Annotated in this window: 47 protein-coding genes and 2 tRNA genes (1 of these 49 running past the window's edge); 19 read left to right on the forward strand and 30 right to left on the reverse strand. The window is 36.4% G+C overall.

Going from position 1 to position 57,671, the window contains the following annotated elements:
- From QM524_RS07170 to QM524_RS07205, 8 genes are all read right to left on the reverse strand, one after another.
- The coding region (locus tag QM524_RS07170) for a hypothetical protein (RefSeq protein ID WP_283344054.1) at window positions 1-896 on the reverse strand (896 nt) is incomplete at its 3' end.
- Window positions 897-976: 80 nt separating this feature from the next.
- Window positions 977-1,852, reverse strand: a complete 876-nt coding sequence (locus tag QM524_RS07175; RefSeq protein WP_283344055.1) for a hypothetical protein — start codon at window positions 1,850-1,852, stop codon at window positions 977-979.
- A 50-nt stretch (window positions 1,853-1,902) separates the two neighbouring features.
- Window positions 1,903-3,150 carry a hypothetical protein gene (locus QM524_RS07180; RefSeq protein WP_283344056.1) on the reverse strand — a complete coding sequence of 416 codons (1,248 nt, stop codon included), beginning with the start codon at window positions 3,148-3,150 and terminating at the stop codon, window positions 1,903-1,905.
- Between the two features lie 88 nt (window positions 3,151-3,238).
- Window positions 3,239-4,648: a hypothetical protein gene (locus QM524_RS07185; RefSeq protein ID WP_283344057.1), complete on the reverse strand. Its 1,410-nt coding sequence runs from the start codon at window positions 4,646-4,648 to the stop codon at window positions 3,239-3,241.
- A gap of 147 nt (window positions 4,649-4,795) precedes the next feature.
- The gene (locus QM524_RS07190) at window positions 4,796-5,500 is read right to left on the reverse strand and encodes a hypothetical protein (RefSeq protein WP_283344058.1); all 705 of its coding nucleotides are present in this window, start codon (window positions 5,498-5,500) and stop codon (window positions 4,796-4,798) included.
- 368 nt (window positions 5,501-5,868) lie between these two features.
- The gene (locus QM524_RS07195) at window positions 5,869-6,657 is read right to left on the reverse strand and encodes a hypothetical protein (protein ID WP_283344059.1); all 789 of its coding nucleotides are present in this window, start codon (window positions 6,655-6,657) and stop codon (window positions 5,869-5,871) included.
- Window positions 6,658-6,965: 308 nt separating this feature from the next.
- Window positions 6,966-7,673 (reverse strand): hypothetical protein, encoded by a 708-nt coding sequence (locus tag QM524_RS07200; RefSeq protein ID WP_283344060.1) that lies wholly within the window; start codon window positions 7,671-7,673, stop codon window positions 6,966-6,968.
- A 409-nt stretch (window positions 7,674-8,082) separates the two neighbouring features.
- Window positions 8,083-8,805 carry a LytR/AlgR family response regulator transcription factor gene (locus tag QM524_RS07205; protein WP_283344061.1) on the reverse strand — a complete coding sequence of 241 codons (723 nt, stop codon included), beginning with the start codon at window positions 8,803-8,805 and terminating at the stop codon, window positions 8,083-8,085.
- 1,357 nt (window positions 8,806-10,162) lie between these two features.
- Between QM524_RS07205 and QM524_RS07210 the strand changes: the two genes are divergently transcribed.
- Both QM524_RS07210 and QM524_RS07215 read left to right on the forward strand, forming a co-directional pair.
- Window positions 10,163-10,867, forward strand: a complete 705-nt coding sequence (locus QM524_RS07210) for a LytR/AlgR family response regulator transcription factor (protein WP_283344062.1) — start codon at window positions 10,163-10,165, stop codon at window positions 10,865-10,867.
- Window positions 10,867-12,786: a sensor histidine kinase gene (locus QM524_RS07215; RefSeq protein ID WP_283344063.1), complete on the forward strand. Its 1,920-nt coding sequence runs from the start codon at window positions 10,867-10,869 to the stop codon at window positions 12,784-12,786. Before QM524_RS07210 ends, QM524_RS07215 begins: the two co-directional genes overlap by 1 nt.
- Before the next feature lie 355 nt (window positions 12,787-13,141).
- Here QM524_RS07215 and QM524_RS07220 read toward each other — a convergent pair whose 3' ends face one another.
- The 6 genes from QM524_RS07220 to QM524_RS07245 all read right to left on the reverse strand — a co-directional run bounded on the left by QM524_RS07220 (window position 13,142) and on the right by QM524_RS07245 (window position 17,198).
- Window positions 13,142-14,398, reverse strand: a complete 1,257-nt coding sequence (locus QM524_RS07220) for a Y-family DNA polymerase (protein ID WP_283344064.1) — start codon at window positions 14,396-14,398, stop codon at window positions 13,142-13,144.
- Window positions 14,398-14,853: a LexA family protein gene (locus QM524_RS07225; RefSeq protein ID WP_283344065.1), complete on the reverse strand. Its 456-nt coding sequence runs from the start codon at window positions 14,851-14,853 to the stop codon at window positions 14,398-14,400. The genes QM524_RS07220 and QM524_RS07225 overlap by 1 nt, the downstream gene beginning before the upstream one ends.
- A gap of 108 nt (window positions 14,854-14,961) precedes the next feature.
- On the reverse strand, window positions 14,962-15,405 hold the full coding sequence (locus QM524_RS07230) for a hypothetical protein (protein WP_283344066.1): 444 nt from the start codon (window positions 15,403-15,405) through the stop codon (window positions 14,962-14,964).
- Window positions 15,406-15,462: 57 nt separating this feature from the next.
- Window positions 15,463-16,683, reverse strand: coding sequence for a phage integrase SAM-like domain-containing protein (locus QM524_RS07235; RefSeq protein WP_283344067.1), 1,221 nt, complete (start codon window positions 16,681-16,683; stop codon window positions 15,463-15,465).
- Window positions 16,684-16,991: 308 nt separating this feature from the next.
- A tRNA-Glu gene (locus tag QM524_RS07240) sits at window positions 16,992-17,063 on the reverse strand.
- 63 nt (window positions 17,064-17,126) lie between these two features.
- Window positions 17,127-17,198 (reverse strand) — tRNA-Glu (locus QM524_RS07245).
- 396 nt (window positions 17,199-17,594) lie between these two features.
- Between QM524_RS07245 and QM524_RS07250 the strand changes: the two genes are divergently transcribed.
- Window positions 17,595-19,178: a putative maltokinase gene (locus QM524_RS07250; protein WP_283344068.1), complete on the forward strand. Its 1,584-nt coding sequence runs from the start codon at window positions 17,595-17,597 to the stop codon at window positions 19,176-19,178.
- 186 nt (window positions 19,179-19,364) lie between these two features.
- Here the strand turns inward: QM524_RS07250 and kbl are convergent, their stop codons facing one another.
- Window positions 19,365-20,558, reverse strand: coding sequence for a glycine C-acetyltransferase (kbl, locus tag QM524_RS07255; protein ID WP_283344069.1), 1,194 nt, complete (start codon window positions 20,556-20,558; stop codon window positions 19,365-19,367).
- A gap of 16 nt (window positions 20,559-20,574) precedes the next feature.
- On the reverse strand, window positions 20,575-21,540 hold the full coding sequence (locus QM524_RS07260; protein WP_095160425.1) for an NAD-dependent epimerase/dehydratase family protein: 966 nt from the start codon (window positions 21,538-21,540) through the stop codon (window positions 20,575-20,577).
- A gap of 203 nt (window positions 21,541-21,743) precedes the next feature.
- On the opposite strand from QM524_RS07260, the gene QM524_RS07265 reads away from it, so the two are divergent.
- The 3 genes from QM524_RS07265 to glgB all read left to right on the forward strand — a co-directional run bounded on the left by QM524_RS07265 (window position 21,744) and on the right by glgB (window position 25,382).
- A complete protein-coding gene (locus QM524_RS07265; protein WP_095160424.1) occupies window positions 21,744-22,205 on the forward strand; it encodes an Lrp/AsnC family transcriptional regulator in 462 nt (153 codons plus the stop codon).
- Window positions 22,206-22,394: 189 nt separating this feature from the next.
- Window positions 22,395-23,012 carry a trimeric intracellular cation channel family protein gene (locus tag QM524_RS07270; protein WP_283344070.1) on the forward strand — a complete coding sequence of 206 codons (618 nt, stop codon included), beginning with the start codon at window positions 22,395-22,397 and terminating at the stop codon, window positions 23,010-23,012.
- A 309-nt stretch (window positions 23,013-23,321) separates the two neighbouring features.
- Complete coding sequence (gene glgB, locus QM524_RS07275; protein WP_283344071.1) at window positions 23,322-25,382, forward strand: 1,4-alpha-glucan branching protein GlgB; 2,061 nt, start codon at window positions 23,322-23,324, stop codon at window positions 25,380-25,382.
- 550 nt (window positions 25,383-25,932) lie between these two features.
- Here glgB and QM524_RS07280 read toward each other — a convergent pair.
- Window positions 25,933-27,543, reverse strand: a complete 1,611-nt coding sequence (locus QM524_RS07280; RefSeq protein ID WP_283344072.1) for an amidohydrolase — start codon at window positions 27,541-27,543, stop codon at window positions 25,933-25,935.
- Window positions 27,544-28,562: 1,019 nt separating this feature from the next.
- Here QM524_RS07280 and QM524_RS07285 point away from each other — a divergent pair.
- Both QM524_RS07285 and QM524_RS07290 read left to right on the forward strand, forming a co-directional pair.
- Window positions 28,563-28,781, forward strand: coding sequence for a hypothetical protein (locus QM524_RS07285; protein ID WP_095160420.1), 219 nt, complete (start codon window positions 28,563-28,565; stop codon window positions 28,779-28,781).
- Between the two features lie 15 nt (window positions 28,782-28,796).
- Window positions 28,797-29,024, forward strand: coding sequence for a hypothetical protein (locus tag QM524_RS07290; protein WP_095160419.1), 228 nt, complete (start codon window positions 28,797-28,799; stop codon window positions 29,022-29,024).
- 381 nt (window positions 29,025-29,405) lie between these two features.
- On the opposite strand, the gene QM524_RS07295 is transcribed toward QM524_RS07290, so the two are convergent.
- The 3 genes from QM524_RS07295 to QM524_RS07305 all read right to left on the reverse strand — a co-directional run bounded on the left by QM524_RS07295 (window position 29,406) and on the right by QM524_RS07305 (window position 32,466).
- Window positions 29,406-30,038 carry a DUF1275 family protein gene (locus tag QM524_RS07295; protein WP_283344073.1) on the reverse strand — a complete coding sequence of 211 codons (633 nt, stop codon included), beginning with the start codon at window positions 30,036-30,038 and terminating at the stop codon, window positions 29,406-29,408.
- Window positions 30,039-30,291: 253 nt separating this feature from the next.
- Window positions 30,292-31,122 carry an orotidine-5'-phosphate decarboxylase gene (gene pyrF, locus QM524_RS07300; RefSeq protein ID WP_166580031.1) on the reverse strand — a complete coding sequence of 277 codons (831 nt, stop codon included), beginning with the start codon at window positions 31,120-31,122 and terminating at the stop codon, window positions 30,292-30,294.
- Window positions 31,123-31,230: 108 nt separating this feature from the next.
- Window positions 31,231-32,466, reverse strand: coding sequence for a M16 family metallopeptidase (locus QM524_RS07305; protein WP_095160417.1), 1,236 nt, complete (start codon window positions 32,464-32,466; stop codon window positions 31,231-31,233).
- A 240-nt stretch (window positions 32,467-32,706) separates the two neighbouring features.
- Between QM524_RS07305 and QM524_RS07310 the strand changes: the two genes are divergently transcribed.
- A complete protein-coding gene (locus QM524_RS07310) occupies window positions 32,707-33,807 on the forward strand; it encodes a glycosyltransferase family 4 protein (RefSeq protein ID WP_283344074.1) in 1,101 nt (366 codons plus the stop codon).
- 335 nt (window positions 33,808-34,142) lie between these two features.
- Window positions 34,143-35,183 carry a glucosaminidase domain-containing protein gene (locus QM524_RS07315; RefSeq protein ID WP_283344075.1) on the forward strand — a complete coding sequence of 347 codons (1,041 nt, stop codon included), beginning with the start codon at window positions 34,143-34,145 and terminating at the stop codon, window positions 35,181-35,183.
- A 362-nt stretch (window positions 35,184-35,545) separates the two neighbouring features.
- Here QM524_RS07315 and QM524_RS07320 read toward each other — a convergent pair whose 3' ends face one another.
- Window positions 35,546-36,469: an aspartate carbamoyltransferase catalytic subunit gene (locus tag QM524_RS07320; RefSeq protein ID WP_095160614.1), complete on the reverse strand. Its 924-nt coding sequence runs from the start codon at window positions 36,467-36,469 to the stop codon at window positions 35,546-35,548.
- Window positions 36,470-36,549: 80 nt separating this feature from the next.
- A complete protein-coding gene (gene pyrR / locus QM524_RS07325; RefSeq protein ID WP_095160414.1) occupies window positions 36,550-37,086 on the reverse strand; it encodes a bifunctional pyr operon transcriptional regulator/uracil phosphoribosyltransferase PyrR in 537 nt (178 codons plus the stop codon).
- 300 nt (window positions 37,087-37,386) lie between these two features.
- Here pyrR and QM524_RS07330 point away from each other — a divergent pair, with 300 nt between their 5' ends.
- Together QM524_RS07330 and QM524_RS07335 are read left to right on the forward strand one after the other, a co-directional pair.
- The gene (locus QM524_RS07330) at window positions 37,387-38,256 is read left to right on the forward strand and encodes a sugar phosphate isomerase/epimerase family protein (protein ID WP_283344076.1); all 870 of its coding nucleotides are present in this window, start codon (window positions 37,387-37,389) and stop codon (window positions 38,254-38,256) included.
- Between the two features lie 397 nt (window positions 38,257-38,653).
- Window positions 38,654-40,861 (forward strand): carbohydrate binding family 9 domain-containing protein, encoded by a 2,208-nt coding sequence (locus QM524_RS07335; protein ID WP_283344077.1) that lies wholly within the window; start codon window positions 38,654-38,656, stop codon window positions 40,859-40,861.
- 332 nt (window positions 40,862-41,193) lie between these two features.
- Here QM524_RS07335 and rfbC read toward each other — a convergent pair whose 3' ends face one another.
- A complete protein-coding gene (gene rfbC, locus QM524_RS07340; RefSeq protein ID WP_095160411.1) occupies window positions 41,194-41,724 on the reverse strand; it encodes a dTDP-4-dehydrorhamnose 3,5-epimerase in 531 nt (176 codons plus the stop codon).
- Between the two features lie 236 nt (window positions 41,725-41,960).
- Between rfbC and hemW the strand changes: the two genes are divergently transcribed.
- From hemW to QM524_RS07355, 3 genes are all read left to right on the forward strand, one after another.
- Entirely contained in the window at window positions 41,961-43,088 is a 1,128-nt protein-coding gene (gene hemW, locus QM524_RS07345; RefSeq protein ID WP_283344078.1) for a radical SAM family heme chaperone HemW, read from the forward strand.
- A gap of 455 nt (window positions 43,089-43,543) precedes the next feature.
- Window positions 43,544-44,341, forward strand: coding sequence for a monofunctional biosynthetic peptidoglycan transglycosylase (gene mtgA, locus QM524_RS07350; protein ID WP_229242160.1), 798 nt, complete (start codon window positions 43,544-43,546; stop codon window positions 44,339-44,341).
- Window positions 44,342-44,858: 517 nt separating this feature from the next.
- Entirely contained in the window at window positions 44,859-45,449 is a 591-nt protein-coding gene (locus QM524_RS07355) for a hypothetical protein (protein WP_141234668.1), read from the forward strand.
- A 51-nt stretch (window positions 45,450-45,500) separates the two neighbouring features.
- Here the strand turns inward: QM524_RS07355 and QM524_RS07360 are convergent, their stop codons facing one another.
- Both QM524_RS07360 and QM524_RS07365 read right to left on the reverse strand, forming a co-directional pair.
- Complete coding sequence (locus QM524_RS07360) at window positions 45,501-45,833, reverse strand: MGMT family protein (protein WP_283344079.1); 333 nt, start codon at window positions 45,831-45,833, stop codon at window positions 45,501-45,503.
- Window positions 45,833-46,405, reverse strand: a complete 573-nt coding sequence (locus QM524_RS07365; protein WP_095160406.1) for a DUF3109 family protein — start codon at window positions 46,403-46,405, stop codon at window positions 45,833-45,835. The genes QM524_RS07360 and QM524_RS07365 overlap by 1 nt, the downstream gene beginning before the upstream one ends.
- 473 nt (window positions 46,406-46,878) lie before the next feature.
- Here QM524_RS07365 and QM524_RS07370 point away from each other — a divergent pair, with 473 nt between their 5' ends.
- The gene (locus tag QM524_RS07370; RefSeq protein WP_283344080.1) at window positions 46,879-49,245 is read left to right on the forward strand and encodes a LysM peptidoglycan-binding domain-containing protein; all 2,367 of its coding nucleotides are present in this window, start codon (window positions 46,879-46,881) and stop codon (window positions 49,243-49,245) included.
- Between the two features lie 278 nt (window positions 49,246-49,523).
- Here QM524_RS07370 and QM524_RS07375 read toward each other — a convergent pair whose 3' ends face one another.
- On the reverse strand, window positions 49,524-50,171 hold the full coding sequence (locus QM524_RS07375; RefSeq protein WP_283344081.1) for an O-methyltransferase: 648 nt from the start codon (window positions 50,169-50,171) through the stop codon (window positions 49,524-49,526).
- 349 nt (window positions 50,172-50,520) lie between these two features.
- The gene (locus QM524_RS07380; protein WP_283344082.1) at window positions 50,521-51,291 is read right to left on the reverse strand and encodes a class I SAM-dependent methyltransferase; all 771 of its coding nucleotides are present in this window, start codon (window positions 51,289-51,291) and stop codon (window positions 50,521-50,523) included.
- 291 nt (window positions 51,292-51,582) lie between these two features.
- On the opposite strand from QM524_RS07380, the gene QM524_RS07385 reads away from it, so the two are divergent.
- The 3 genes from QM524_RS07385 to rlmB all read left to right on the forward strand — a co-directional run bounded on the left by QM524_RS07385 (window position 51,583) and on the right by rlmB (window position 54,957).
- A complete protein-coding gene (locus QM524_RS07385; protein ID WP_283344083.1) occupies window positions 51,583-52,833 on the forward strand; it encodes a GWxTD domain-containing protein in 1,251 nt (416 codons plus the stop codon).
- A 209-nt stretch (window positions 52,834-53,042) separates the two neighbouring features.
- Window positions 53,043-53,951, forward strand: coding sequence for a hypothetical protein (locus QM524_RS07390; protein ID WP_283344084.1), 909 nt, complete (start codon window positions 53,043-53,045; stop codon window positions 53,949-53,951).
- Window positions 53,952-54,159: 208 nt separating this feature from the next.
- Window positions 54,160-54,957, forward strand: a complete 798-nt coding sequence (gene rlmB / locus QM524_RS07395) for a 23S rRNA (guanosine(2251)-2'-O)-methyltransferase RlmB (protein WP_166579231.1) — start codon at window positions 54,160-54,162, stop codon at window positions 54,955-54,957.
- Between the two features lie 483 nt (window positions 54,958-55,440).
- Here the strand turns inward: rlmB and QM524_RS07400 are convergent, their stop codons facing one another.
- The 3 genes from QM524_RS07400 to QM524_RS07410 all read right to left on the reverse strand — a co-directional run.
- Window positions 55,441-56,193: an SDR family NAD(P)-dependent oxidoreductase gene (locus tag QM524_RS07400; protein WP_095160399.1), complete on the reverse strand. Its 753-nt coding sequence runs from the start codon at window positions 56,191-56,193 to the stop codon at window positions 55,441-55,443.
- 183 nt (window positions 56,194-56,376) lie between these two features.
- Window positions 56,377-57,132 carry an NIPSNAP family protein gene (locus tag QM524_RS07405; protein WP_283344085.1) on the reverse strand — a complete coding sequence of 252 codons (756 nt, stop codon included), beginning with the start codon at window positions 57,130-57,132 and terminating at the stop codon, window positions 56,377-56,379.
- Window positions 57,133-57,273: 141 nt separating this feature from the next.
- Window positions 57,274-57,671, reverse strand: partial view of an OmpA family protein gene (locus tag QM524_RS07410; protein ID WP_283344086.1) — the end only. 3,832 nt of this gene lie beyond the right edge of the window; 398 of the gene's 4,230 nt are visible here — the last part of the coding sequence; its start codon lies off the right edge, out of view — the gene reads right to left on this strand; it ends in the stop codon at window positions 57,274-57,276.

The following is a 57,671-nucleotide window of genomic DNA, read 5'->3' on the forward strand; positions in this document are numbered from 1 at the left end:
GAACTTGCTGTTACTACACCACTTGCACTCGTACACTGGGCAGCATCTTCTAATGTATCCAAGATACCATCGTTGTCATCATCCAAGTCACTAGCATCGGCTATACCATCGCCGTCTGTGTCCACAGCAACTTGAAAACATTTAGGTGCTGAAACAGCGAAGCAAGCACCACTTACCTCTGTCAAAATATTTTTCCCAACCAAAAGATTATTTATCGTTCCACTATAATTGACAGCATAAATACGATAGCTCCCCAAAGAGGTTGGAGTAAAACTTGCCGTATTAGATGGCCCATTAAGAATAATATCATTCCCATCAGTCAAAACATACTGTGTAGTATAACCTATACCTGTATTATTCCCTGAAATAGTAGCGGTTAATACACTGCCAAGTGATACAGTATTTACCGAAGTACACGAGGAAGGACTTACTTCAAAACATTTTGGGAGTGAAGTTGCCACACAACTACCGCCAATACTATTAATCTGAATACCTGATGATAAATTAGGTAGACTTGTAGCGTTGGGGTCATAGTTAACTGCATAAATTTGATATGTTGTCAAACTAATTACTGAAGGGGCTGTGAAACTTCCTGTTCCATTCGTGGTGAGAATATTCCCGAGTGCATCAGTCAAAACATATACTGTAGTATACGACAAATTATTTCCAGTAACAGTAGCAGAAATAATACTACCTGAGATTGCTGGGGTACAAACCATCAAAGGTATACCTTTTAGTATAGGCTTGTAAATAGTGGGTAATGCTATTTTGCTGAATCGTTTCCCATTAAAAGATTCACCTGTTTCTGAATAAGAAAAGGAGATATTAACAGATAAACTTATGATTGACAAAACACACAAAACTACCCGAGTAAAAATTATATTTGCTCTTCTCATTATTAGTCTTGTTAAGAGTTCCTACTTAGAACTAAACACGGTACTTAACGGATTGATAAGTACTCTTGTCTTTCATAAGTTTAGTTTAAACTACCAGCATTTGCAGCACAAGTAACTGTTAATGTATAGGTTGCGATTTTACAGTTTGTACCTGTGTTGTCACAAACCTGAATACAATAAAAGTAAGTACCAGCAGTATTAGGAGCGGTAAAAGTATATGCTCCAGTACTAGAATTTACATTAAGGTTACTTGATGCAGGCAGTGGTTGTGCACTAGGGCTACTGCTTGGAGCTGAACAACCCGTTGAAGGAATGCTATAGCTATAAGGGGTAACTCCTCCTGATGGACCAATTTCAGAGGGTGCATTACCTGTAACAGCAGAACCAGCAGGAGCAGATTTTGTAGGGTTGTTAACTGTAAAAGTTAAATTATTACAAGTCGCACCTGAACCAGATACACTGGCGATATTTGAACCTACAGGTGAATTGATAGTAGTTCCATAATCATAGCCATTTACTATACCTGTACCTGATGCGGGTAAGTTATTGGGGTCAACAATTGTTACTGTACCTAAACAAGGTGTGGGCGCAGGAAATGAAAACAAAGTAATTGATACACCATTTGTAAAGGTCAATGCTGTATTTCCACTAGTTGAGAATCCCCAGTAATCAGTTGATGTATCTGATTGTTTCGGACTAGTCAAAGTCCAAGGACCACCAGTGACATCAGTTACTGTGCTGGGTAATGTCATAGTTCCAATTGGCGCTTTTAGCGCTACTAATGAGGACGCTCCAAGTGTAAAGCTTCCCGAAGACGTTGGTGTGAAATTAACTTTGTATGTACCGTTATCATTAATGATTGATAGATTACCAGACTGAGACATAGAGACCTGAGTAATACTCACAAATAATAACATGCACATCACAAATTTCACAAGGTAGCTTGATAGTTTCATGTTTAATTTTACGTTTAGTAATGAAATGCATAACTGGTAAATAGTTACGCTTAAAATGTCTGTGTTACTATAAAGCCAAGTGTTTGAAGTGTATTACCGGGATGTGTGAGTATCGTATTATTGATTGGTAAAATATCCCTTGTCGCTCCTGAATACCTAACTATCCCATCTAAATTGGTATCCTCCTTGGTATATACACTCACTTTGACTCCACCAGCACTCCCAGTTTGAGTGGTCAGGTAACCAGTGACAGCATTTATATCACCACTACTGTAACGAACATTATCTGTACCTGCTACAGTTAAACCTGTGGCATTACCAGCCCAGAGTGCTTTGATACTACCAATAGTCGCACTACCATTTGTTCCGAAAGTAGAGGTAGAAGGGGATGTAAAATCAACTACAGGTACATTACTGGAAAGGGTAATTGTAGAAGCAGTCATTATACCCAAGTGATTTCTATGACGAATAGCAACATAGTAGTTCCCACTAGTGGCCTGAAACTTTAAAGGTGTTGTACCATCTGGATTATATAGAGATCCATCTACAGCGACAAGAGCAGCAATACTCTCTTGGATTGTGGCACCATTCGTTCCAGTACGTAACTCAACACGTACCCAGTCTGTAATTTCATTCGCTGTCAAAACTGACGTGGTAGTAGTTGCTCCTAGATTATATGGATCAGTCAAGGGTATCAAATTTTGCGTATTCAATGCCTTCGTCATTGTGTTGGTAGTAGTATTAAATGCACCTTGCAAAAATACTTTTGCTGTTACTTGTCCATTACAAACAGTATTTAAAATAACAAGTACACTTTCGCTACTAAAACACTGATTGGTTACATCATAATATGCTGCATAATAAGTATTTGCAGTAGCAGATGTTATAGATGGCCCTGTAATTCTATTAGAAGAAGATGCAGGCAAGCCTGTATGATAAGTAACAATAGTACCTAAAGGCTTGTCTGTCGAATCTACCAATGTACGCAAATCAACACCTGTGGATCCAGTACTACAATCATTTGAAGCAACTCTTAATGGGGCAGCTTCACTGTAACAAGATCCTAAATTATATACCCCATAATATAGACCTGGACTAGCAGCTGCAGGATTGGCAACTATATTACTAGGAGATACAGGCAAAGCATTATGCCATTCAAAAGTGGCTCCACTAGGAGGGGAAGATGTAGGCGCATGGGTGGTTAAATCCACCGTTTGGCCTTTTAGTTGATTAGTAATTCCTATCAATGAAAGGCTCAATACCAGCACCAATCGTTTTAGATAAAAGTATTTTTCCATATCAATATTTTTTATAAAGTCTGTAAAACCTAATCGTTACATCATTGGAAAATATATCCAAATAATTGTAACGACTGGTTTTTTCATCTTACTTAAGAGCTGGAGCGGCAATCTTGATAGAACAGTTATCCAATGTCCAAACATCTACTAATGCCTTTTTCTTTGCTGTAGCCGAGCTCAAATCAGCGGTACAAGTACTGGTTCCTACATTAAATGTCAATATTCCTAATACTGTACCGTCATAGTTTACAGGAATACTTATAGTTTGAACACCTGTGCCAGTAGTTGATACAGATGTTGTGCTGGTTGTCATACCAGAACCACTCACACTAACAGGAAAGGCTCCAGCAGTAGTCACATTAAGCGTTACAACTAATAAATGAGTACTAGGCGTACCAGCAATTGGAGCTGGCAATAAACGGGTCTTATTACAATCCAATGTTCCAACTCCAACAGGTACAGTCACATCCAAGGTGTATACAGCTACTCTACAAACCGCTGTTGGGGTTGAACTATCACATACCTTGATACAATAGTAGTATTTACCTGCTATACTTGGAGCTGTATACGTATAGCTACCATTGGCTTGTACTGTGAAGTTGCTACTAGCAGGTAGGGGTTGAGCACCAGAAGGAGCTATACACCCTGCATCGGAAGAACCATTGCTATAAACATATGGAGCTGTTCCTCCTGTTGGAGCCAACTCTACCGAAGCATTCCCTGTTTTAGGTTCGTTGGTAAAAGCTGAAACCTGTGGATTTCCTGTACTCGCACCAGTACCTGTACCTCCAAAAGAGAGAGAACCATCAAGCCCTGCTAGAGTATAAACCGAGTAAGTATTAGGTGCTATAGCACTGGAAGTGGTAATCGACCCAGAAGACGTTGTTGCACCACCTACTATCGTAGCAGGAATATTTGTCCATTGACTCCCATTCCAACCTACAATTTTCACATTAACCGGCACTTGTACTCCTGAACTACTATCCCATGTCAGAGTTATCTGAGCAGGTGTTGTACCATTAATATCCCAATATTCTTTGGTACTTACTCCAGTTACGCCTGAAGCTACAGATGTGGTTGGGTAGCTATCTGTTGTAGGATTGACACCATAATAAGCTGCATCCGTGGGAGCAGAAGTAGATGACGTACTAATACTTGCAGTCCGTAGTTTAGTGCCACTTCCAATTGGAAATGTAAATGCAGCTGTCATGTAAGATTTCACATAACCATTAACAAATGCAGTATTTGACGCACCAGTATAAGTTGATGTTCCAACAAAGCTAAAATATCCACGAGGTGACGTTCGCTGAGTACTAATTACCCCAGGCAGTGCTCCCCCTCCAACAAGAAAGTTATGCTGGCTATTGATTACAGCCAGCTCACCAGAAGAACCAATATTTGTATTACCAAAAGACGATGATTGAGAATAGACTACTCTCGAAATCAGTAGAATCATTAGACAAGGAAATATCCTACTTAGATAAATGTTATTTTGCATAAAATTCGAATTAAAGTTGAATGGAATGTGTAATGTTTGCTATGCTCTTAGATAGATTGTTAAAACAAGAAAAATGAAAGCATAAAATTCACAATACAACTACAAATGGCTAAATGGTAGTTTGACCAAACGATACTAAGTCAGCTTTTAATAAACGTCACATATCATTGACTCCTGAATAACAGCACCTTTTTGAATCAACATTCCTTCAAATATGAATAATTTGCCACTGTCAGTATCAAAAATGCGATGTATGTTTAGTTCATTTGTACCGTTTACAGGAGATATACTAATTTGAGTCCAAGTATTAGGAGCCAACGTAACTGTAGAAACCCCATTGGAGCCGTTGCTAGGTGGCCAAAACTCAAGGACGAAATTTGTAATACTACTACTTGTGGACTTATTATTTCTTATTTGCCAAACCCCTCCTGCACTATTAGCTAAACTGTACCTAAAAGAATAATCGCCTACATTGATTGTCACATTAGGATCAGCCTGAACTAATCTTTGCTTAAAAGAGAGCTTTCCGTCGGAAGAACTCGAAAAATTAACAGCAGACCAAATAGGCGCCGAAGAAGTACCGTTATTTACATACATACCTTCTTTGAGCGCTGTTCCTGAATTATACACCAATAATCCTTTAGCAGGGTTTACTATAGTTGTAGCATCTGTTTCGCTTAGTAAATTTACTCTAGGTGGTAAAAAACCCCTATTTGTGGATTCAATTTCAAGTATAGCAGATGAATTGATAACACCTGGATTATCCCCAACTTTTACTTGAGCAGTGACAGAAAAGCTAATTGTTACAGCAACTGCCAAAACAAAAGCTCGTGATAAATTGTATATTGTCATGATAGTGATAAATTAGTTTAAAATGTGATAAACATCAGTTGCTATTAGAATTGATAAAACAATGACTAGAAAATACAATTATTAAATTTTGAAAAACTGGTAAAAAAACTGACATTTTTCATCTCTTTACACTTTAGTTTTTTGGTGTGATATGCACAAAGTTTGCTCGCCGTAGAGATAAGTTTAAGTACCTAAAAAGGTTATTAATTTTTAAGTAACATATCATATATAGTGGGCAAACATTGAAGCGACTATATCTTATTTCATTTTAAAAAGGGTACGACTTTTCTTGTAACTCTCATAGAAGCAATAGATAAAAGCTTCAGACAGTTACATTAATATTTATTCTAAAAATATAGGGGTATTTTCTAATTAACTCTAGTAAGAGACATTCTGATATAATGAACATTGTCTATTTGATAACCTACCCATACAGCTCTATACCACTTATCATTTACAATGACATTCATAGTTTCGGTTTCCTGCTGATTATTATTAGTCCAGTAAACAAGAGCATCACCATCTATTTCCTCATAATTTGATGTACCTGCTGCTAATACTCTTTTTGTACCTGTTGCTTTGTAATTTACATTCGCAATAGCATCATAAGAAAATGTTACAGAGGCTGTATTACTAGCATTGTAAATTCTTGGCTTCCAGAAAGAAGCGTCACTTTTTGTCACATCCATTTTCAATCCTTCAAAAGTGATTGGAGGGTTTGATGGAACTAATGAAGAAAGTTGAACCAAATTAGCCCAAGAGCTGGCAGGTATAGGTCCGCTGTAATAAACCGCTGTTTGTCCTACGTCTAAAGTAACTATATTAGAATTATTGTTATTAGATGTTGTCGTGGATGCAACAGCTTTAATCCATTTAGTGCCATCATTAACATATAGAGCAGGTACTACATCGTTTGCTGTAGCAGTATTATAAACAATCATACCCTGTATATGAGATGAAAGTGGCGTTGCACTCGTAGTTGAGGTCAAAGCAACTCTGGGAGGTAGAAATCCCTTGTTTGTTGATTCAGCTTCTAATACTGCTGAAGGATTGATATTGTTCGGATTATCACCTACTTTTACCTGAGCTTTCAAAGAAAAACCACAAGACATCACGAGCACTACCATTGATAATTTAACTAAACTTAGACTTTTCATTGTAATAAACGTTAATTGTTTTTAAAAGAATTTTGACTTATTAATTAATAGAATAAACTATTATATAAACATTCTTAACAGATTACCAATTCTGAAGCAAGTGTAACAACTACTACTTAGATGAGTTTAATTTGAAAGAGAATTTAAAGCTTTAACCAATACATCTAAAAGCTACACTGGGTGAATAATTTAAATGAAAAGAAATGTAATTCTTCTATCACTTATTAAGCTGAACCATGATTTTATTACATAAACTCATGGTTACCACAACTATAATTCATTAACTTCACTCCTCAAAAGTATAGTTTTTACACTATGACTACATTAATACTTATCCATCTGGAACCATCGCTCATGATAACCCATTGAGAACCATTTAAGCTAGCTTGCAAAGTATATGACAAAGAAGGAGGCGCTGTGGTATATAATGTTGAAGAGTCATATGTATACATTGGATAATTTGTGTAAACAGATTGCCCTCCCACAAATACTCGATGACTATCATTTACTAACCTCAACACTCTTCCTGCACAAGTCGTTGGGTCTGGTAGAACCAGTGTTGCATTTGGATTGAGAAAAGGGGGTGTCGATGAAATACCTGAGGTCGAACCAGTAGAGGTTCCGTCATATCTTAAAAAAATTACATGATCATTAGCTGTCACAGTATGAGGAGTAGCTGGAGTAAAGACTCCTGTGACAATTTTAAAATTAAAATACTGAGCAACTCCAGATCCCCCAGAACTGCCAGAACCAGATGATGAGGTCACGAAATTTACCCAGTTAGTCCCATTCCAAAAATAATACCCAGAACTTAAACCAGCTGTACCAGTACAAAACACCATTAAACCGGTTGCGGGTGTTGTAATTGTGGTTTGATCTGTTGAACTACTCAAGGCAACTCTTGGGAAAATAACTCCCTTGTTTGTAGACTCAACATCTAGAATTGCAGAAGGGGTAATCACACTAGGATTAGTACCTATTTTAACTTGTGCTTGTGTCGCAAACGTGAAAAACACAGAACATAACAATACTTTGACGATAAGATTTGCTTTCATTTTAATTCCTATTTAGGTTATTTGTTTGTATAAATTATTTAATAAAAAAGTAGTCAATGTAAATCGATGGTGTGATTTATTTATCTATGTCAAAGATTTTTCACTAAATAGATTTTAAGACGATTTTATTTTGTAAACTTCCACAAATGAGAATTGAAACTGTGTAATTTTGATACGTAACACACTTCAAATTTCTACCCAACATTACATATACTATCGACAAATAGGTTACGAAATACAATTTTCGGGTACTAACAACAAATTCTTTAATTGAGTGAATAAAGCCATGCCATTTGTCAAATATTGAGCCAATACACCTTTAATACCCAACCAAAAGATAGAAAAGGTGACGTAATCATTTTGACCAACGTTAACTTCTATCATTTTGCAAATATTCATCTAAACACATACGATATGCTCGTCCTATCTTAATCTCGGTATCATTTAAGATTAATATGCCCTTACCTAAAATCAATCTTCTTATAAAATTCGTGTTGATTATTTGAGATCTATTTATTTGGAGAAAATATGATGTTAATTCTCTCTTCACCTTTACCAAAGATTTCTTTCTCACAAATACTTTTTTATGTATTGTATGAATTGATGTATAATTCCCATCAGCTTCGATATAAACTATTTCTTCACAATTAATCTTAAGCTTCTGTAGGTTTTTACTTAATACCTCAACATACCTTGTAATCTGAGGTGGATATGCACTTAGCAATAGATGAATTGATGATTTTAGAGTTAATTTTAGTAATGGCTTTGCCAAAAATAGACTTTTACTGCGTTCCTTTTCTTGAATCATATTTTTAGTGTCTATCCAATCCACAATGAACAATACAGGAACGGAGTTAAACTTTTCTTGAATCAAGAGTTTGTATAGATCTACATTCTCCATACTTAGTTTACTAATTATCAAATCGGGTTTGTTTACATCATATACCAGATCCAGATCAGCAATTTTTCTTACACTGCCTACATGCGTGAAATTCTCCTGGTTCAAAATAGATTCTATGAGGAGTGACGATTCGTGATCGTCATCTACAACCATCACTTTATATGATTGGTTGTTGTATTTAATACTTTTCATTTTTAAGAAAAAAGGTATCTTAATAATCACAAAACAGAGATTAGAAGCTTGGTTGTACCCTTAAAAGAGATTTTTAGTTTTATTTTTATGTACTTTCAATTGAGTAGGATGATTCTTTTGCAGTTGACTAAATGCAAAAACGGGTGACAGAATTCTCTTAACAACGTTTGAAGGAGGCCAGTATCGTTAATTGAAATGAATAGAATATTAGCGACTAAAGTTCTACAAATAAACAATATAATCTTAATTCTTTAAAAATGTAAAAGATGGGCGTCAGAGCTACATGTAGAATATTACTACCTGTAAATTATGTCTTTCATGAAATAAAAATATACTCCAGTCTATTAATGCGACACATGATTAAAGTAGGCTATCTAAACAGTTAGTTAGACAAAGTCATCAGCATAACATTCTTAAATTCACTAAAAAACCTCAAAGTGTATAAACAACAAATTTTGGTGACAAAAAATAACTTATATATATATACGCTTTTACTAATAATAGAATTTATTACCTCGGATTGACCTAATTATTTTAGATTTATTTCGCAAATTCCTAATACCTAAACTATTCAATTATTTCAATTTTCGAATAACCTCTATAAATAAAACTTATTATTAAAAACCTTGGTTAGTGAAAATACTTACTTTAATTTTAAGACTAGTAAGAACTATCTTTCTACTTCAATTCAGCTTGAAAACTTCTTAATATTCTTCACTTATACAAAGATTGGTTCCTCCCGACAATGTAAAATTACAAACTAATCTCCTTTTTGAAATCAAAGTATAACCAATTCGCTTTTTCATATAATGAAATACCAGTTTTTATATAATGTAATGAAATTTGTACTAATCTTAAATCTGAATTTCTAAGGGAAGTTTTTTCAAATGAATGCAAAATGGCATGCTCGAAATATCAACAACCTTTTAAGTATTCGTGCAGAATTAGATTTAACTTATGAGTTTAGGCACTAGGCAACAGGCACAAGGCAAAGAGTGTTAAAATGTCTTTTAGTCACGATAGATATGTTTTTGCCGAATGCCCAAAGCTGAAAGTCTAAGGCTCAAAAATTAAATTTTATTTTGCCCACCAACTTACATTAATTATTTTATTTCGATTAATCCGGATTTCATCTAAATCTAAGGTTCAACTGTTTAGTCATGCAAAGTCTAGCAACTTTACTATTATTAGAGTGATTATCTCTAAAGTTAACTAATTATAAGGCACTTTTGAATTATAAAAATTTCTTAAATCCATATATTTTCTCTCATAAGCATCTAATAATTAATTGTGGATATCCTTATTCTACCGCTAACATTAATTTATGATATGACTCTAAAAATAAAATCATTAGCTTATGCAAAATTTTACCGCTATAGTATTAGATGACAGCTTTGAAGAAGCCAAAATTCTAATTGATCATTTAGAAAACATTCCTAATCTAAGGGATATACTTTTTTTTAATTCACCCCATGATGCCATGGTTTATCTATCCTCAAATAAGGCAGATATTCTATTTCTAGATATGGAGATGCCTGAATTAAATGGATTAGAGTTTTTGAAAGATTGGGCATCAACGCTACCAACGATTGTTATATCTTCTCATACAAATTATGCCATCGATTGTTTTGATAAAAATAACATAGTTGACTTCATTCAAAAACCTGTTACTTTCAATCGTCTACTAAGAGCATTAAATAGAGTTTATCAGATTATGAGTCAAGGATCAAATAAAGATGTGATTTGGCTTAAGGTCGGCAGACAAATCCAGCAGTTTAACCTCAATGATATTATTTACATAGAGGCCGATGGGATTTACTCTAAAATATGGAATACTGATAAGAGTTACACACTTGTCAATGATAACATATCTGAAATTGAGCAAAGGCTACAAGGTACCAAACTATTAAGATTACATAAATCTTATATTTTCAATTCAAGTCAAATAAAGTCGATTGATAGTAAAAGTATATTTATCGCAAATAAACAGTTTCCAATCGGTGTAACATTTAAGGACAAACTTGAGGATATATTATCTCTTTACAATCATAGTAAGCAATAATGAAATTAATATATAACATATTTATCTGTATTGCTTTTTTTTTACCCAAAGGATTTTCATCTAATAATTCCCAAAAACAAATTGAAGATGATATATCTGCATGTTTGAGTAAAATAGAGAAAGCTAATGGGGTTCTTCAGTATGACAGCATGTTCTATTATGCTAAAAAAGGATATGTACTTACAATTAAAACCCCGAATAGAACATTTCTCCCATACTATTATTTTTACGCATCTCAGTATTGTAGTCATTATAGAAACTACAAAAAGGCTATTCTTTTAGCCAAAGAGGGTTTGAAAAATGCCCTTCGAACAAAAAATTATTTACTGTATGAAAGAATATCATATTTGTTAGCTCTAATCTATTCAGAGATGGGAGACAAAAAGGCTGCTATCAACCAGATATTTATAAATATAAGACCGTCAACTACATTTTCAAAAAGTCCAATCACCAGTGCTGCTAATTTTCAATATTTGGCTAACTTTTATTTTCAGGTAAATGAAGACTCGCTATGGGCCTACTACATAGAAAAGGCAGTCAACTTAAGAGAAAAATACAAAGTAAAGCGTAGTCCGATCGGAAAAGAAACCGATGCTGGTATTCAACTTTTTTTAAATCTTTACAAGCACAATACTAAGGCTACTATTTATTATTTGAATAAAATTAAAAAGATTCATAAACATTATAAGCTTCCTAATGATAACTATTTTCTCAATTTTATTGCTGTATTGAATATCGCTGTAAGGTTTAATGAGGAATCATTAATCCCTGTGTTATTAACGATGGTAGATACTCAAGAATTCATAGATAATGCAACACCTGTTCACTTAGCAGAATACTATCATCATTTAGCAGCCTTTTATGTTTATAAGAAAAAATTCAAATTGGCAAGATTCTATTTTAATAAATGTATAGATAAGCGACAATTATTAGTGGCTATTACACCATTAGTCATCGAAACTGAAATCAAAATATTAGAATATGAAGGAAGATATAGAGAAGCGACCATATTATATAAAGAGGCACGTAAAATTGCATCTAATCAAACTGAAAAGCTTAAAGAAGTGGAGTTGGCAACATTAGAACGTAGATTAGCAGATGACTATCAAGATTTGAAACTAGCCTCTGTTCAACAAAAGGTAAAAATTGAGCAACTTGAAAACAAACAAAAAAAGGAACAATTAAAGAGCGCTAATAATAAAATCCTATTGATTTCAAGTATACTAGTTATACTACTGATAGCTGTTGTGATGTATTGGTTCTTGGTACTCAAACTCAGAAAACAAGCCAAAAGTCTAGCCCTATTAATAGAAAATAAAGATCGTTTATTTTCTATGATTGGTCATGACTTAAGAGGTCCTATTGTCTCTATTTTAAGTCTTTCTTCACATTCACAAACCAACGATTCAAATTTTACTGAAAATCAGGAAAAATACCTTAAAAATCTCTTATTCACAGTCGATAATATTTTACAATGGTCACTTTCTCAACAAGAAAAACTAACTCCAAACACTATTGATATTAGTATTGTAGATATTATAGAAGAAGTTTTGGAAGAGTTAGAAGCTTTCATACATTTATCATATATTAACATTAAAACTAGCTGTGATATTTTAAACCCTGTAGTCAAGTTCGATGAATATCATCTGAAAATTATAGTTCGTAATATAGTACATAATGCTATAAAATATACACCATCAGGAGGCAACGTGTTTATCTCTATTACACAAACAGACTCAATAACATTATCTATTCAGGATACAGGTAAAGGTATGGGGGGACAAATACAAAACCCCAACGCACGCAGTACAAAGATCGGATTGGAGATCGTCCAAAAGCTTGTTTCTCTAAATAAAGCAACACTTCGGATAGAGTCGAAACCAAACGAGGGTACATTAGCTTCAATTGTTTTTAATTGATTATAGCATAAGCTCTTTACATAGCAGAAATATCTAGTATAGTATTCAATATAGTTCAAGTCGCAATAAGAGCTATGATATATTAAATTGCATTGTGTTATAAAGTATCCTTTTTAGGCTACGCTACACCCAGCCGAAGAAGTGTTAAAAACATATTAAAAGCAGACAAATTATGTACATTTTTAATCTGTACTAAAAATGGGAAGCAGATAAAATGTCTAAGTTACCCTTTTGAGCAAAGCCTATTAACTAATTATGTTTACTTAGTTACAAAATCAAATCGGTAATAAAAAAATGCGAAGAAGATGATTGTTCACTACCAATTATGACGAGTCTCGAAAAATAAGACTTTGTCCTAAATATTAATCGTCAACAACTCATCAAACCGTGTAGTAAATCGCTGAGACAGCCTCTCATTTTTCACCCTCCATGTTCTATCAAATCCCTGAGCAGCTAGCTTCAACTTGTTACTTCCATTTGAATGGTTGATGACATCCAATACTTGCATGACCTTTCTGGCATTATTATCAGGATTGGGAGAAAATAGAGCTAATTGATACTCACCCTCTGGTACGATACCTGATACTATTACTCCAGCTTTTTTATATTTAAAGCCATCTCGATAAATCTTTGATAATCCCAATAAGGCATTTTTGATGATTATTCGTGAGTCGCTATCCGCAACGGGTAGGGTAATTGTGATTGAGTTGAAGTATTGTTTTTCATTTTTTGCAAACGGATTTGTGGTAACAAATACCTGAACGAAATTGGCTACACTACGCTGTTTGCGAAGCTTAAAAGCACAAGCAGCCGCAAAGTTGGCAACCGCCTCTGATAATGGAGCTTTGTCTGTTAGCATCATTCCAAAACTTCTGGAGGTACAAATGTTCTTTTGGGGCTCATTGATTAGCTCTAAACTTAAACAGGATATTCCTCTAAGCTCATAAAGCATTCGCTGGCCAACTACAGACATATTTGCTTTAACCCAGTTTTCACTAGCTTTTGACAAATCGTAAGCAGTTAAAATATTATGAGCTTCGAGCATTTTAGCATATCGTCTCCCAACACCCCAAATATCCTCTATAGAAGTAGCTTTGAGTGCTTGCTCTACTTTTTCAGAAGTATCTAATACCCAAACTCCAACACCCTTATGATGCTTTTTAGCGTACCTATTGGCAATTTTCGCTAAAGTTTTGGTAGGTGCAACGCCAACACAAGTCGGAATACCTGTGTGTTGTTTGACTGTACTTCGAATTTGAGTTGCATAACTTTCAAGATTGGAAAAACCACGCAGATTAAGAAAGGCCTCATCAATTGAATAAATTTCTATCTCATCTGTGAATTGAGATAGAGTTTGTACAACACGATTGGAAATATCTCCATAAAGTGTGTAATTACTACTGAAAGCATAGACTTTCTGGCGTTCTATTAAATTCTTAATTTCGAAGGCAGGTACTCCCATTTTAATCCCCATTGCCTTCGCTTCATCGGAACGGGCAATGACACACCCATCATTGTTTGATAAAACTACGACAGGTTTACTTCTAAGTTCAGGAGCAAATAACCTTTCGCAACTTGCATAAAAGTTATTGCAGTCGACTAAAGCTATCATTATTGAGCTTTATGAATAACGTAGGTCACAATTCCCCATATCTCAAAATCATCATCAGAATTAATATGGATTGTTTTATAGGAAAGATTCTCTGGAACTAACATATAACGTTCCCCTTCTATCATTAGTCTTTTAACTACAAACTCACCATTAAGAATCGCAACCACAATCGCACCTGATTTGGCATTCAGTGCTTTATCTACGACCAAAATATCCCCAGTATGAATATTTGCATCCTTCATGGATTCTCCTAGTACACGAACACAGAAGGTAGAAGAAGGCCGTGAGACAAGTAAGGAATTAAAATCTAATTCCAACTCTATATAGTCAGTAGCTGGTGATGGAAAACCTGCGCTCACAAGAGAATTAAAAAGTGGTATTGCTAATGGTTTACCATTCGGCGAACAAACTGTAAAAAACTGGATTTTTTTAGCAAGTAAGGGGTGTGCTATCATAAAAGAACACGTTTTGTTATATTTGAATATATATTTTAACCAAAAATACAAAACGTGTTCAATAAATAATTAAATTTTGTAGCTTTTATTAACTACATTTGATTACAATCAATCTTTTGTCAGTAAAAAGGTTTGGTTAATTGTATTTTTACCATCATTGGAAGTCAAGTCAAGCTTTAAGTTTTTTCCAATCAATTTACCTGTGCCTGTTGCCATGTAGTTTTGACCTGAAGAGTTAACGATTGAATTAATGGTTAGGTCGGTTTCATTAGTACACTTAACATCTGGAATACTGACTGATTTTGTACCTTGTTCGACTACTACTGAACCCTGAGTAACAACATAAGTATTAGACAAAACCATTTTAACTTTGTTTTCGTCAGACTTAGAAATTAAAAACTTGTATGTTCCTTTGGCTCTTTGAAGATTTGAACCCCATTCGTCATAATTTTGGGTATAGGATCCTTGAAAGTTGGTGGTGTAGTCTGGTGTAACATCTTTCTTACATGCCACACATAATAGAACTAGAGATGATAGAATGATTTTTTTCATTTTGAATTTTAATGGTGTTTGAATTTTAGATAGCAAAAGTACTTGATATAATCCAAATTAATTAAGCACTTTTGCAATTTTTACGGCATGGGCAACATCCTCCATGTCTAGGTTTACATAATACTTCTTGGTATCGGCTTTGTTATGTCCCAACATTTTGGATACAAACTTATCTGCTATGTGTGTTTTCTTATACCAATACTGACCAAAAGTCCTTCTTGCTATTTTGGTTGATAGATTTATCTTGAAACCCAACAATTTACCTACAATTTTGAGCTCCTCGTTTATGGTTGTTAAATGTAGAACAGGAATATTCTCAATGCTGCCATATTTCTCGATTAAAGTCAGGGCTTTATCATTAACTACTACAGAATAATCAATCTTAGTTTTTGACCTCTTCCCTCCCAACATCGTTAAATCGTTTAAATCACTGTCTAACTTATGAATCTGTGCTTCACTCAAACCACTTGTATCAACATGGCTCTGACCAGTATAGCACATCCAAAGAAAGCTATCTATCACCTTTTGATATTTTTCAGAAACAAACGGAGAAAGCTTTTCAAGTGACTGTACCTCTTGTTGAGTGAGATGCGAGTAATCCTGTGAGACATCGTTGGTATTAACCGTGTACTTAAGCTCTTTGGCATTTAGAACTTCTGTTTCTACTCCGAAGCTTATGACCTTCTTAATAAATGTAATTATTTTTTTGATGGAGGTGGATTTCATTTTTGATCCATGTGAGTGAGATTTAGGTACATGGATAGTTTTGAAATATACTTCAAGTTTTCTTAGAAAATCTGTATTTATCTGACTAGCTAGAATAGCTGATTGATTAGAATATGTAATATACTCCTTGACATTCTCTGCAGTTGATTTATGACTTTTAATTGTATTGCGTGTTAAATGAATTGTGTACTCGGCGAGGGTCTTTTCAATTAGGGCTAAAAAGGTAATTGGTTTAAACACTGGATTTCTGAACTGTTGAATAATATCATCTGGAGAATAGGCTATTCTCTCATATTCAAAGCTCATTTTTATAGTTTCAAACTTCTTTCTAATGTTAACTAGGCGATTGTTGTAAAACTCAAGACTTGATTTATCTATTTGTCCATCTTTGCCCATACATAGCTGATAATCAACATCTAATGTATTAGCAGGCACCTGAATTCCAGATGCAATCCATACAGTTTTGTATCCTTCAAGTACTATTCCTACCTTAAGATTTACGAGTCCTTTTGAATTAGGCTTCTTGCCATCTTCGCAAAAGCGAATTTCCATAACTTGAAAGTTATAGTGTATATTCATGTTTTAGATGTATTTGTCTCACGAAAAAAATTTTGAGTGATGAGACATATCCGCTTCATGAAAACACATGAAAAAAAAACAAATTTGGAGAATGGAGGGGGTCTTTGGAGAATAAATAAGTGCAAAATGGAGAATAGAAAAAAATCATGTATTAAAACATGAATTATGCTCCATTTAATCATCTATTTATCAGAATACTTAGGTGTAAACTCAAAAAAAAAGTACCCCTCTTTTACGAAAGGTACTTACTGGGTAATTTTGATATAAGAAATACTTATTTGTAGTCCGTACGGGAATCGAACCCGTGTTTCATCCGTGAAAGGGACGTGTCCTAACCCCTAGACGAACGGACCTTGTGGGTTAACCTAATTAATACTCTTACTTCGAAAATATTAACTTCTATCAGTAAATATTTGTAGTCCGTACGGGAATCGAACCCGTGTTTCATCCGTGAAAGGGACGTGTCCTAACCCCTAGACGAACGGACCTGATGGGGACAAAAACGCTTAGAATATGTTTCCTTATCGTTTTTCGTGGTGCAAAATTACAGCTTTAAGGCATTCACTCCAAATGTTTTTCATAAAAAAAGTGAAATTATTTTTTAATCACCTGATTATGAATTTATTATTTTTATAAAATTTTTCAAACTGTAATTTAAAAACTCAATCATAAATCATAAATTGTTTGTTTTAGTCCTAAATGAGTCGCTTTGGTTTTCTTTAACGCTACATTTTTTATTTCTCCCATAACAGCTTCCTATATTATGCCCATTTATACTTTATTACTACCCAATCACTCCTTAGAGCCTGTGATAATGCTTTTTTTTCACCTAAATATATTCTAAATTTAAGCCATTAAAATACCATTTTTGTAAATAATCAACTATGAATGAAATCACCTCGACAAATCTCAGCTCCTTAAAGGCTTGGGAGGATATCAAAAATGATAAGGCACTATTTTCAAAATTCGAGACCGAAATTCTTCCCTCTTACATGAATAGTTGTCGATGGTTTGCAGGTAAAGCCCGAGTTCAACAATATTTTAAAATCGCTTCAGCCCTCGAAATCCCGATCAAAGACTCGATTGCTTTGCTCTGCATTGTGGAGGTAGGTTACGACAATCAGGAGATTGAGCGTTATCTACTGCCTGTTTCATTTATCGAAGCTGCTCAGTCAAACGCAATAGCGCCTGTAGGTATCATCAGCTTGGCATATATCAATGAAAAACGTGGTTTTGTAATTGATGCCTTATACGATGAGCGTTTTCAACAAGCTCTTTTTTACCAAATCTCTCATGCTGAATCGGTCTATCAACAAGAAGGAAAATTGGATTTTGTTCGTGGTAAAGGCTTATCAGGCGAGGATATCAACGCTCCTATTTCTTCCAAGGCTTTAACCTTATCTTCTTCTAACTCAGCGATGGTTTTTGGGGAAAAGTATTTTCTCAAACTTTATCGAAAGCTATTTAAGGAAACCAATCCTGAGGTTGAAATGATTGAGTTTTTAACCGAACATTCGGATTTTGCTTTTATTCCAGCCTTTGCAGGTAGCGTAACGTGGCAACAAGAAGGAGAAAGCGAAATCACCCTAGGCATGATGCAACGAATGGTTGATAATCAGGCTGATACTTGGGAAATGACAGGTAACCAGCTCAATACTTTTGTCAATGCTTTTGTCGACAAAACTTTCGCCATTAAAGAAGAGGTATTTAATCAGGTAGAATTACTGGCACAACGCACTGCCGAAATGCACTTGGCGCTTTATGCTCCAGATGCCGAACCTATGTTTGCCACGCAAAAATTTGATGATACCTACCGCCGTTTTATTCATAAACGTCTGTGCGATTTATTAGACCGTAGATATCATTTATTGATAGAAAAATATACCAGCATCACCGACCCAGTCACTCGTAAATTGGCTTGGGATTTTATGGAGGCAAAAGAATTAATTGATGAATTTGCCGACCAAATTTTGACCAAAGATTTGGAGTCTCTTCGGATTCGTATTCATGGAGATTATCACTTGGGACAGGTTTTGGCTACCAGTAACGACTATATCATTATCGACTTTGAGGGCGAGCCAGAAAGCTCCATTACCGACCGAAAAATCATGCACTCGCCACTCAAAGATGTGGCTGGTATGATTAGAAGTTACCATTATGCAATTTCGGCAAAGATGCTTAATTCAAGCGAAACAGCAGATATGGATGCATTTAGAGTACAAACAGCAGCTGACCGCTGGTATCGTTTAATTATGCAGACGTATTTGGAAAAATATTTAGAAACCTTTGGGCATCCGCATCCACTTTTCAAAAACAATAATGAAATCAACTTTTTACTCCTGATTTATTTATTAGAAAAAGCCGTTTATGAGCTTGGCTATGAGATTAGTTACCGACCCGACTGGGTAAAAATTCCCTTAAAAGGAATTGTCAATGTGATTCGAGAAATTGAGAAAATGAAGATGTAACAAAAATCCCCCTTACCAAATGGCAAGGGGGATTTTTTACTACCTATCCCGAATAAATAATAAATTGTTGTTTATGAGACACAAAGTTAATAAATGCCTCTTATTAAAACTATGGAACATCCGTGATTCATGTCAAATCACTAAATGTTTTTTACTATTTTTTATCAAATAATCACAAACATGACATTAGTCCTTCAAAACACCTAGCTCCTTACCTACTTTGGTAAAAGCGGCTACTGCTTTCTCGAGGTGCTCCATATCATGTCCTGCCGAAATTTGTACTCGAATACGTGCTTTGCCTTGAGGCACAACTGGATAGAAGAATCCTATCACATATATCCCCTCCTCTAATAAACGAGCAGCAAATTCCTGCGCAAGCTTAGCTTCGTACAACATGATTGGTACGATTGGGTGCTCCCCTGGCAAAATATCAAAGCCTGCCTCGGTCATAGCATGACGGAAATATTTGGTATTGGCTTCTAGTTTATCACGTAAAGCCGTCGAACTACTCAAAACTTCTAATACCTTGATAGAAGCGCCAACAATCGCTGGAGCAAGGGTATTTGAAAACAAGTATGGACGAGAACGCTGACGCAATATTTCTACGATTTCTTTACGGGCAGCCGTAAATCCACCAGATGCTCCACCAAGCGCCTTACCATAAGTACCAGTAATAATGTCGATACGACCCATCACATTTTTAAACTCATGCGTACCACGACCCGTTTTACCCATAAAGCCCGATGAGTGGCATTCGTCTATCATAATCATAGCACCATATTGCTCAACCAAATCACAGATTTTGTCTAGCTGCGCAATGGTACCATCCATCGAGAACACGCCATCGGTAACTACCAAAATACGACGACTTCCTTGAGCTGCCTTTAACTGCTCCTCTAAGTCTGCCATATTATTGTGCTTGTATCTAAAGCGTTTTGCTTTGCATAAACGAATACCATCAATAATAGACGCGTGATTTAATTCGTCAGAAATAATAGCATCTTGTTCGTTCAACAGTGGTTCAAATACACCTCCATTGGCATCAAATGCTGCGGCATAAAGAATACAATCTTCCATGCCTAAAAACTCAGCAGTTTTTTGTTCAAGTTCTTTGTGAATATCTTGTGTTCCACAAATAAAACGAACTGACGACATACCAAATCCATGGGTATCGATGGCCTCATGTGCTGCCTTGATAGCCTCTGGGTGTGAGGATAATCCAAGGTAATTGTTAGCACAAAAATTGAGTACCTCTTTACCTGTATTAATTTGAATATTGGCAGCTTGAGGACTCACAATGATACGTTCTGATTTGTATAGTCCTGCTTCTTTGATGTTATCTAACTCTAGTTGAAGAGCCTCTTTTACACTTCCGTACATAAATAATACTTGGTTATTATTGAGTAATTAAGAGTTTTTGTTGGTATTTTTCAGATAATTTTTCAATCATGACCTGTGTCATACGCGCCAAGTCGAATTGAGGTTTCCAACCCCAATCTTGGTAAGCAGCTGTATCATCTACAGATTTAGGCCATGAATCAGCAATCATTTGTCTAAAATCTGGTTGGTACTGTACCTCAAAATCAGGGTAATACCTTTTTATTTCAGCTGTAACTTGAGCAGGTGTAAAACTCACACCAGCCAAGTTATACGAACTACGAATGCGAATATTTTCCACTGGCGCTTCCATTAACTCTAGCGTCGCACGAATCGCATCGTCCATATAAATCATAGGTAAAAGCGTATCTTCACGCAAAAAGCAGGTATATGGCTTGTGCTGAACTGCTTCGTGGAATATTTCCACAGCATAATCTGTAGTACCTCCGCCAGGCATTGATTGATAACTAATTACCCCAGGATAACGCAAAGAGCGAATGTCTACCCCATAACGTTTATGATAATAACCAGCCCAGTTTTCGCCTGCAACTTTACTAATACCATATACAGTCGACGGGTCCAAATAGGTAGCTTGTGGTGTATCGTATTGTGGAGCGCTATCGCCAAAAGCGGCAATTGAACTAGGGAAGAATACTTTATCGAGCTTTACTTCACGAGCTACTTCAAAAACATTGAAGAGGGTTCTCATGTTAAGCTCCCAAGCACGAAGCGGGTCTAACTCGCCTTTGGCAGAAAGGACTGCGGCTAAATGATAAATTTGGGTAATGCCATGACGATGGACTGTTTCGACCATAGCCAAAACATTGGTGGCATCCAATACTACAAACGGACCATTCTCCTCACGAGGAGCTACTATATCTGAGCCAATTACTTGGTCTGTACCATGTATCTTGCGTAATTGCTCAAGCAATACTGTACCAATTTGACCATTGGCACCAATTACTAAAATTTTGTCTTTTGCCATAGTAGTTGATGAGTGTAATTCAAAAATATTACTGATAAAAACATATTTATCAGTAATTATATTGGCACAAATTTATATTTTCAGTTATATTTATCAAAACATATAGATTATTTCAATAAAAATTACTTTATTATAATATTTTTACCATAATTTTTACTTTTCCAAGAAGGCAAAATATTATTTGGGTAGAAAAATTTACTTTTATGGAAGCAATAGACGAAATAGACAAAAAAATCCTCAGGATTTTACAACAAGATGCTAAAGTAACAACCAAAGAAATCGCCAATCAATTGGGCTTGACTATCTCCCCTGTTTATGAGAGAATTCGCCGACTAGAAAGCGTTGGATACATCAAGCAATATGTGGCAATTGTTGACAAAACCTTGCTCGACAATCCTATTATGTGTATCTGTCAGGTATCTATGCGCTATCATAATGAGGAGTTTATCGAGAAATTCGAACAGGCTGTTCAGCAATTGGAAGAAATCCATGAATGCTATCACATGGCGGGTCAGGTAGATTTTTTACTAAAGATTTATATCAAAAGTCTCGACGAATATCATGACTTCGTTAAATACAAACTTTCAAAACTAGAAAACATCGGTGTCCTAAACACAACTTTCGTTTTGAAAGAAATCAAACATACGTATTCTTATAGTTTTTAATGGTGAATTGTGAATGACGAATTAAACTCATTAGTTCTCAATTCGTCATCGATTACTAAACTTTTAGCATTACGCTTGGATCAGAAATATCTTTGAGAAAGTAAACAGTTTTTGTTATCACTAGAAATTTCCCGAAATCAGCGTAAACAGCTAATTCGTCATTCACAATTCACTTATTCATCATTAATTATGGAGCACCTCTACAAAATCATCAGTATTTTGGGCACAGTGGCTTTTAGTATATCGGGCGCATATGCTGGTATTCAAAAAAGATTGGATTGGTTTGGGGTTATTGTGGTAGCTTTTGTAACCGCCGTTGGTGGAGGTACGCTTCGCGATGTATTTCTGGGTCAGCCAGTGCGTTGGATTCATGATGAAGCCTTGATTTTTATCATTTTTATCAGTGCCATCGTAGCAATTCTTTTTGCAACATGGATTCCCAAAGTAGATATTCCACTTCAAATTTTTGATGCCCTCGGTTTGGGTTGTTTTTATGTATTGGGGTATCAAAGGGGTATTTCTGAAAACAATGAAGTATTAAGTAGCTTTTTATTGGGCACTTGTACAGCCTGCGCTGGAGGCGTGATTCGAGATATATTACTCAACGAAATACCTGTTTTATTTCGAAAAGAAATATATGCAACCGCTTGTTTAGTAGGCTTTTTCACGTTTTATCAAATCAAAAGCATATCAAGTTTAGAAGCATACTCAAATCAAATTACCATCTTCATCATCTTTGCTGTTCGTATTCTTTCATGGAAATATGGCCTGTCGTTGCCTCAGACAAATACGAATAAATCCAGTTGAAATTGTGAAAAACTTTTAAAAAATATTACTTTAGCAGTAATATCCAATCAATAGATTATTGGTTGTAGTTAATTCTATGGCACATAGCTCAAAGCCCAAAGCCAATTTATGTATTTCCTTCAGAATTTTGCATGATAAATCAAACTAACACCTCTAAAAGAATACTCGAAGATTTAAATAACGAAAAAGAAATAAGCGTTAATGTCAAATTTTCACCTATTCTCAATGATTGTACTATGACAACCTCTATCTTTACCAAAGTCTATCTAGTTCCTTTTGAAATTTAATCCATTAACCATTTCAGAAAATATGGCTAAGACCACCAAGGCAAAAACTCAATCTGAAGAAGAAAAAGCTGTAACCAAAGCTCCTGCAAAAAAAAGAGTCTCAAAAAAAACTGCTGAAGAAGCGCCAGTTGTCGAAACTACTATTGTTGCTGACCAAACGCCCGCAGCTCCTCCTGTCGAGTTAAAGAATGTAGAAGCGTTTACTCGTTTCTCCGACTTCGATATTTCGTTGTTTAAATCTGGAAAACATTTTAGATTATTCGAAAAACTGGGTTCTCATACCACCGAATATCAAGGTGTGGCAGGTACTTATTTCGCTGTTTGGGCACCCTCAGCAAAAAGTGTATCGGTCATTGGTAATTTTAACTATTGGAATAAAGACTCTCACCACCTTTTTGTCCGTTGGGACGAATCTGGTATTTGGGAAGGATTCATCCCTCATATCGGTAAAGGAGAGGCTTATAAATATTGTATCGAAGCTCATGATGGTCGTAAACTCGAAAAAATTGACCCTTATGCGCACTACTTCGAAACACCTCCTAAAACAGCATCGATTGTATGGGATAACTGGTACGAATGGACAGATACTGACTGGATGGCAACTCGTAAGAGTAAAAATTCACTCTCGTCTCCAATGTCAGTTTATGAAGTACATATCGGCTCATGGCGTCGTAAAGCTGACGAAGAGAAACTATCGTATGTTGAACTAGCAGATGAGCTAGTTGTTTACGTTAAAGAAATGGCATTTACACACATCGAGTTTATGCCTGTGATGGAGCACCCTTACGAACCATCGTGGGGTTATCAAGTATTAGGATATTTTGCTCCCTCTTCGAGATTTGGTACACCACAAGACTTTATGTATTTGGTAGAACAATGTCATAAAAATGATATTGGCGTTATTCTCGACTGGGTACCATCACACTTCCCTGGCGATGCTCACGGACTCTATGAATATGATGGCTCACATCTTTTTGAGCACCCAGACATGCGTAAAGGTTATCACCCTGATTGGAAATCGTATATTTTCAATTATGGTCGCAACGAGGTACGCAGCTTCTTGATTTCAAATGCTATTTATTGGCTAGAGCGCTTCCATGCTGATGGCTTGCGCGTAGATGCTGTGGCATCGATGCTATACTTGGATTATTCGCGTAATCATGGCGAATGGGAGCCAAATATTTTTGGTGGTAATCATCACCTTGAGGCTATTTCGTTGTTCCGTGAGTTAAACGAAATTCTTTATGCCGAATTCCCAGACGTACAAACCATCGCCGAAGAATCTACTTCCTTTACAGGTGTTTCTCGCCCAGTATACACAGGAGGTTTAGGATTTGGTCAAAAATGGATGATGGGCTGGATGAACGATACATTGAAGTATTTCGAAAAAGACCCAATGTACCGTAAATACCACCAAGATCAACTGACATTCTCAACGGTTTATGCCTTTACTGAAAACTTTATGTTGCCTCTTTCTCACGATGAGGTAGTATACGGAAAAGAATCATTGGTAGGTAAGATGCCAGGCGATGAATGGCAACGTTTTGCAAATTTACGTTTGTTGTTTACCTATATGTTTACACACCCGGGAACCAAACTATTGTTCATGGGTGGTGAGTTTGGTCAAACATCAGAATGGAATTTCTCAAAAAGCCTTGAATGGTGGTTATTAGACCACGGCTATCATAAAGGAGTTCAAAATCTTGTTAAAGAATTGAACTTAATTTATCGCAACGAACATGCGATGTTTGATAAACAATTTGCTCCAGAAGGTTTTGAGTGGATTGATACTTCAGACCGTAACAACTCGGTGGTAGTTTACGCAAGAAAAGGCGATTCGCACAAAGAACAGCTTATTATAGTCTTGAACCTTACTCCAATTCCTCATAACAACTATCGTATTGGAGTTCCAATGCAAGGAGTTTGGCAAGAGATTCTAAACTCTGATGATACTAAGTTTGGTGGAAGTGGAAAAACAAACCCAGAACCAATCTTTGCAGAGGAGGTTTCTTGGCAAGGAAAAGCATATTCGATTCCACTAAACCTTCCTCCATTAGGTGGTTTAGTATTAAAAGTGAAATAAAAAGAAAATCGACTCTCAGCAATGGGAGTCGATTTTCTTTTAAATATAAAGTACTATTAGAGTTTCTTTTAAAAAGGAATTTACTTACTTGAACCCTATAAAAAACGAAACCCTCGAAGCCGCCACTCCAAGGGTTTTCTTGTTTTTTTTAGTTCTCCTATTTAGAGGATTACTTTAAGATTACTTAGGCTATTGTTGTTTAATAATGCCAATAAACATCACTGCCGCCACAGTTATTTTATCTTAATTATTAACATAAATTAAATTTTGTCATTGAATTCACTCCTGCCGCCACATTTGTGAACCTCTGACAATTCAAAGTTAGTACAATTAATTTTATCCGCAATATAAATGTTTAGTATTTTTCTAAGATTTACATGAAAGATGGAATTTTGATGCTTTAATATTAAAATTTAATGCTAACAACATCTGTCCGTTGTACTCTCAACGTTGGTAGAAGATTATTCATCGTTAGTAATGAAATTTCATTCATTTGAAAAATAGCGTAGTACAGACATTTTGGACTATACTGCGCTATCGTAACGAGAGATTAGTCTTTCTTTTGTTCTACTTTTCGAACAGTAGGGTATTGAATACCTAACTGCTCCAAATAGGTTTTATACTTTGTTGGATCAAAGTAATACTGCTTGAGCTTTGGACGATACAATTCCATAATATTAGCATTAATCGCAATCGCTGGTTTATCGGTTGGAGCAATCAACGGTTCGTATTTAATATCTTTGGTCTGTACATTTTTGTAATAATCCCATGCACTTTCAATGAGCTTTGGCTCATTTAGTAAGTCTAATATTGTAAGTGCTTCCACCTTCGCTCCGGCTGTTATTCCTTTGTGGGCAATAGGAGTTGCCATCGAAATAGCGTTTGCCCAGTGGTGCCCCGGCAAACCCGGAATATTTGAAGGATAACCCAATACAATGGTTGGCAACGACCAAGATATATCAGCAATGTCGTCCGAACCTCCTCCCATTGAGCCTACAACTTCCAAAACGGTATCTATTTCTGCACGAAGTCCTTTTTGTTCAGGAGAGCTAAGCTCTTGCTGAATACCCTTCGCCAATTGCTGATCAGCCTCCGACCACGTTGGCAAACCTACTCGCTTGATATGCGAGAATGCTCTTTCGGCAATAGGTTTGTTAAAATGACCGGGCCATGCACTTCCTAGTACTTCCCACGAAACTTTAGTATCTGTCATCATAGCGGCACCTTGCGCTATTTTCTTACCAAAATCATATAACTCTTTGATTTTAGGATAAGTACGTTCTCTAAAATAATACCAAACTGAGGCTTTTGAAGGCACTACATTTGGCTGGTCTCCCCCATTTACTACCACATAATGCGACCGCTGTGTTGGCAAAAGGTGCTCTCTTTTGTAATTCCAGCCTACGTTCATCAATTCTACGGCATCGAGAGCACTTTTCCCACGCCAAGGATTGGCAGCAGCATGAGCAGCTTCCCCCTCAAAGTTAAATTTTACAGATACTAATCCATTATTTCCTGCATCACCATGCTTTACACTCAAATTGCTGTTAACATGGGTAAAAATACAAGCATCTACATCCTTGAAATAACCGTCACGAATATAAAAAGCCTTTGTACCGACCAATTCTTCTGCTACTCCTGGCCAAAGCATTAGCGTTCCTGAAAGCTTTTCACGCTCCATGATTTTTTTGAGCACCAATGCTGAAGTAATATTGAGTGCCTGACCAGAATTATGTCCTTCTCCGTGCCCAGGGGCACCGTCTACAATTGGGTCGTGGTAGGCTACGCCAGGTTTTTGAGAGGCTTTTGGAATACAATCGACATCAGAACCAATGGCTATTACAGGTTTGCCAGAACCCCACGTAGCGATCCAAGCAGTTGGGACACCAGAAATACCCTTTTGAATCGTAAAACCTTCTTTTTCCAGCAGGTTGATCAAGTACTGAGAAGTTTCAGTTTCTTGAAATCCTAATTCGGCAAAACTGAAAATCATATCATTGACTTGAGCAGAAAATTCCTTCTTTTTGTCAACTTCTTCGATGATTTCTTTTTGAAGTGCTTTTAGTTTTTGAGGAGAAAGCTTTTGGGCTACAATTGGTTGGGTCAAAAATGTACCTACAACCAACAGGAGTGTTGGAAGTTTTCGGAAAATTTGCTTCATGATAATTTAGTTTTAGTTTGAAGTAAGATTTTATCCAACACAAAAGCACTAATGCTATTGGATTAGAAAAAATATATTAAAATTAAGGATTTGTAAATGAGATGAAAGGAAAATCGAGAGGAATGGAAAAAAATAATAAGAAATACCTATTATGTAAAAGATGAAAAGGGTATAAAATAATAAAGACCCGCAGCAATGCTCCGAGCCTTTACGCAATCCGCCTAAGTAGTTATCTTTTGGGTAATCCACCCATGAGCCGAAGCTCTAAAGTTTTTTTGCTTTCAAGCATTAGCTTTACTCACTCAGTTGAAAATTTTCAACCTTAAATTTTTTTTGGTGATTGAGTAGCGGCTCAATCACCATTCTAGTAGCGTGTGCGGCACTACGTTGAAAAAGCGGTCAATATCTAACCTAATATCTTTGAATTGAAACGTTATTCAATTGCTAGTTCTAATCTAAATTGTGGGCTTATTTGCTCACTTTGTAAACCTTTATTTTGTTGTTCTTGATTTACATTACAAATGTATTAACAATAAACGTGCCAAACAAATTTTATTGGAGTTTTTTTTGAAATTTTTTTGAAAAAATCTAACCAATACCATTTTTATCTCATGAACTGACACCTCAACGTGCAATTTTGCATACAAACTGCTACGACCCATATAAAACAAGTTTCATGCCAATAAAAGCGACCAATATCTCATTGGCGCAGAAAAAACCTTTTAAAGCACAAAATTTCAAGACTAATATTCACAGTTCTTATTTATCAGTTTTAGTAACAAATTTGTTCTTTTAGTGTTAAAATCAGCATAAATGATAATTGTTGAATATAGCATGATTTACGGCGAAAAATATACACAAATAATAAATTAAGCATTTTTTTCTTGCTTTTTGCTATTTTTGATATTAGTATTGCACCAGTTCAAAACAATATCATTTTACCTATTACTAGAGAAATTTCATCAATAAACCTTCTTTTTCTTGAAATTCAATAGCAACCCATGAATTAATACTAACCAATGAATTATAAATTTATTTACCGTGATAAGGATTCTGGCAGAATTATCACAAATAAAGACATTATTAACCTACACAAATACAAAGTTGCTTGCGTAAAGCTTACCGAAAGAGGGATTATCAGAGACATTACAATACCGCCCGAATGGTGGATTGATGGTTCGATTGCCAACTGCAAGGACATTGCATATCACACAAGGATGAGTAAAACCAAAACTTAACTTAATTATATTAATATGAGATCTCGCCAAATTAATAAGCCATTTTCTATGCCATATCGTCCTGAAGATGTTTTTTACGTAACCTATTCGAAATTCCTGAGTACTGCATTTTTAATATTAAAAGAAAATAGAGAAAAGGTGCAGGTTATCGTAAAACACGAACACATGAAAGACCTTAAAGATTGGGTCACCAACAACAAGATTCTGACGGATGAGAGCGTACTCGAATTTATTCCTTACTAAATAGGAAGATGTTAATAGTATATTGGTTATTTGAAGATATTCACGATCAAAAAGTAATAGTCAAATTATTCCTCAGATATACTACTAAATAATGGTGCAAAACAAGATTTAAGTTATGTGTTTAGGCACTAGGCAACAGGCACGGAGTGTTAAAATGTTTTTTTACTACCCACAGACATGCATTTTTCCAAAGCCCACCAGCGAAAGCCGTTACCTGAAAGCTTAAAGCACAATCTTATATTTTATTTTGCGTACTAACTTAATTTAATCTTTCCTATTACTTAATATTAAAAATATTATAAACAAAATCCCTTGTAGTTATGAATTACAAGGGATTTTGTGTGTAAATAGACCACCTATTTATCGATAGAAACTTCGCTTCTAAAATTTTCGTGACAACACACTAATGATAAGACCTATATAAAATACTGCGGCAACTAGCATCAAGCTCATAGTTTGATTTGTGACTGCTATGACTGCTCCTATAGTAAAAAATACAATAATAGTGAGTCTTGTCAATATGCTATCCCACAGACACCCTCTCGATTCGGGGCTTGTAAATTTTAGTTTTGATAATTCTACTCCTAAATCCATTACCAAACCCGTGAGTTGAGATGGTTTTACTTTGGCACAGGTAAAATTGGAAGCAAAAGCATTGTGGTTACTCATGGCAAATACCAAACTGGGAATAAATGGCTCTTTCATTAAGTAAGCAACAAGCACTATCAACAAATTCACACTGGGAGTGATGAGTTTTTTCCACATTTTGGGGACTAACTGATAACTATGGTACCACCATGAACTAAAAAATGAACCTAGTAAATAACTCAATATATATATAGTAAGCGTAAAAGGAAACTGATGTTCATTATCGCTCCACCATTGTACACCCAAACTAAACAACCCCGTAACGTTGGTAGTGACCACACCGAGTAACTTTATACCCAAAATATTCACAATCCCCGATATAATCGAAAACGGAATGGCAATTGTTATGAGTCTTTTGAGCTTCATTTTTAGTAATAAAGTGATTAAGTATAGAATCTCTTTGATACCCGAGAGAAATACAAATGAGAATTTCTATTAATTTTTAAGTCTATATATCAACAAACAAATATATTAACATTTTTTCATATAGTCGAAAAAATTCGATAATTGGATAAAAATATTAGGAGAATAGTCAAAAAATGAGTGGAAAAGAAAATTGGCACCTATTCTAAGAGTTTATACTTAGAATAGGTGCCAAATCCAAATGGTAAGGTATCTATTATTTCTTTAAATACAAATCCAAATACTGAGCCATTTCAGCTTGTACTTTTTGTGCTTCTTCGGCAGCTTTTTCAGCAAAATCTTCACCAGAGGAAGCGTAAATAATCGCACGTGAAGAGTTCACTAATAAACCACAAGTGCTATTCATTCCGTATTTAGAAACTTCTTCTAAACTTCCTCCTTGCGCACCAACCCCAGGCACTAACAAGAAATGCTCTGGAGCAAGTGCACGCACCTGAGCAAGCATATCTGCTTTGGTAGCACCCACCACATACATCAGTTGCTCGTCGGTACCCCATTCTTGTGATTTGGTTAATACCTCCTCAAACAGAGCTTTATTTCCTACCGAAAGCGTTTGAAAATCTTTACTACCACCATTTGAAGTCAATGCCAAAAGAATAACCCATTTGTTGGGGAAAGTTAAAAATGGCGTAACCGAGTCTTCTCCCATGTAAGGTGCTACAGTTACCGAATCAAAATCAAGTCCTGAAGAGTTCGGGTCAAAAAAAGCTCGCGCGTACAATCCAGAAGTATTACCGATATCGCCTCTTTTTGCGTCAGCAATTGTAAAACATTCTTTGGGAATATAGGCTAATGTTTTTTGAAGACTCTCCCATCCTTTTGCGCCAAAAGCTTCATAAAAAGCAATATTAGGTTTGTAGGCTACAGCATATTGCTTGGTAGCATCTATAATTTGCTTGTTGAATTCAAAAATAGGATCTTCAGTATCCAACAAGTGCTTCGGAAGTTTTTGAAGGTCGGTATCAAGACCAACGCATAAATAGGATTTTTTGGACAAAATTTGTCCGAAAAGTTCTTGCTTTGTCATTGTTATGTTCAACTGTGTATTACATGAAAAATAGCTACGGCTGTAGCTATTAGAAGAAGTGCCACCTTCGTAAGATTGAGATTAAGTCTATGACCTTCGTTATTCTCTTTAATTCTCAGGAAGGAAAGTCAAATAACTTAAATCCTCTTCTCGGCAAAGTTCGTTGGCTAAATCTTGAAGTTGAGTAGACGAAACCGTACGAATCTGAGCAAATAGCTCTTCTAACGTATCGATACGATTAATATCTAACAAACTTTTAGCCATCATAAGCATAAAGCTCATGTTACCCTCTTCGGACATCGCCATCTGTCCCATCAATTGCTCTTTGGTATTGTGCAATTGTGTCTTAGTCAAAGGTACTTCTCTGAGTGTTTTTAGCTCTTTCAGAATTAGGGCATTGGCTTTTTTCAAATGCTTGGGTTCTGTTGCAAAATAAATACCCCAATAGCCTGTATCAATAAATGGCGTATAGCCTGCATCAATCGAATACACCAAGCCATTCTTTTCTCTTACAGCCAGATTCAAACGTGAATTCATACCTGGACCACCCAAGAGATTAATCAGCATAAAAAATGGTAATCGTTGGGCATGAGTAATTTCGTAGGCCGTGCGACCAATCGCTACGTGCGCTTGCGTAATACTACGTTTATGATCTACATTTTTAGGTGCGTAAATAGCTGGAGGAGTTCTTACCAAACTAGAGCTTTTAGCAGGAATATTCTTCAAATATTTCTCTACCAAAGTCACTACTTTTTTGAAAGGCAGATTACCCACCGATGAGAAAATAATACGACTTGTATCTAGGTTTTCAGCTATAAAATCAAGTAAATCTTGACGTGTAAATCCGTTTACACTTTCTTGTGTACCCAAAATATTACGTCCTAATTGATGATTTGAAAAGATAATATCATCAAAATCGTCTTGAATAGCATCCTCTGGAGAATCGTAATACATCGACATTTCTTCGAGAATTACACCACGCTCACGCTCTACCTGTTTGTCGGGAAAAACAGAGTGAAAAGTAATATCCGACAAGAGTTCTAATGCTCGCTCATAGTGAGGAGTTAGTACTGACGCATGAAAACAGATTTTTTCTTTGGTAGTATAAGCATTCAACTCACCTCCCACTACCTCAAGTCGATTGATAATTTGTAATGACGAACGTTTGTCCGTTCCTTTAAAAGCCATGTGCTCCCAGAAGTGCGCCAAGCCTTGTTGATGAGGTTTTTCGTCGCGACTACCCATATCGAGCATCAAACCCATGTGTGAAATCGCTGTATGCGTTACTTGGCGATGTACTATTCGGATACCGTTTGGTAATGTATATTCTTGTATTCCGTCCATTCTAATGAATTTCCTTGTTTGATGGTGGTTCTCAGACAAGTTATTTACTAATTTCTAAAGCACTTTTTTATCGAACTACAAAGTTACACAATTTTGAAGCGATTGATATGGTTCGTAAAACTACTTATGAAAATAAGATGCCTGAATGTTATAACACATTTTTAAATAAATACATTCTCGTAGCCAGAAAGTTTAGGTAATTTTGTGTTTTGTCAGTATTCACCATTAGCCCCCAAGAGTATGCGTATAGGATTTGATGCAAAACGAGCTTTCCAAAATTTTACAGGATTAGGAAACTATAGCCGATTTATTATTGAATCTTTATTAGCTTCTCCTACGCAACACGAATATTTTGCCTACACACCCAAGCTCAACAGCAAAGTACAGTTTGATAAAAGATTGCATGTCGAATTACCACAAACCTCTATGCCCAAACCCCTGTGGCGGAGCTGGGGTATCAATCAACAATTAAAGAAAGATAAACTCGATGTTTTTCATGGCTTGAGTAATGAACTACCTTGGCAAATTCAAAAAACAGGTATCAAAACTGTGGTAACTATCCACGATTTGATTTTTATACGCTATCCAGAATTATATCCCACAATTGACCGTTGGATTTATAAACAAAAATTTAAGTCTGCATGTGAAAAAGCCGATTGTGTGGTGGCGATAAGTGAGCAAACCAAAAATGATATTGTTGATATGCTTCACATTAACCCTTCCAAAATAGAGGTAGTATATCAAGATTGTGATGTGGCTTTTAAAAATCAGTTATCGACTGCACAGCTTTCTGCTGTTAGCCAGAAATATCATTTGGATAAGCCGTATATCTTGTGTGTAGCTACAATTGCTGACCGAAAAAATCAGCTTACCTTGGTGAAAGCCTTTGAGGAACTTCAAAACAAGGATGTGGATTTGGTACTTGTAGGAGGAAAAAGTGCCTATCAAAATCAGATCGAGGACTATATTCAACAAAAACATCTCAAGGGAGTTCATATTATCAATGGTGTCCCCTTTGCGGATTTGCCTGCATTATATCAAAATGCTACCTTAACTGTTTACCCATCCATCTTTGAAGGTTTTGGTATTCCTATTGTAGAAGCCCTGCATTCGGGTATACCTGTTATAGCAGCCACAGGTTCATGCCTAGAAGAAGCTGGTGGCAATGGAGCCATTTATGTGAACCCCTATGATGTCAGGGGTATGGCAGATGAAATAAAACGAGTACTTTCAAACCCTATTCTTCAAAAAAACTTAGTTACACAAGGGCAAGTTTACATCAAAAAGTTTTCTTCAATAGAAATCGCAAAAGATTTAGAAAAAATTTATCAAAAAATTTAACAATGAGTAATCGGTAAAATCTATTCTCAGAACACACAAACGAACATTTGGTAATTTATCCCACCATTTTTATTTTAATATCCATAAAAAAACATCTAATATTTATAATTCTGATTTATACAATAGGCACGGTTTTTGAAAATTTGTAACACATTGACACTAAGTTGAGTAAATCTCAACCCGCTTGTGATACAAGAACCCTAAGTATTATCCGAGTTATGAAGAAAAATAGTCTTTTTCTACTTAAGCCATTAAGTAGTTGCAAGGGCTTTATGTGTTTGTCCTTACTCATATTTAACTTATTTTCAATCTCAGCAAAATCTAAAGATACTTCTATGGAACTCAAGGTGTATTATCCAAAATACGCCCAAACAGGTCAAGAAGTGTTTTTTAATTTTGTTACACGATTGAATATCCATCGAATTCGTGTTTTTGTGAATGGCAGTAGCCTTGGCTCTACTTACGTTTCCAACAATCACGCCGAATTCAAATTCAGGTTTGTGTACGCAAGTACCAAAAAACTCAAATTCGTCGGCATTTCTCCAGAAAACAACACCCTGAGTGAAGTTCAGGGAGAGATAACTATTGCTGGCAAAAATCAAATCTCTAAAGAAACTAAGTACGAATACACAAACGCTAGTTTGCCACCCAATACGAGCGACAAAAGCGCTAGTTATAATAGTGGAAGTATTACATCTGCCCTTTCAGGTGCTGGTGTGGTATACCCCAATCCCAATGTACCTACTTTTTCAGACACTTTTGATGAGAGTAGCAAAGGTGGATCTAATGTATACCCTGTATACCAACCTACCAATGAGGTGGCATGGACATTCTTTAGTAGTATTCAAAACGAAGTACTTCCACTTGCACAAAAATACCGTGTGCCAGCTAGTGTAATTATGGCTATGGCAGCCCTTGAAAGTGGTTATGGGTACAGTACTCTCTCTATTGCTGCTAATAATTATTTTGGAATTAAGCAATGGAAAGCTTCAGCAGATGGCTACCAACTAATAGGACAAGCAGACGAACACAACGGTAGAGTAAGAATACTCAAACATGCAGGACAGGGTCAATATGTCTATGACGAATCCAGAAGGAAAGACAACTGGTATCGCTCTTTTAAGTCAAGGTCGGAATGTATCAAGTTTTTGGTAGAAGAAGTTTTCTTGCACAAAACAGGAAAATGGAAACGAGACTATTCGGGAACCGTACGCGAATATCATAGTCTTCTTGACAGAGGATATTCGAAATATGATGCGGCCTATCGATTTGCTTTTCAGCTAGGCTCAAAAGGCTATACCCATTTGGGAGGAAGGTATTATGCCGATAGAACGATGAAGATTATCGAAAAATATAATCTGCTTAGTTTTGATTAAATCATTGGTAAATAAAAGATGTATCCGTACTTTGCGGTCATAATCTCAGTATTTTGATTTTTTTGAATTACCCACAACAAACTAAAGCTAAGTTAACATGATTCATCTCTCATTTAGTGATTTGTGAATGAGTGATTATTTTAAGGTACTTTCCACTTGTAGAGACCCAATATTTTGAGTCTAAAGATGTGTCATTTTAAAAGATAGTATCAAAAAAGGCGTTCGAAATGAGATTTCCGAACGCCTTTTTTGATGAATATTTGGGTATTGATGCTGAAACTCTCAAAAGTCACATCTAATATAAAAACCTATTATTAAAATACTTATACACTAAATACTCCCTCACAATTCAATACTAATCCTTAGTTCTGCGCTGCTAACAAATATAGCACTGCCATACGCACTGCCACACCATTTTCTACTTGATCCAGAATAATAGAATGGTGAGAATCAGCAGCATCTGAGGTAAGCTCAACCCCACGGTTGATGGGGCCTGGGTGCATCAATACAATTTCCTTATCTAGTTCATCCAACATTTTTTTGTTGATACCATAGTACAAAGAATACTCACGCAAAGATGGGAAATACTTGATTTGCTGACGTTCCAACTGAATACGCAATACGTTGGCTACATCGCACCATGCCAAGGCTTTTTTAACATCGTGGCAAACCGTTACACCTAGCTCAGTAATATGTCGTGGAATCAAGGTAGAAGGGCCGCAAAGCATTACTTCTGCACCTTGTTTTTTCAAGGCAAAAATATTAGACAATGCAACACGTGAGTGTAAAATATCTCCGATAATTGCGATTTTCTTTCCTGCTAAATCTCCCAATTTTTCACGCATCGAAAATGAATCTAATAATGCTTGAGTTGGGTGCTCATGAGTGCCATCACCTGCATTGACAATATTCGCACTGATATGTTTTGACAAATAATGTGGTGCTCCCGGACTAGCATGGCGCATCACAATCATATCTACTTTCATGGCCAAAATATTGTTGACCGTATCCAGTAATGTTTCTCCTTTTTTCACAGAACTTCCCGCTGCTGAAAAGCTTAAGGTGTCAGCAGAAAGACGTTTTTCTGCTAATTCGAAAGAGAGACGTGTACGAGTTGAGTTTTCGAAAAATACATTAGCAATTGTCACATCACGAAGCGAAGGTACTTTTTTGATTGGACGATTGATAACTTCTTTAAACTCAGTGGCAGTAGCCATGATGAGTTCTATATCTTCAGGAGTTAGGTCTTTGATACCCAAAAGATGGCGAGTGCTTAATTTTTGCATGGTAATATATAGCTCAAAACGCAGTATGCGATGAAATAAGTCAAAAAAATACACGACTCAAAAAGAATCGTGCCATCAGATTATTTTGTAATCAACCAAATTCTATCGGCTTCATGGCCTTGTTCTTTCCATTCAACCAATACCTTTTCGGTATCAATAGTATTTACCTTTTTGCCAACGTAATCTGGTTTTACGGGTAAATCACGGTTGTAAATACGGTCAATCAACACACACAATTCCACCTTATCTGGGCGACCAAATGCCGTCATAGCGTCTAGTGCAGCACGCACCATACGTCCTGTAGCCAATACGTCATCGACTAAGATAACTTTCTTATTTTCAATCAAGAAAGGTACTTTAGTAGCGTTGGGCTTTAGGGGCTCACGGCGACGAAAATCGTCACGATAGAAAGTAGCGTCTAATTGTCCTAATGGGATATTTTTGCCTGTAATGCTTAACAATTCTTCTTGAATACGTTTAGCAAAGAAGATACCTCTTGGTTGTAAACCAATGATGACACTATCAGTAAAATCTTGGTGATTCTCGATCAATTCTTGACAGAGACGGCTGATAGTAATCTCTAAAAGGGGGCTTGAAAGAATAAGTTTCCGTTGCATTGGATGCAAAGATAATATTAAATTATGAATTGTTCGTGCAGAGACGCATTAACAGCTACAAAATTACAGGTTTGTTTAGTTTTTGAGCTATAAAACCCTCAGAGATTGTTGATTTATGATTTAAGTTTTTATTCGATTATTTTTTGAAGCGAATATAATTTTACAAACGCCGATACCAACAAATTATAGTTACCCCAATAACTACTGATAAGAAACAGATTATTGTCCTTAATTTTGTAAATAACTATCCCCAAACCCCACAAAGGGGTTTTGTTTTACGTTTAAACTATATCCAAACTCATGCAAAGAAGAAATTTTCTTAAGCAATCAGGCTTACTTGCCGCTGGAGCGTTCGCGCTAAATTCTTCAGACTTATTCGCCAATTCGAATAGCAAAATCATCAAAACTTTTGGTGTGCAATTGTACAGTGTTCGTGATGTATTGCCAAAAGATCCTAAAGGCGTGATGACTCAATTGGCACAAATGGGTTACAAACAATTTGAAAGCTACGGTGGTGCAAAAGGGTTTCTTTGGGGCATGACACCTAAGGAAATCAAAACTTTTTTGGGCGACATTGGTGTAAAAATGGTCAGTACACACTTCAATTATACAGGCGAAATCAAAAAACCAGAGGAGTTGAAAAAGAGTATTGACTTGGCAGCTGAGGCTGGCTTGAAATATATCCTTTGTCCTTACTTGGGTGCTCAAAAAACTTGGGACGACTGGAAGCGCATCGCAGATAAATTTAACGAAGTGGGCGAGCAAGTAAACAAAGCTGGCTTGAAATTTGGTTATCATAACCACGATTACTCTTTCCACTTATTAGACGGCAAAATGCCTCAAGAGTATTTGTTGGAAAATACAGATCCATCAAAGGTAATGTTCGAATTGGATTTGTGCTGGATTGATGTGGCTGGTGTAAATACAGCAGAGCATTTGAAAAAATATGGCAAGCGTTATGAGCTTTGTCATGTAAAAGATTACAAAAAAATTGATGGTAAGCCCGTTCAAAATGACCTTGGCAAAGGTAGCGTAGACATGCAAAAAACGCTTAGAGCTGCACTAGACAATGGCATGAAGTATTTCATGGTTGAACAAGAGGAATATCCAGAATCGTCATTGATTAGCTTAAAATATGACGCTGAATACATGAAAAAGCTTTCTATCTAGTATTATTTGAGAACTTAGGCAAAGAGAATATAGACATTAGAGTATATTTAATAATTTTACTTAGCACTTGTTGAAAAAACAAAATTTCCACTCGACACTCCTTACTTTTCTTGTCTTGACACAAGAAAAGTAACCGCGCGGCGGCCGCAAAAGAAAGTCAAGAAATCCTAAACTCGCCTGCGGCTCAAACAGTAGGATTTCATTAGTGTAAATACAAACTTTTTCATTTTAATAGCTTACAGTATTTAAACATGCCCTTATGCTATCTCTTTGCCTATTTTCTATTAAACAGTCCACATTACACCTTCAATTATTTGATTATCTGACTTTTACAAAAATATCTCTACGCCTCTCTTTCAACGTTTAATCTCAACTCACATACTATCCTAAATAATTAATGAAAAGATTTCTCCTCCCACTATTATTGGTTTGGACTGGGGTAAGTGCACAAGATGCTGAAGTATTTAAGCCAGATTCCATCAAAAAAGAACTTAGAGCTATTCAAATACATCATAAACTAAAAGTCGATGGCTTACTCAATGATGAAGAATGGAAATTAGCGCCGAGTTCGCCACATTTTACCCAAATAGAACCTTTCCAAGGCAACAAACCCAATCACCAAACTGAGGTGAAAGTGTTGTACAACAACCATTTTTTATACTTTGGTATTATTTCAAAGGATTCATTAGGGAAAAAGGCCATTAGAGCCACCGATTTCAAACGAGATTTCAATGCCCTCCAGCACGATTTAATCATGCTGTCATTTGATGGATTTAATGATCAACGAAATGCAATTTCGTTAGGAACTAACCCTTATGGCGTGCAACGCGATTTGCTATCCTTCGATGATTTATATTATGATATGGATTGGGATGGACTTTGGCGTGTACGTACTAGCCGAAGTGATTCGGGTTGGGTGGCTGAAATAGCGATTCCTTGGCAAACTCTTCGCTATCCGAAAACGGCAGATTCTATTCAAAATTGGGGAATAAATATCTACAGAAATAGAAGGCTCAGCAACGAGGTTTCTGCCCTTTCGGCGTTTCCTCGCTCTTTTACAGCGATGCGTATGAACTACGCAGGGAAATTGACTAATCTAAAACCTCCTCCCCCAACCTCAAATATTCGTTTTCAACCCTATTTCTTGACTTCGTACGACCACTATTCAGGCTATGATGCTTCGGTAAAACCTGAAGCAACAAGTGTCAAAGTTGGTGGAGAAATGAAGTGGGCTATCAATACAAATACCATTTTTGATTTGACAATCAATACCGACTTTGCTCAGGCTGATGCCGACCGTCAGGTAAATAATGTGAGTAGGTTTTCGGTATTTTTTCCAGAAAGACGACAATTCTTTCTCGAAAATGCTTCTCTTTTTGGGGTAGGTATTAGCCGAAATCCTGATGAATCGGGCGGAAATATGCGTATTCAGCCGTTTTTTAGTCGCCGAATCGGCTTGGACGACAAGGGTAACCCTATTCCTATCGAAATTGGAGGTAGAATCGTATATCGTTCTGATAAAAGAAATTTCGGAGCCATACTGATGCGCCAAAAAGAACTTGGCGACTCTCCTGCAACCAACTTTTTCGTAGGACGTTTTTCTGAAAATTTTGGTAAACAAAATCGTGTAGGTGGCTTATTAACCCTTAAAAATAGACCCGATGGCACCAATATCGTAAGTACTGTTGATGCTTTTTTTAGGCTTTCGGATACGCACTCTTTAAATACCTTGGTATCGCAGTCGTCTTCGAGTATTACTGGAAAAAATGGGATGACGGCGTATGCACAATACTTTTTTGTCAATAATCAATTCAAAATTTGGTGGACACAATCGATTGTAACTAAGGATTACGACCCCGAATTGGGTTTTGTCTCACGTAACGATGTAGTGGCTACGACGCCAGGCATTTTTTGGTGGTATCGCGGAAAACATTTGCCTTTCAAAAAATGGCTACGTGCATGGGAACCGAGTATTTTTCCTGAATTCTACCATCAAGCCTCCACAGGCAAACTGATTGAACGAGTTTGGACAATTTACCCTATTTGGCTGAACCTGCAAAGTGGAGGATACTTTGGATATAGTATCAACCCAACTTATCAGTATTTGACAGAGGCCTTTGAACCACTAGGGGTAAAAATTGGAGCTGGTGAATACAACTACGTGCGTCATCAGATGTATTACAGTACCGACCCTTCACGGGTACTCAATTTACAAGTAGGCTATTCGGGAGGTTCTTATTTTAATGGTCATTTGGACGGCGCCGATGCTACCTTACAGTTTGCGCCCATGCCTCATGTGTCATTATCTGGGAGATTTAACCGAAATCATTTCTCGAAAGTGGGCGAAAATCAAACGACGACCAATGTAGATTTATACTCAATAGAGGGAAGATTTGCTCTCAATCCTAGGTTACAACTCATAGGGTTTTACCAAAGAAACTCTGAAAATAGCTCACAAAATTACAACATTAGGTTTTCGTGGGAATACCAACCCTTATCCTATATCTATCTGGTATTCAACCAACAAGCCTTTAATCCATACATGGAAAGAGTGCGTGTAGAAAATCATGTAATTACCAAAATCAGTTATTTGAAGCAGTTTTAGAAAAAAGGAAACAGAGATAAGGTACAAATTAGTACTGTACGAAGGATTATATAAACTGTTTATTTCGGATATCAGATGTTGGATTTCGGAAGTATAATCTTCTATATTTTGCAAAAACAAAGGTATTTTACTGTATTTCCGAAATCTGAAATCCCAAATCTGCAATAGTTTGAAATCATTCGTACAGCCCTAGGTACAAATAAGTAATTCCATCAAGTTTCAAGCGCTAAACAAAAAACCCTTCAACTCATAGATAGCGTTGAAGGGGTTTTGATTTAGATAATTTTCAAGATAATAGCAAGAAAGCTTTATATGAAAAACTTTCTTTTTGACTACTTCAAGTCCTTGAAGCTTGGCAATACTAAATCCTTTGAAGATACGATTGGGTTTTCTACGCCCCAGTCGATGCCAAGATCAGGGTCATTGTAAATAATACCTGATTCAGAAGCTTTGTGCCAGTATTCAGTACACTTGTACAAAAATACAGTTTCTTCCAAAGCCACAAAACCATGTGCGAATCCAGCAGGGACAAATAGCATATTGCCCACGTTTGAATCCAATTCAAATTTGGCGTGTTGACCAAAAGTTGGAGAATTACGGCGAATATCTACCACGACATCAATGACTTTTCCAGTGATTACACGCACCAATTTGCCTTGTGCAAAAGGATCATATTGGAAGTGCAAGCCACGAACGACGCCAGGCTTTGACCAAGAGTGATTGTCTTGAACAAAATTCCCCGGAACACCATTTGCTTCAAAAAGTTTTTGATTGTACGATTCGAAAAAAAAACCTCTTTCGTCCTCGAATTTAGTGGGATAGCATTCGATAACTCCTTCTAAGGCTGTTGTCTTAAACTGCATTATTAATGAAATTGAATAGACTGATTAAAAAATTGTTTTGAGATTCTCCAAAGTTAGTTTTTTCATAACGAAACCTAAAATTATTTTAAAGGAATCTACTTATTTGATTGCGATTATATCGAAGTCTGTTCTTTTCTCTATAGGAAAAGTTCAAAAACTTTATCGAATAAACTTCCTACCTTTGCTATTTATTTGCCTCGAAAATAGGGGCTTTCATTAACATCGCACTCAAACGTATGCATATATACCTTCATATTCCTTTTTGCAAACAAGCATGTTACTACTGTGACTTTCATTTTAGTACCTCCTTATCCCAAAAAGAAGCCGTAGTTGAGGCGATTTGTCAAGAAATTCGATTACAAAAAAGCTACCTCAAAAAAACCCATATATCGACCATCTATTTTGGCGGTGGCACGCCCTCTATTTTGGATGAAACTTCATTAGGAGTCATTTTTTCTACCTTACACCAAACATTTACCATTTTGCCTGATGCAGAAATTACCCTAGAGGCAAATCCAGACGATATTAGCGTAGCAAAACTGGCTATTTTCAAAAAGTTTGGCATCAACCGACTTAGTATTGGTATTCAGTCATTTCACGAGCCACACCTCAAACAGATGAATCGTGCGCACAATGCAAAAGAAGCCGAAACTTGCGTCAAACTGGCACAAGATGCAGGTATTGACAATATTACGATTGATTTGATTTATGCGATTCCAGCACCAGACCATCAGATTTTATATTCAGATTTGGCAAAAGTTGAAGCGCTCAATCTGCAGCACGTTTCTGCCTATTGTCTGACAATCGAACCACAAACGGTTTTTGGGAAATGGACTAAACAAGGTAAAATGCCCAATATTGACGATGACTTTTCGGCACAGCAATTCAGTATTTTGGTCGAAAATCTTCAAAGAATGGGTTATGAACAATATGAAATATCCAATTTTGCCCGAAATCAGCATTATTCAAAGCATAATACCAGTTATTGGAAACAAGAGGAATATCTAGGCATAGGTCCGTCGGCACATAGTTTTAATGGTGTTAGTCGCCAGTATAATATTGCCAACAATACCAAATATGTTCAGCAAATCAGCGCAGGGATTATTCCAGCAACACTTGAAATACTTACTAAGGAGGACCAAATCAATGAATATTTGTTGACAGGATTAAGAACAATTTGGGGATGTAAAATTGAGTATTTAGATAGTATTCTTGGAAGCTCTTTTTTAGATTTACAAAAAAGCTATCTTCAGCCAATTTTAAGAGCTGGCCATCTTGAAATTATTGAGCATACACTCAAACTCACGGAAGCAGGAAAACTTTTTGCTGACCGTATTGCATCAGATTTATTTGTGGAAGAATAGAGCAAAATATCATTTCTCCGAGGCAATAGTTTGGGTAGAATCTTTTTTACTGACTATTCTTAGGCTGAGTGCTAAAAATGCTTTATCATTCAAAATCAATATTTTGTATTTTTTCTAGAAATACTTCCTGAAATTATCACAAAACCAATGATATTTTTGAGTAAATTTGTGTTTCTCAGCTTACGAGTATGTTTAAAAATTTTGGTATTTGTCGAAAGAACGAAATTTCCATTCGCCACTCCTTACTTTTCTTGTCTTGACACAAGAAAAGTAACAAAAGAAAGTCAAGAAATCCTAAACTCGCCTACGGCTCAGACAATAGGATTTCGTAAAACTAAATACTAAAATCTGTAAATTATCCATTTTGAATAACTTATAAATTTAAACATGCGCTTATGGCAAAAACCTAATCTACTCGTACAAATCAACTCCTCATTTGATATACAGATTGCTTTATGGGAAAAAATACATTCAAAATCACTGAGCAAGAACCAATGGAAGAAACCACGCCCAAACCTAGTTGGTGGCAACGTTATAAAGCATTTAGAGAAGAACATACTTTTGCACAATACCTACAACGTCTTTTCTTAAAAGCTATACTTTATTTTTTGGGCATCTCGTTGGCATTGGTACTGATTTTCAAATTTGTACCCGTTTGGTTTACTCCTACTATGCTCGACCGTAAATTAGAAGCAATTGCAGATGGACGCGATTCTGAAATCTATTCAGATTGGGAACCTTACGAAAATATTTCGAAAGAAGTAGCCTTGGCGGTTGTTGCCTCTGAAGACCAGCTTTTTCCAGAACACCACGGATTCGATTTTGATGCGATGTGGGGTGCTTTTCGTCATAATTTTAAAGGCAAAAAAATCAAAGGAGCTAGTACTATCTCGCAGCAAGTAGCCAAAAACGTGTTTTTGTGGCAAGGCAGAAGCTATGTTCGCAAAGCACTTGAAGCGTATTTTACCTTATTAATCGAATTGATTTGGGGAAAAGAGCGTATCCTTGAAGTATACCTAAATGTTGCCGAAACAGGTAAAATGACGTTTGGTGTAGAGGCTGCCTCTCTCAAATATTACGGGCATTCAGCCAATTCTTTGACACGTGCCGAAGCAGCAAGGATTGCAGCAGTTTTACCTAGCCCTAATCGTTTTTCGATCAAAAAACCTTCAGGCTATGTACAACGTAGAACCAATTTTATTGTAAGACAAATGCGAGGATTGGGTGGCAAACAATATATTTCGAATCTATAGAAAAGACAAAATATTCTAAAAGTAAAACGGGTAAAAGGTGTTTTTAAGAAACATTTTTACCCGTTTTTCTATTTTATCACACCTCCAAACAACGATTTTCTAACGATACAGAGAGGCTATGGACTTTATTAAACGGTTTGGAAAATTGATAAAAAATGTATTACCTTTGCATACACTCTTGTGAAAATGTCCAAAAACGTTCTTTGAATCCAAATTTCACACGTCAAATTTAAACAACTGTAAAACAGTTTCTTACTTAATTACACATCAATTATCCAGCTTATTCGGATACGAACATTTTCACAAAATAATCCAAAACCTAATCACAATTAAGGTATTCGCTTTCATTCCCCAAGACTCCGTACAGCTTGGCTCCGAATGACTGTTTTCTGTGCTATCTTATTTTTTGAGCACAAAGAATATTCAAGAATGACTACTACTTGAATACGGGAAGGTGCAGTAGTCTCGCATCAGGCCGAAAGAGGCTTTTTGCTCTACTTAAACAACCATATATTGTATGAGAAAGACGCTATTACTCTGCATGTTTTTCGCTATGATTAGCATGCTTGTTGCTGCTTGTAAAGTCAAACAGAAACAACACGACCTTTCTTCTCAGGACAGTCCATCTATCATCACTGAATTATTAGAGGGAGATGAACTAACCAATCAATTGTCTAGAACTTGGACAATCAACAAGGTAAATTACCAAGCAGATGCCAAAAAGGATATGCTTTACCAAAGAGGAGAAGTAGCAAATTTGCGTGACTATTCGAAAGAATGCTTCAAGTTATCGCCCGACGGTACTGTGATTCACACAGACGAAGGAGGTGACAAACATGAAGGAAAGTGGAAGCTCGTGGACAACAACACTAAATTAAAAATGGTGTTGGAAGACAAAAAAGAGGTGTTATGGGATATTTTGAAAACCGACACTAAAACTTTGGTACTCCATTTGAGTGTAAACGCTCGCAAAGTAAATTGGGATATTCAAAAACTCGATGAGATTGATATTCCGACCGCCGCAGTATTCGCAGGTTTTTTCGCCGGCATTGTTGATGAAAATACACAAAACATTAGCATTACTTATCAAATGAGCCCTAGGGGCTAATCAAAAAAGGCTAACCCCAATGGTTAGCCTTTTTTTTGTGCTTTATTGGCATTACAACAACTCTTCTGAGGGAATCCACAAGTGTTTTTTAAAATCGACAATCTTATCATTTTTGATTACAAGACCTTCTGCTTCTAATAGTTCTTGCATAAGATTACCACCAAAAAAGCCCTTACCTGTAAGTATGCCTGAGCTATTAACGACACGATGTGCAGGAATGGATGGATCGACATGAGATGCATTCATCGCCCAGCCTACTAATCTTGCCCCACTTTTTTTTCCTAAAAACTGAGCAATAGCACCATAGCTAGTCACTCTTCCTTGAGGAATAAGACGCACTACCGCATACACATCCTCGAATATGCTCGATTTGTCGGTAGCCATTACTCCTCTTGACGGTCTTTAATTTCTTCTAACAATTCTTGATACCAAGCCTCCCCATATTTACGAATCAGCGGTTCTTTCAAAAACTTATAAAGCTCTACGCCCAATTGTTCACCATGTGAACAAGCATCCGAACATATATGCCAACGATCGTAGTTTAAGGCATCATATTGGTCATATTTTGAAATACGAATAGGATACAAATGGCAAGAGATTGGTTTTCTCCATGAAATTTTACCATCGAAATACGCCTGTTCAATACCACATTTCAAAATACCTTTATCATCATACAAAGCGAAAGCACACTCACGCCCTTCGATTACAGGTGTTGAAAAATCACCCTCCCAGTCTTTTACATAAGTGCCTTCCTTTTCAATTACTGCTAAGCCTTCTGGCGACAAGTATGGTTTTACTGCATCTAGGATTTCGTCCATAATAGGCAATTCGTCGTCCTCCAACGGTGCCCCTAAATCACCCTCAACACAGCACGCTCCTTTACATTTAAGGAGATCACATACAAAAAATTTCTCGGCGATATCATCACTAATGACCGTATTCTCAATTAAAATCATAATCCTATAGTATATTCGTTAAATTTGGGAAAAAGCACCAAATAAAATGCACCACTCAATAAAAATCTAGCGAAATTAAAGTAATTTTTAGATACTTTTACAATTTGGCACTCTAATTGAGTTTGCTAGTCAAGATGTAAAGAATCTCTTTCTCATTTGCACCTGTGCAATTTACTTTGATTTAGGTTGTATCAGAATGACTCATTCTATCAGCTAATAGCTTACTTCTACATAAATTGAGTATATAGACCTGTCAACATTTGATTCGTTATCATTTTCTTTTAACACAGGAGGTATTCCAATATTTTGTAGCCTCTCATTGAATTATTAAGTATTTATCGAAACATCAAAACTTTTGAAAGTCTAAGAAACAAAACACTGTAGAAATTGCTTGGCCCTGACATTTATACTAAAGTACCGTAGTTGAATTAAAAATTATTGCACAAAATATATCTTACTTTTCTTAAAAGTTCATGAAATTATATCGCTACCTAACATTACTTGTTGCTTTCTTCCCGAGCGTATTAATGGCTCAAGATGTTCCATCAAGTATGGTCATTGGCTCTGTTAATGTAAAAATTACGGATGAGGCGCGCACCAAAATTCAAAATGAAATCAGCCCTCTCACGATCAATGCCAACTATTTGAATAGAATGGTGGGCCGAATGCTTACCTATCTACCAGCTGTTGAGCGTATCTTGCAAGAGGAAAGAATTCCAGATGAAATCAAGTATTTATGTGTTCAAGAGAGCTTCTTGAGCCCTGATGCACGCTCCACTTCAGACGCCATTGGCTATTGGCAATTCAAAAAAGAAACTGCTAGAGATTTCAATCTTAGAGTAGATGCTGTGGTAGACGAGCGTAAGCACCTTATGGCTTCGACCAGAGCTGCTTGTAGCTATTTTAGAAAACATAAAGATTTGTTGGGTAACTGGGTGGCGAGTATTTTATCGTATCGTTTGGGATACACAAGCTTCAGGAAAGCCAAAGAAATGGAATGGGCCAACAAGTCTGAAATTACCGTTACTGGCGAAACCGACTGGTATATTATTCGTTTCTTGGCCTATAAATTAGTTCTTGACCAAGAATACAATAAGGCTAAGCAAAACCCTCCTCTTAACAATCCTGTATTGTTTGAATATAGTAAAACCAAAGGAAAAAGTCTATATGAAATTGCTACGCTTTTGAAAGTAAGCACGCAAGAATTGGAGCTTTCTAACTCTTGGCTTACGTCAAAGTCTATTCCTGATGACAAAGATTACACCCTGTATTTGGTAGTAGATCCGATGAAATATCAGGAGTTGATAGGTATTGTAGATACCGAAAATACTAATTCGACAAACATATTTAATGGTGGTAATAGCACTAATGGACCAGATACTACTCCAGATATTGGTTTTCCGGTGCTCAAAAGACTTTCCCCTGCAAATACAAACCCTAATGAACCCATCTACTATGAAATCAATGGTAAGAAAGGGATTTTAGCGTTGGAAGGAGACACTCCTGAAAAAATCGCAGATCGTGGGGATATTAGTTTAAAGAAATTTTTGAAATACAATGATTTGGAAGATAACGAGCGTATCATTCCTAATCAGGTATATTACCTACGAAAAAAAGACCGTAAAGCACAAGTTGCGTTCCATACGGTTCGTGACAACGAATCTCTTTGGCAAGTATCTCAAATTTATGGGATTAATTTAGATGATTTGAAAGAGAAAAACCGTATTACAACGGTTCAAAGATTATCGAAAGGAAGAATCTTATACCTGATTGATACACGCACAGGGCCAGATATTCCTTTTAATCCAGATGTAAATCCATCTCAGCCTCCAAGAGATACTAATAAAAACCCTGTAGTACCTACTCCTCCCAAAGAAACGCCTAAACCAGACAATGGTGGTAGCAGTGGTGTGGATAAGATGCCACCTCCAATTCTGGTAAATCCAGGTACCCCAACCAAACAGCCTGATGCTCCTGTAACGCCATCAAGTCCTGGCAAAAAAGACCCAGATCCTTTGGATCCTGTGTACCCAACACCGAATCCAAAGCCTGCGAATCCAACACCTCCAAACGAGGCAAGTGATTCAAGGAAAAACTTAAATATCGGCTCGCACCGTGTTGAAGCCAAACAAACCTACTTCAGCATTGCTCGCTTATACAATATGTCTGTTGCAGACTTATATCAGCTCAATGGTGTGGATGCAAGTGTGACTTTACGTGTTGGTCAGGATATAAAAGTGTACAAAAGTGGAGCTTCCAATGCTTTGATTGGAAACCAAGATAGTACTATTCCAAACGACTATAAAAAACCAAAACCATCAGCTATTGACGAACCTAGTTATGGTAGCAGCCCTGATAAAAATGATTCGCAGATGAAAGTTCCAGATAATGTTGGAAACTCAACTTTCTCAAGGTCAACAAACAAACCGATATTCAAAATTGTACACACTGTACAAAAGGGTGAAACGCTTTTCCGTATTGCACAGTTTTACGATGTAAGCGCTGAAAACGTCCGTAATTGGAATAGTTTACCATCCAACAATGTAGAAGTAGGACAAGAAATTTCTATTCCAGGAGAATATGCCCATTTGCCAACAGAAGGCTCAGGAACAAGCACTTATGGTTCGATTCCTCTACCGCAGAAAGTCCCTGTTCGTACTCAAACAGATTATGTGTCTACTGCCCCTGCTCCTACAGAGACAAAATATCATACGGTGAAAGCAGGAGAAACAGCCTACCGTATATCACAAATGTATGGATTATCTGTTCCTCAATTCCTGAAGTTAAATGGCTTATCTAGTCCATCTATTTCAGCAGGGCAAAGACTAAAAGTGAAGTAAGTGGATATTAATATTTAGTGATTTGAGATTGAGTGAATGAGTGATTATTTTAATATTTATATTCTAGCAGTAGAAACGCAATGATTGCGTCTTAAACCAAGTTATATCTAACATAATAGCATGAAAAAAAGCGGTCGAAAAATAATTTTCGACCGCTTTTTTTCATGCTAAATTTCATTGTGATATATCTCTAGATACAAATAACTGCGTTTCTGCTACTAAGATTAGCTTTTGCATAATCGCTCCATCATAACTCACTCAATATTCAAATAGGCATCTTACAATTTTCTAGAAATCATAATACCATCTCTCAATGGCAATAAGATATTTTCTGTTCTAGGATCATCGTGACACATTTTGTTGAAGTCTAATAAGTTTTTCGTATCCTTATCTATTTTCTTTCCCTCCTCTACGTTCGCAACTTTTCCACTCCATAATACATTATCAGAAAGGATGTATCCACCTTTACGAACTTTATCAAAAACTAAATTATAGTATTTGGTATAGTTCATTTTATCGGCATCAATAAATACCAAGTCAAAAACTTCGTCGAGGGTTGGAATAATTTCTCCTGCATCACCAATACGATAATCAATTTTATCAGCAAAAGGAGATTCATCAAAGAAGCTACGAGTAAAAGTTTCTAGCTCCTCATTTACGTCAATGGTGATAATTTTACCGTCATCTACCAAGCCTTCAGCCAAACAAAGTGCCGAATATCCCGTGTAAGTTCCAATTTCAAGGATCCGACGAGGTCGCATCATATAACTTACCTCCGCCAAATAACGTCCTTGCAAATGCCCTGAGAGCATACGAGGTTGTAAGATTTTGACATGCGTATCTCTATTCAGTTTTTTCAACAAATCACTTTCAGGTGAGGTATGTTGTTCTGAATAATCATTAATATTTTGTGGAAGAAAATCCATTTTAAACTCGATTTAACTTCGTGATGAAAGTACCTAAGCCCTAGTGCTCAATTATGAGTTGAGAATTGTGAATGATGAATTGGTCCTTTATAAAGGAAATATTCCCCAGTTTTTTGCCTCATATTTCAGGAAAATTATGGAATACTCCCCTATTTTCGAAATCAGAGATTCATAACTAGTAGTGTACAAAGGATTATGAAAAATGTTTATTTCGGAAGTATAATCTTCTATATTTTGAAAAAATAAAAGTATTTTCCTTTATTTCCGAAATCAGAAATCCCAAATCTGAAATTGTTGGAAATCCCTCGTACAGTCTCCTAATTCATAACTCACCATTCTATATTATTAACTACTTTGTAGCGACATAAAAAAAGTCGAAACAATTTTCCGCATCGTCATTAATAAAGTAATCCTGCCAAGTAATATCCGAAACTAATTTACCGTCACTTTTTTGGATAATATCGCGGCTCATACGATTGGCAATATCATAAGGTATTTGCAACATCCATCTTGGTAAGCGGTATTGTAAGTTGAAAATGTCAAATCTTGTAATTTTTTCAACAGAACGTTTATTTTCCTCATAGTACGCCATCACCTTAGCATTTCCGTGAATACCTCTCGTTTGGATGGTAGGGAATACTTTCAAGATTAAGTTTTTCAACTCATCTGCTAGGTATTCTCTCACGTGCCAAGGATTGCGGCTCAATGAATATTTACGGTTTACCGTAGTCAAAATCAACTTCCCTCCTGGTTTTAGTACACGGTGAGCTTCTTTGATAAACGCCAAATCGTCTTCGATATGCTCGATTACTTGAAAAGTCACGATATAATCAAACGTATTATCAGCAATGCCTTTGAGCGGTGGCAAAAACATATCGATAAATTTGAAGCTAGGATATTCGGCCGTTAGCTTGGTCATCAAAGGCTCGTTTTTGTCGACACCCGTATAATTTTTTACCGAAGGTGCCAACACAGCCACTCCACGGCCAGTTCCACAACCAATTTCCAACATGTCGCCAGAGACCATTTTTGCGGCTTCGATATAAGGGAATAACAAACGCTGATGAACAGGATTGTCTGATACAATTTCAGAGGAAGCGATTTCGGTAGTTTTATACATTGTATTCTTGAGTAAAATCCAATTTGTCAATAAAGTGTGTTTTCACGCTTTGGCACTTGGAGTCTTTGTATTTTTTTTCAAAATTACCGCTTTTGCTTGACATCAGAAAAATACTCCTTAAATTGGTTCGTTATTTATCCGAAATAAGTTTCGGTTTGGTAAAATTCTAAGCATATATCCTTCAAAAAATGCTTTAAAGAATTTACATCTCAAGCTTTTTTACACTGAATCATTTGAACATTCCCTACAATTTGTAGGTTGACGAAACGAGCTTACTCATTTAGAATTACTATGAAACAATTATTTTACCTATTCGCCGCATTAGTTTTGTTGAGTGGATGTACTGCTACCAGTCCAGCGGTAAAACAAACCGCCAATAACCAAGAGAATAGAGTTCCTTTACAACGAATTCTTACCAAAAGTAAGTTTTTGGACAATGGTAATAATATCAGAGTATATGTGACTTTCTATTTGGACCGCCCTTCTACCCTTGCAGAGGTTAGTCGTGAAGTGGTAATTAATTATCAATTATATCCAGAATACAATAGCACCAAGCAAGCATTGGCAAGTGGCAATGTTAATTTTTCGGTCAATTCATTGCTTGAAGATAAAGGCTGGTATATCGCATCATTTGACGTACCCAAACCTAAAGATTTGTACACAGGGGTTGTTTTGACAGAAATTAGAGACAATCGTAGCAATAACAAGGTAATCAATGACTGTTTTGTTAGATTTCAGTCTGGCAAAGTTGGAGACTACTATATGTTTTTTGATAAAACAGGTACTATGCCTATCTTACAAAGCTTCATAACCGCTGGCGATTCAGTGATTTTAAAAAGCTTAGACAACAAAACAACAGCGTTCAAAACGATGCGCTACAAATACGAGTTTGATCCTGCCCTTTCACCAATGGCGACAGGACAACGTGTACCTCAAAAAAGCCTGTACACCGACTCAACTTACACCATTCAGTCAAATAAAGTTGTCAGATTTGATATAGAATCGCTGTACTACATGACTAAGGATACCTCTGAGGCATTTGGCATAGGTTTGATGGTGGTAGATAAACGTTTTCCTAAACTAACTCGCCCAGAAAAGCTAGCTCGTCCGCTGATATACATGAGTACCTCTACCGAAACGGCTGATCTTTACAGTTCAAGAGAGCCTAAAAAAGCACTCGACAACTACTGGTTAAATGTAACTCAAGGAAATCAAAATAATGCGAAACGAACCATCAAGGCATTTTATCAACGTGTAGAACAAGCCAATAAGATGTTTAGTACTTACAAAGAAGGTTGGAAAACCGACAAAGGAATGGTGTGGATTATCATGGGAGACCCTTCTAAAATAGTACGAACTAAGGATAAAGAAATCTGGACATATACCCGCAATAGCCAGTATTCGGAAGTAAATTTTACCTTCAATAGACGAGCCAACCAATTTACCGAAGACCATTATGAACTTCAACGCTATGCGGAATATCAGTCTATTTGGTACCCAACGGTAGACCAATGGCGTAATGGAGATGTTGGAGTTAGATAACATCTATTTTCACACGCTTATTGAAAAACTTAAATCAAAACGCTGTAGGTGCAACCATGCCTCTACAGCGTTTTTTATTGAAAAAGTATTTTGTAATACTTATAAAGTATGAAGTTTCGCCTATTACAAGTGAATAATGAAGAATTTCTTTCAAAACACCTTATTAAAATATATCTTTAGGTATCAACTTTATACCTAAATCTACCGTAATGAACTCATCATTTCTACGTACCATTTCTCTTTCACTATTATTATTTATTTCTGTTACAAGTGTCAAGGCTCAGGTAATTACCCAAACCGATACTTCCCATGTACAACCCGAATCTGTAATTTATTTAAAAAGTAAAATCTTCTACATTGGAAAAATGCTTGAACAAACTCCAGAATTTGTTCGATTTGAAACACCTGATGGTCGGAAGAAAAAAATTTACAACACAAGTATCGACAAAATTGTACCTCTCGATCCTACAAACCCACCCGTAAAGTACTACTTCGAAGACCGATTTTTAGATAGGCTCATTCTAAGTCCAACAGGATTTGAAGGTGGGCAAGAAGGAGCGCAACTCCATATTCATTCGGGGATAACAGAAATATCTTTATTTCCGATTAAAAAGTTTTCGATGTCGGGAGCTATATTTCCTTTTTATCCTAGGCTATTTTATATGTACAAAGCCAAGTTTATTTTTTTAGATACAAGGCTTTTTCATGCCTCTGTATCAGGTGGAAAAATAGGCGCATTTAGCAGTAGTGGTGCGTACTGGGCTCCTGCGCTAAGTATTGGCACAAGCAAATCATTTGTGAATATTTCAACAGCATTTTTCAAAAATGATCAAGAAAATAGCAAAGGTGTTGTAGCCACAACGCTAGGATACTCCAAACGTTTAAATCATCAATTGACGTTAATGAACGAAGGAGTCATGGTGTTTGAAGGAGGGGATGCTATATTAACGATGCTGGGTTCGTCATTGAAAATTAGTCGAGCAAGATATGCCTTGGAGTTAGGACTTAACTTCATCATTGATACAGATGACTATAGGAATAGAGTTACCATCAATGGTTCGCCCAGATTTAGTCTTCATCTTCTGCTTAATAAACCTAATGCTCAAAAAAATCCGTAATCCTTTGATGCAAACAGATGAGTTTTAAAGATTTTAGTAAAATACCATTCAAAGCACTGCATAAGAATGCGGTAGTTGTTGGTTACTGCCAAAAACTTTACGAACTTTGCTAAAATTTTCTCATTAACAAAAAGAGAAGGTACTTGAGTATATCTATCTGATTGTTAATACCAAACATAGCTAAGTGCTATATTTATATTCAAAAAAAATGTCATTCGAACAAAAATCTGAAGGGCCTAAAAAACCTTTCAAATATTTTAATCATGCACCGAGACCCGACAATAAAGATATTGTTTTTGGGGTTCAATCGGTATTGGAGACACTGCGCTCAGGAAAAGAAATCGATAAGATTTTAGTACAAAGAGAATTGGGATCTATTGAAGTGTTAGAGTTCGCTCGTCTTCGTGGTATTCCAGTTCAAAAAGTTCCTTCTGAAAAATTAGACCGTGTTACTCGCAAAAACCACCAAGGTGTAATTGCCTTCGTATCAGCTATCAACTATGCTAAGTTGGACAACGTAGTAGCGGGTATTTACGAAAAAGGAGAAACACCACTTCTTTTAATTTTGGATAGAGTAACCGACGTTCGCAACTTTGGTGCGATTGCTCGTACGGCTGAGTGTACAGGTGTGCATGCTATTGTGCTTCCTACAAAAGGAGCAGCGCAAATCAATGCTGACGCCATGAAAACATCTTCTGGAGCTTTAAACTTTTTACCTGTTTGTCGTGAAGAAAGTTTAGCACAAACAGTAAAGTACCTTCAAGAGTCAGGTATTCAAGTGGTAGGTTGTACAGAAAAAGTTTCGAAAAATCTATATGAAGTAGATATGACTATTCCTACAGCTATCATTATGGGTTCTGAGGAAGATGGTATTTCGGATGAGTTATTAAAAGCAGCTGATGAATTGGCCAGTATTCCAATGGCTGGTCGCGTAGGCTCGCTTAATGTTTCTGTAGCCAATGGCGTAGTATTGTACGAAGCCGTACGTCAGCGCCTTAGCTTGTAGTACATTTATAGTTTGCAGAAACTAGCAATATCTGACTAGTTTCTGCAAATATTTTCACCTAACAACGATTTCTTCGCATAAGAATTTGCCCCTTCGTTTTCTCCTTCTCTCGGCGATTAACTCCATTTTTTGATTTCAATCACAATGTGCCGTTCACTCAATAATCAGAGTTATATTCCACATATTCAAGGAAGTATTTATAATTTTGATTAGAAATCAGAATGCAAAGTTGAGTTTGTTCGTTTTTAGTAAAATTTCATTTCCTAATTACCTGCTACTAATTTGACAAATTGCCTCTCATTTATCAAAAATCGAATTTCACGCAGTTTTTTGCATACCCAGTTATTGAAACAATAACATTTTCGTGCACAGTTCGTTTTAGAATTGAACACGTTTGGATTTAGAAATAATTAGTTACCATAAATAAGTTCGGAATATGAAAAGCTCAATACCAATGGTATTGGGCTTTCTTGTTTCAATGCCCTACTGTCTTTTTACGACTGATGGAGAAGCCTGAGCCGTAGGATACACCAAAATATCTGCCAAGACTACATGCGCTGGACGTGTAACTGTAAAAGCAATAATATCAGCAATATCTTCTGCCACCAAAGGCTGGAATCCTTGATATACAGCATCAGATTTTTGAGCGTCACCTTTGAATCTTACCATTGAAAACTCTGTTTCTACCGCCCCAGGAGCAATATTGGTTACTTTGATATTATGCGGATTCAAATCCAAACGCATTCCCTCCGAAATAGCCTCTACTGCTGCTTTAGAAGCACAATATACATTACCATTTGGATACGTTTGTTTTCCTGCAATCGAACTAATATTGACAATATGTCCTTTCTGACGGGCAATCATCCAAGGCATTACTACCTTCGAAACATAGAGTAACCCTTTGACATTGCCATCAATCATCGCATCCCAGTCAGCAACGTCACCGTCTTGAATCGTCCCTAGTCCGTGAGCATTTCCTGCATTGTTGAGTAAAATATCCACTTGTTTTAATTCTTCTGGAAGGCTATTTAATGCTGTTTCTACAGCCTCACGGTCACGTACATCAAATGTTAAGGTATGTACTTTTACTTTAGATGATAACTCTTCTTTCAACTCATTGAGGCGCTCGATGCGGCGTCCACAAATCACTAAGTCTATTCCTAAATTGGCAAATGCCACTGCGGTTGCTCTACCAATTCCAGAGGTAGCTCCTGTAATAATCGCTAATTTTGACATAATCGTTGCGAGGGAGTTGATGATAACCGCCCCTTATCTTTTGTGTGTTTTATTAATCCTTTCTTAAACAACTCGTAGCAGTATATGAATTGTTTCTAAAGTTATGTAAAAAAGAGAAATGATAGAGTCTCAAAAGACTCTTAGTTGCAATATTAGCAACTCTTACAGGTTTGCCCTTTGATTTTATTTAATCGGCGAAAAATCCGTTGGCATTAGATATTCTGATTTTAAATATACCGTGAGTAATCCTCCTGCTTTAGCTTCTGTTTCAGCTTTTACCTTTTTCCACGCTGGATCAGCATCAAATTCCTTAAATGATGCCAACCCTGAGGCTTTGTCTTTATGTACAACAAAATAGTATAGCATATCCTCCGCACCTTGACTACTCTCAGTTGGTGTCCAATAAATCAAATTATGAATACCGTGTTTTTCGAGTAGTTCAATAGTGTGGTTTTTAAAGCGGTCGAGCAAGTTGCCCAGATTATTAGGAGTAGCTTTATAAACTCTCAGTTCAAAGACACGATTGCCTGCATTTTTCCAATCATAAGGTGAAAAGTTGGTCATTTTTAAGTCAACACTTTCCATTTTAGCAATGATTTCTCCCTCTTTTGTGGTTTCTGCCACTACTTTTTTCCATGCTTTATCCTCTACAAAAGCTTTGGAATAAGCTTCTTTAGCAGATTTATTAGGGAATGACAACAAATAAACGAGCTTACTATCTGTATTATCAAGGGGTACCCAAAAACCTTCGACTTTGATGTGATGTTTTTTGAAAAGTTTTAGCGTATGGTTCTTGAAACGATCTAGTAAAACGTCTAATTTACCTTCAGTGGCATAATAGGTACGCAATTCGTACAAACGATCTTGTGGCGTTTGTGCCTGAAGTGTGGCTATTTTTAGGAACAATAAACATACAAGAATCAGTCGAGGAGCTTTCATGGGAGATAGATTTGTTGAAAAATGTAATAGATTTTGAATATATAAAAAAAGGAAAGAACTCTTTTCGCATCCTTTCCTTTTTCCTTAAAATGATGGTTTATGACTAGTCTTAATCATAGGGAATTTACTTACTTCTCTTCCCTACTGAATCCCTACAATCTCTACTCTGCGATTTCTTTTCTTAGTATCCTCGTTATCGTTTGGAGCTACTGGCTGAGTGCCTCCGTAGCCTTTAAATGTCAAGCGTTTGTCGTCTATACCCTTACTTACAAAATAATTTAAAATCACTCTTGCACGGTTTTCAGACAAGGCTTTATTTAATCTTGGATCGCCAACGTTGTCGGTATGTCCTGCAATTTCGATTTTAGTTTGTGGGTTTTGCTTCAACATAGTCACTACCTTATCCAATTCTGGATAAGATTCTTTCTGAAGAATAAAACTTCCTTGCTCAAAATACACGTTGTTCAGCACAAAGGATTTCCCTTTTTCAATCTTCTGAACTGCATCTGGAGTATTTTTGGCAGCAGGAGCTTCTGCTT

This window comes from Flectobacillus roseus (assembly GCF_030056595.1).
Taxonomy (GTDB): Bacteria; Bacteroidota; Bacteroidia; order Cytophagales; family Spirosomataceae; genus Flectobacillus; species Flectobacillus roseus.

Coding starts and splice junctions, on each gene's coding strand:
- QM524_RS07285 (WP_095160420.1), top strand. CDS start 28,563: ATGAATTATAAATTTATTTACCGTGATAAGGATTCTGGCAGAATTATC.
- QM524_RS07310 (WP_283344074.1), top strand. CDS start 32,707: ATGCGTATAGGATTTGATGCAAAACGAGCTTTCCAAAATTTTACAGGA.
- QM524_RS07355 (WP_141234668.1), top strand. CDS start 44,859: ATGAGAAAGACGCTATTACTCTGCATGTTTTTCGCTATGATTAGCATG.
- QM524_RS07235 (WP_283344067.1), bottom strand. CDS start 16,683: ATGGAAATTCGCTTTTGCGAAGATGGCAAGAAGCCTAATTCAAAAGGA.
- QM524_RS07375 (WP_283344081.1), bottom strand. CDS start 50,171: ATGGATTTTCTTCCACAAAATATTAATGATTATTCAGAACAACATACC.
- QM524_RS07190 (WP_283344058.1), bottom strand. CDS start 5,500: ATGACAATATACAATTTATCACGAGCTTTTGTTTTGGCAGTTGCTGTA.
- QM524_RS07220 (WP_283344064.1), bottom strand. CDS start 14,398: ATGATAGCTTTAGTCGACTGCAATAACTTTTATGCAAGTTGCGAAAGG.
- QM524_RS07390 (WP_283344084.1), top strand. CDS start 53,043: ATGAACTCATCATTTCTACGTACCATTTCTCTTTCACTATTATTATTT.
- mtgA (WP_229242160.1), top strand. CDS start 43,544: ATGGGAAAAAATACATTCAAAATCACTGAGCAAGAACCAATGGAAGAA.
- QM524_RS07180 (WP_283344056.1), bottom strand. CDS start 3,150: ATGGAAAAATACTTTTATCTAAAACGATTGGTGCTGGTATTGAGCCTT.
- QM524_RS07335 (WP_283344077.1), top strand. CDS start 38,654: ATGAAAAGATTTCTCCTCCCACTATTATTGGTTTGGACTGGGGTAAGT.
- QM524_RS07230 (WP_283344066.1), bottom strand. CDS start 15,405: ATGAAAAAAATCATTCTATCATCTCTAGTTCTATTATGTGTGGCATGT.
- QM524_RS07215 (WP_283344063.1), top strand. CDS start 10,867: ATGAAATTAATATATAACATATTTATCTGTATTGCTTTTTTTTTACCC.
- QM524_RS07280 (WP_283344072.1), bottom strand. CDS start 27,543: ATGAAGCAAATTTTCCGAAAACTTCCAACACTCCTGTTGGTTGTAGGT.
- QM524_RS07175 (WP_283344055.1), bottom strand. CDS start 1,852: ATGAAACTATCAAGCTACCTTGTGAAATTTGTGATGTGCATGTTATTA.
- rlmB (WP_166579231.1), top strand. CDS start 54,160: ATGTCATTCGAACAAAAATCTGAAGGGCCTAAAAAACCTTTCAAATAT.
- QM524_RS07380 (WP_283344082.1), bottom strand. CDS start 51,291: ATGTATAAAACTACCGAAATCGCTTCCTCTGAAATTGTATCAGACAAT.
- QM524_RS07265 (WP_095160424.1), top strand. CDS start 21,744: ATGGAAGCAATAGACGAAATAGACAAAAAAATCCTCAGGATTTTACAA.
- QM524_RS07260 (WP_095160425.1), bottom strand. CDS start 21,540: ATGGCAAAAGACAAAATTTTAGTAATTGGTGCCAATGGTCAAATTGGT.
- QM524_RS07270 (WP_283344070.1), top strand. CDS start 22,395: ATGGAGCACCTCTACAAAATCATCAGTATTTTGGGCACAGTGGCTTTT.
- QM524_RS07185 (WP_283344057.1), bottom strand. CDS start 4,648: ATGCAAAATAACATTTATCTAAGTAGGATATTTCCTTGTCTAATGATT.
- QM524_RS07290 (WP_095160419.1), top strand. CDS start 28,797: ATGAGATCTCGCCAAATTAATAAGCCATTTTCTATGCCATATCGTCCT.
- QM524_RS07295 (WP_283344073.1), bottom strand. CDS start 30,038: ATGAAGCTCAAAAGACTCATAACAATTGCCATTCCGTTTTCGATTATA.
- pyrR (WP_095160414.1), bottom strand. CDS start 37,086: ATGCAACGGAAACTTATTCTTTCAAGCCCCCTTTTAGAGATTACTATC.
- QM524_RS07400 (WP_095160399.1), bottom strand. CDS start 56,193: ATGTCAAAATTAGCGATTATTACAGGAGCTACCTCTGGAATTGGTAGA.
- hemW (WP_283344078.1), top strand. CDS start 41,961: ATGCATATATACCTTCATATTCCTTTTTGCAAACAAGCATGTTACTAC.
- QM524_RS07195 (WP_283344059.1), bottom strand. CDS start 6,657: ATGAAAAGTCTAAGTTTAGTTAAATTATCAATGGTAGTGCTCGTGATG.
- QM524_RS07385 (WP_283344083.1), top strand. CDS start 51,583: ATGAAACAATTATTTTACCTATTCGCCGCATTAGTTTTGTTGAGTGGA.
- pyrF (WP_166580031.1), bottom strand. CDS start 31,122: ATGACAAAGCAAGAACTTTTCGGACAAATTTTGTCCAAAAAATCCTAT.
- QM524_RS07370 (WP_283344080.1), top strand. CDS start 46,879: ATGAAATTATATCGCTACCTAACATTACTTGTTGCTTTCTTCCCGAGC.
- kbl (WP_283344069.1), bottom strand. CDS start 20,558: ATGTACGGAAGTGTAAAAGAGGCTCTTCAACTAGAGTTAGATAACATC.
- QM524_RS07305 (WP_095160417.1), bottom strand. CDS start 32,466: ATGGACGGAATACAAGAATATACATTACCAAACGGTATCCGAATAGTA.
- QM524_RS07365 (WP_095160406.1), bottom strand. CDS start 46,405: ATGATTTTAATTGAGAATACGGTCATTAGTGATGATATCGCCGAGAAA.
- QM524_RS07315 (WP_283344075.1), top strand. CDS start 34,143: ATGGAACTCAAGGTGTATTATCCAAAATACGCCCAAACAGGTCAAGAA.
- rfbC (WP_095160411.1), bottom strand. CDS start 41,724: ATGCAGTTTAAGACAACAGCCTTAGAAGGAGTTATCGAATGCTATCCC.
- QM524_RS07360 (WP_283344079.1), bottom strand. CDS start 45,833: ATGGCTACCGACAAATCGAGCATATTCGAGGATGTGTATGCGGTAGTG.
- QM524_RS07320 (WP_095160614.1), bottom strand. CDS start 36,469: ATGCAAAAATTAAGCACTCGCCATCTTTTGGGTATCAAAGACCTAACT.
- QM524_RS07330 (WP_283344076.1), top strand. CDS start 37,387: ATGCAAAGAAGAAATTTTCTTAAGCAATCAGGCTTACTTGCCGCTGGA.
- glgB (WP_283344071.1), top strand. CDS start 23,322: ATGGCTAAGACCACCAAGGCAAAAACTCAATCTGAAGAAGAAAAAGCT.
- QM524_RS07210 (WP_283344062.1), top strand. CDS start 10,163: ATGCAAAATTTTACCGCTATAGTATTAGATGACAGCTTTGAAGAAGCC.
- QM524_RS07250 (WP_283344068.1), top strand. CDS start 17,595: ATGAATGAAATCACCTCGACAAATCTCAGCTCCTTAAAGGCTTGGGAG.
- QM524_RS07225 (WP_283344065.1), bottom strand. CDS start 14,853: ATGATAGCACACCCCTTACTTGCTAAAAAAATCCAGTTTTTTACAGTT.
- QM524_RS07405 (WP_283344085.1), bottom strand. CDS start 57,132: ATGAAAGCTCCTCGACTGATTCTTGTATGTTTATTGTTCCTAAAAATA.
- QM524_RS07205 (WP_283344061.1), bottom strand. CDS start 8,805: ATGAAAAGTATTAAATACAACAACCAATCATATAAAGTGATGGTTGTA.